Genomic DNA, 57,671 nt, shown 5'->3' on the forward strand with positions numbered 1-57,671 from the left:
TACTGTGGTGCAATAAGGTTCGCCGCGCACACCCTAATATTTGGTGCTAAATTCAGAAAATACAAGGTTTGCGAGGTAAAATGTTATGCTCTTATTGCGTAGCTACGCCTGTTCTCAATGCTTTGGTTAAGGCCACAATTTCCTGCTTTTGTTCAGCGCTCAATGGCTGTAATCTCGAAAGCGTGGTTAATTCGTCCAATCTTGCTTCCAGTTGCAGTTGAATTAATCGGTTGATATTACCGCGATATTCGGCCACCAGATCCTTGCCTGGAGGCATTTCCTTGCTCATCATTTGCAGTAACACGTTGTAATGGGGATGCTCACGAAAGCGCTCCAGGATCTGAATACCCATTACGTTTTGCTCTGTTACACAAATCTTGTGAATGTCTCTCACCAGATTCATACCAGGCAGATTGATAGCCATCAAACTATCTGAGGTGACTTCAGGTACCTGTTTAGCCACTTCGGGGGCATGCAGGAGCAAATGCAAAAGACGACGGACAGGCGAGTCTGACATTTTTTGATGTTTTTCGTAATCGGCTTTTTGTGCTTTTATCGTTACGTTTGCCTCGGCAATTTTTTTGCTGCCCACCACTTTGTCGTATTCTTTGGTGATCAAGGCTAATTTTTCCATCAACATTTGTTGCTGGTATTCACCTGGCACTTTTTCCAGCATGGGGATGGCTTGCGCTTTGAGACTGGCTTTGCCTTCCAGGGTGGCAGGATCGTGAGTTTGACGCAAATGCTCAAATAAAAACTCAGATAGCGGCTGTGCCGTTTTAAGTCGCTGTTCAAAGGCCTCTTTGCCCTCCTGGCGTACCATGGTATCTGGGTCTTCACCGTCGGGTAAAAATAAGAACTTCAGCTGACAGCCGTCTTTCAGCATAGGCAAGGCGTTTTCCAATGCCCGCCAGGCGGCATCACGACCCGCGCGGTCCCCATCGTAACAACAGATTACTTCCTGGGTGTTGCGAAACAGCAATTGAATATGTTCGGGTGTGGTTGCTGTACCTAGCGCCGCAACCGCATAGTCGATACCGAACTGTGCCAGTGCCACCACATCCATATAGCCTTCAACGATGATCACTTTATCTAGTTTGCGATGAGCTTGTTTGGCCTGATAAAAGCCGTAAAGCTCTGAGCCTTTATGGAAAATACGGGTTTCTGGTGAGTTCAGGTATTTGGGACCATCACCTTGCATAATTCGGCCACCAAAACCTATGACCCGGCCGCGTCGGTCGCGAATGGGAAACGTTATGCGATCCCTAAAAAAATCATAGCGCTTTTGGTTGTCGTTCTGGTTCACCAGTTTCAAGTCGATAAGTTGCTGAATAGCAGGCTCGGTACTGCCGAACTGACGTAATACACTATCCCAATCCGGAGGTGCGAACCCTATTTCAAAGGTTTTGACAATTTCGCCACTGAGGCCTCGACCCTTTAAATATTCAATGGCCTGTTGGCCAGCATGATGGGCTTTTAATTGTTGAGCATAGAAGCGTGCGACTTTGTTCATTAGCTCATAGTCGTCTTGCAATTGCTGTTTTTGTTGTGGCGTTTGCGAGCGGAAGTTTCCGCCGTCTTCACGGGGCACTTCCAGGTGATAAATTCGGGCTAGCTCTTCAATGGCTTCCGGAAATTCCAGACGCTCGTATTCCATCAAAAATGAAATGGCATTGCCGTGGGCGCCACAACCAAAACAGTGATAAAACTGCTTGTCGGGTGCAACCGTAAAAGAGGGGCTTTTTTCATTGTGGAAAGGGCAACAGGCCTGGTAATTTCGGCCAGCTTTTTTCAGGCGAACATAACTGTCGATGATCTCGACTATGTCTGCTCTGGCTAAAAGGTCATCGATGAAACTGCGCGGAATTCTGCCTGCCATTGTCGTTTTTTATTGCCCCAAATAAACAAGCCGCACCTTGTATTAAGGTGCGGCTTGTGTCAAGTCGATATGCACGTTTGCAGTAAACTGCTGCGAATTATGCGCTAAGTTTTGCCTTAATGGCTTTGCTCAGTTCGCCCATGTCTGCGCGACCCTGTACTTTGGGTTTGAGCCAGCCCATCACTTTACCCATGTCCTGCATGCCACTGGCACCGGTTTCGGTCATAGCTTCAGCGATTAAGGCGTCGAGTTCTTCACTGGTTAATGCCTGGGGAAGAAATGAGTGTATCACCTCCATTTCATTTCTTTCCTGTTCCGCCAGATCTTCGCGTCCGGCGTCTTTGAACTGTTGCATGGCATCTTTGCGTTGCTTCATCATTTTTGTGAGCACCGCTAATACATCAGCGTCTTCTAACTCGACTCTGCCGTCTATTTCTTTTTGCTTAATTTCAGCTAAAGCCATGCGAATGGTGCCCAGACGTAATTTGTCTTTGGCGCGCATTGCATCTTTTTGAGCTTCTTTAAGTGATTCTTTTAAAGACATAACTTGGCTTAAATTCGCGTTAACGGCTTAGTATAACTTGATACGACGAGCGTTTTCGCGAGCCACTTTTTTCAAGTGACGCTTTTTAGCAGCTGCTTTTTTACGCTTGCGTTCCCAGGTAGGCTTCTCGAAGAACTCTCTACGGCGAACTTCAGACAAGATACCTGCTTTTTCACAAGAGCGCTTAAAACGACGCAGTGCTACGTCAAACGGTTCGTTTTCTCTAACTTTAACGATTGGCATTAAAAATCACCTTTAATCAAAATCTTAACAATAATGTGCTTAAAAAATAGACGGCACGGTTAAAAATGGTGCGCAATTCTAATCATATCGCCATGTAATGTAAAGGCCGTGCAGACTATTTGTCCGGATAAATTACGGCTTTTGATGCAAGCGCTATGCATAAAGTTGGTTCTGGTGCCGGGTTTTCGGTAAACTGGCGGCAATTTTAACGGGGTAATTGATAACTATGCTGGTTTTGGGAATAGAAACCTCCTGTGATGAGACAGGAATTGCTTTATACGATACTGAGAATGGGCTACAAGCCCACGCGCTTTACAGTCAGGTTAAGCTACACGCAGATTATGGCGGTGTGGTGCCTGAATTGGCGTCCAGAGATCACATTCGCAAAGTGGTTCCTTTGATTGAGCAAGCCATGCAAGAGGCGGGGGTTGCCCAAAGCGACATTGACGGCATTGCATATACCCGTGGCCCGGGATTAATTGGGGCGCTATTAGTGGGGAGTTCCGTTGCTCGTAGCCTCGGCTTTGCCTGGAACGTGCCCACCGTTGGTGTGCATCACATGGAAGGCCATTTATTGGCTCCCTTATTGGATGATATTGACCTGTCATTTCCCTTTGTGGCCTTGTTGGTCTCTGGCGGCCACTCCATGTTAGTGAAGGTGGATGCAATCGGTAGTTATGAGTTATTAGGGGAATCTGTAGACGATGCCGCTGGTGAAGCGTTTGATAAGACCGCAAAACTATTGGATTTAGATTATCCAGGCGGTCCGCGCCTGGCTAAATTGGCAGACAAAGGCAATACGGGGCGCTTTACGTTTCCCAGACCGATGACCGACAGACCGGGCTTACAATTTAGCTTTAGTGGTCTGAAAACCTTTGCCGCCAACACAATCAGAGACCTGAAAGCGGCATCCGAAACCGGCGAGTTATCTGAGCAAGACAAAGCCGATGTTGCAGCCGCCTTCCAGGAAGCCGTGATCGACACCTTATTGATTAAATGTAAACGTGCCCTTAAGCAATGTAATGTAAAACAGTTGGTGATTGCCGGTGGCGTGAGTGCTAATGTGCAATTGCGCGCGCAAGTAACGGAGTTAATGAACAAACTAGGCGGTAAGGCATTTTATCCCGCGCCAGCATTCTGTACCGATAATGGTGCTATGATTGCTTATGCTGGAGCGCAGCGGTTATTGGCAGGGCAAACCGATGAATTATCTGACCAGGTATTGCCTCGTTGGCCACTGGATGAGTTGGCAGCCATTAATTGATGATATGTCAAATACCGACGGAGTATCATAGGTGCTATTCACAGGCTTTCTGGTGACTGGCCCAAACCTGATAGTTTTTGTTGATGAATTCCAATGGCTAAAGATCTCTCAGGGGAAATTATTAGTACTTCAACATCTCACGTTGTTGTTTTACTGAGGCGCCGGAAATCGCTCAGGTGCTTAATTCGGTGCCGTCCCACAAGCGTCTGATGTTTGGCAGATGCCTTAAAACAATAGTACAGCTCATCAAAGTAATGCTCATAAACCAAGGTGAGCCGATAAAAAAAGCCAGAATCGGGGCTAGGCTTACGGTGACAATGGCGGCTACTGAAGATATGCGCAGCATTTTCATGATAGCCAGCCAAATGATGATGAGCGTTAATCCCAACAACCACTCCAGTGCCAGAATTACACCAAACGCCGTGGCGACGGCTTTGCCCCCTTTGAAACTAAAAAACAGTGGAAAGATATGTCCCAAGCAGGCGAACACCGCGCACAAGGCCACTATGAGTTCGGGTTGTTGCAAATAAATCGCTAGTAAAACCGGCAACATTCCCTTAAGCATGTCAAACACAAAGGTGGCCAGCGCTGGCCATTTGCCACCTAGCCGGTATACGTTAGTCGTCCCCGGGTTCTCCGAACCCACACTTCTGGGGTCGGGCAAACGCCAAAGCCGACAAATTAATATCGCACTACAGACCGAGCCCAGATAGTAGGCCAGTACGGGGAGTAATACTGCTAACATAATGAATCCAAACTGCTGTTAGACAAAAAAAGATAAATCAGTATGATTCCTGCCATGTTTCAATGCTTGCCCATTATACGCTGTCATTATGGATAAAATCATTATCAAGGGGTTACTTATCGACACCATTATTGGTGTTTACGACTGGGAAAGGGAAAAAAGTCAGAGAGTTATCCTCAATTTGGTACTCAAAACGGATCTAAACTTGCCAATGCAGTCGGATAATGTCGCCGATACTATTGATTACGCTGCTATCGTGCAGCGTATTGAAAAACTTGCTGAGCAGCACCGCCCAGAACTACTGGAGCGCTTTGCCGAGTTGATATTCGCCGATTTGTTTGTGCTTTTTCCGTTAACTGAAATTCAGTTGCAGATCCTCAAGCCGGATATTTTGCAGCAAGTGGAAACCATTGGCATTGAGATTACACGCACCCGAGAACACTATGTGCCACAAGGAGTCACAAGTTGAGCACTTTAGAGATCATTATTCTGGCCTTAATACAAGGCTTGTCTGAGTTTTTACCCATTTCCAGCTCGGCACACTTGATTTTGCCATCGCAACTGTTTGGTTGGCATGACCAGGGGTTGGCATTTGATGTGGCCGTTCATGTAGGCAGTTTGCTGGCCGTATTGTGTTATTTTCGCAAAGAAGTCTTGCAGCTTACTGTGGGGTGGGGGCATTCGCTGTCTGGTAAAGTTACCGATGATGGCAAGCTTGCCTGGATGATCATTCTGGCTACTATTCCTGTGATTGTTGTGGGTTTTTTGGTCAAGGATTACGTAGAGGGATGGCTGCGCTCTGGTTACGTTATTGCTACTACCACTGTTGTTTTTGGATTGTTATTGTACTGGGCGGACAAAGTCGCCAGTCGCCAAACAGAAACAGTGGAGTTAACCTGGAAAAAGGCGCTTATTATAGGTTTGGCCCAAGTTGCCGCTATTATTCCGGGCACCTCCCGTTCCGGGGTAACCATGACTGCGGCCTTATTTTTGGGTATATCTCGGGAAAAGTCTGCGCGTTTCTCCTTTTTGCTGTCTATTCCCACCATTCTGGGGGCTGGTACTATTTTAACTTATAAACTACTTACTGGTGAACATGCCGTAAACTGGGAAGAGTTGCTATATGGGGTTGTACTGTCTTTTGTCAGTGCCTATATCTGTATTACCCTGTTTTTGAAATGGATATCCACGCTAGGTATGACACCATTTGTGATTTACCGTTTAATTCTGGGTATTGTAATTTTCGCTATCTTGTCTATTTGAGGGACTGAATATGTCTGAAACTATCTTTACCAAAATCATCAATAAAGAAATTCCGGCTGAAATCCTCTATGAGGACGATGAGGCATTGGCGTTTAGCGACATTAATCCACAAGCACCGATTCACTTTTTGGTGATACCTAAAAAGCCCATTGCCACAATTAATGACATGGAGCCAGCGGACAAAGCATTGGTGGGGCACCTGCATTGGGTAGCGGCACACATTGCTGAGCAACTGGGTTTTGCACAAGATGGCTTCAGAACTGTGATGAACTGCAACGAGCACGGTGGTCAGACAGTTTACCACATTCATCTGCATGTGTTGGCTGGCAAGCCTTTAGGTTGGCCACCCTATCAGGAGAGATTAAAGGTTTAGTTGGATGTGGCTTGCAGGCCAAATATCCGTGCTAATTTAGTCTTTACAGAGCGCCAATGGGTCGCTGGCCGGTCTGGCGCTTTGGTTTCCAGGTAATCGAAATCTGCAGCAGTTAACCTCACTTCACCACCATGGGCCAGCAGAATACTGTCCGGAGAAAGATTGCGAACACGCTTTAGCGAAGCCTTATAGCGATTTGGGTAAAAAACCGGATAGGGTGGGATAAATCGCTCTTTCACTTTTACCATCAGGTCTGCCACGTAAACTCGATTGCTTGGCTGGTGCCAAAGTGTCAGGTCGCGATCGGTATGCCCTTGGGTAAACAGTACCTTCCACTGTTCAAAGCCCGGTATGGAGTCACCGTCGTTCAGTGCAATATCTGGGGTAATGTAGGGCGAATACCAAATCAGACGACGTCTTTTGCGCATTCTGCCTGCCACCCAATGAGCCAGCAAAATATCGGTTAAGTGCATCAGCAAACCATCGATACCGCGATACCATTGACCGGGAACATTGGCACTAACAATGCGAGCCTTACAAACTTGTCGCAGTGCCCTTGCACCGCCAGCGTGATCGGGGTGCATGTGGGTAACAACCACGACTTTTAAATCGTTGAGCGGGCGGTGTAACTGTTGACTGATAAAGTCGCAAATGGTGGCAACATCTGCACGTGACGCACCATCTAACAGCATGAGTCCCCATGACTCTTCCACAAGCCAGATATCTTGAATGTAACCTTCTATGCGATGCAGTTTCATAACAGTTAGGGGCTAGCTACAATGATTAGTTCAATCAAGTTTAGCAAGTAGAAGGGCAGATTCAAACAGATGTTTGAATCTGCATTAGTATCAATTGAAGGAAATTAAAGGCCCAATACCTTTTTACCTTGGGTAAAGGTAATATCTACAGGAATATTGGCTTCGGACAAACGGTCAAGGTCGGCTTGCAGCGCGTCATCAATAATGCCTTTTTCAGCTACCAGTTTTGCCACTCCAGCGTAATCACCATTGCCTTGCAGGGTTAGGATCAATTCAGATAATGAGCCAACAGCAGCTTGCATCTTGTCCATATCTACCGAGTATTGCCCTTGGGCATTGCGACTGAAGGCACCTTGCTCTTTAAAGTAGTTAAAGCGCACCATATTAGCTTTACCATGGGCACTGGAGGCGCCAAATCTAACAGAGCGGAAAATACCAGCCATAAAGGTGGTGTAGTAGTCTTGCAATACACCTTCGGTGATCTCACCTTTTTCCAGTAGCTGCTGGATCATATACAGTCCAAGAATATCGGCTTTACCTTCTTCCAGTGCCGATGCGTGTTCTTTCAGCGCCTGGCGCACGGTACCTTTGTCATTGATGGTGTTTTTAATACCAAGCCCATGAGCCACCTCATGAAACATGGTATTGGCGAAAAATGCATTAAAGGTAATATTCTGGCGCTGCTCTGGCACGATTAATTGCTCAGCAATTGGCACAAGTATGTGATCAAACTTAGCGCGCATGGCGTTTTTCAACTGCAGACGGCGGGTGCCTTTCGACAATTGCACTTCTTCATCGTTTGGTAAGTTAATGGCAATGGTTTTGCTACCTGCATTTGAGTGACCTGCATAAAAGATAACGTCGTAAGCGTTAAGATCGGCATTGGCTCCCGGTGTTTCTTGTTTATATTGCTCTGGTACGGGTAAACCGCGCTGTAATTCCGGTAAAAACTGTGCGTATTTAGCCAGGCGCTCACTCCATTGTAAATCTTTGATAAGAACGTAAGACTCAAATGCAGCACGATAGCCGAATAACTGATCTTCATAAGTTTCAATAGGACCGTAAACCAGTTCAATAGGATTGGTTTTCATATCCATCCAGGCAAAGTCAGATGCCTGATACTCATCACTTAAGAGGGCCTCGGCGCGCATGTTCAGGTAATTGGCAAACTCTTCGTCGTCTGCAAGTAACGCGGCTTGCTTCAATAACCCTGCGGCGCGTTCCAATTGCACTTTATATTTTTCTGAATAGGGGGTTAATGTGAGCTCACCATTATGGCGTTCAACAATGGAGTAAAGGCCGTCTTTTCCCGCTTGTTGCCATGCTTCAAACTCTGCTTTATCCATATCGGCAGGGTAGAACCGCGCGCCATGAGATTTAGCTTCAACATTGCTCAAGAAAGCTTTGTCGCCGTCCAGTCTGTCCCAAGGTCCGTAATTAATCTTCGCAAATTTACGTACTTTCTCATCTTTGATAGCGGAGATAAGTGCTTCTTTATTAGGGCCATAAGCCTGTTGCCAGAACAGGTCGTCCATAATGACTGATGCATCAATCAATACTGCCAGCATTTCTTTTTGGTTTTCAGACAAATGTGACAGGTCAGCAGTTAGCTTAACTTCTTTGTAAATATCCAAACGATTTTGGAATTCAGGTAAGAGTAAATGTTGCTCTGCCGGTTCAGGTGATGAAACATTGGCCCCAGTTTCCGGGGCGGGCTGACAAGCACTTAACAGGCATACCGAGACTGCCCCAATAAAGGCATTAAGTGGATGTTTTTTAATCATAATCTTCTCTTTTTCTGCATTTTTATAGAAAAACCTGCCATACCATCCTGGAACTTGCTGCAAAAATCAAATTTAGCGCTCACAAGCCCAAAAGGAAAAACAAAAAAATTTGAGTCAGATCAGATAAATGCCTGGTGAATCGAGGAAAATAAATTAAACTCATGGTGTAGGGTGTTAATTTGACGGGACCGGTAATTGCCTCATCCCAAAGTAGTATGGCAAAGACGTTATTCGTCACGTTAGCATGGGTACCCGCTTATATTAATAATTTATCCGGCGTCGATGTAATGCCCGGAGTTTTGGAAAAGGTTGGAAAATGTCCACTGAAAACGCATTGCTCACCATTCTGGTGGAAAAAATTAATAACGATACTTTAGTGCTACCAACACTACCTGCGATTGCACTGAAGGTAAGAAAGGCGGCTGATGATCCTGAAATAAATCTCAACGCCATGGCGGAAGTGATTGGACTGGATCCTTCGTTGTCTGCACGGATCATCAAGATCGCTAACAGTGCCTATTTAGGGCGCACCATCAAAGTGGAATCCTTAAATCAGGCGGTAACCCGTATCGGCCTGACTCAAATCAAGAATATCGCCACTGCACTGGCAATGGAGCAGCTGTTTGTCAGTAAAAACGAAGTAGTGAAAGGTTATATCAACAAAATTTGGGACCGCACTGTGGATGTGGTGGCCAACGCGCTGGCATTGTTTCGTATCTACCAAGATGAAACCAAAGATCGCCGTTTAAACGTTGATACGCTGACGCTGTGCTCGCTGGTACATAACATCGGTATTTTACCGATACTTACCGAAGCGGAACGCCACGAAGAAGTATTCGCCAATCCTGCATTTTTGAATGTCGCCGTGCAAAAACTCTCCGGTCAACTGGGGGGAGCGATTACTAACGAATGGGGCTTTGGCAAAGACTTTGTGCAAGTTGCAGAAAGTTGGCGCAACATGAAGGTGCAAACCGAGGCAGTATCCTATCTGGATTTTGTGCGTATGGGGGCCGCCGTTGCCGGCCACGTTAATAGCCAGAAAGACGCTATCCTTAATATTTGCATGAAGAAAAACATGATCAGCGATTTGGCGCTGGTGGAAAGTCCAGAATACAAAGAGATGAAAGAAACTGGCAAAGCGATATTTAGCTAGTTTAAACCTAACTATTTATCCAATAAAAAAAGGAACACAGTGTGTTCCTTTTTTGTTTGTGCAATTCTGCTATTCGTCTTCGTGCAGATTAAACGTGTCCTGTAAGTAAGCCACAAAGCGCACCAACTCGCCCGACATCAAAGCAAAGTCGGCATCCAGTTTGGCAGCCTTTTGGTCTTTGGGGATGTCATCGTTTTGCTCGCGCATGACATCGGTAAACTTGATGCGTTTGATGGATAGGTCTTCCTGCAAAATCGCTGTAAGCGTGTCTTCCCATTTTAGCGCGATTTTCTGCACGGACTTGCCAGAAGCAATATGATTGAGCATTTCTTCCGAAGTCAGATCCTGATTTTTACAGCGAATAATGCTGGCTTCTTCAGCTTCGTCTTTAAACTCTGCTTCGTCTTGTAATTCTAAGCCTGCAGGCACTTTGTTGTCTGTCAGCCAGCTGGTGAGCTCAGCCGCGATACTCGTGCGTCCAAGGGGGACTACTGGCAATGAAACCATGGCTTTGCGCAACATGGCCAAAAAGGTTTCGGCTTTGCCATCTGCAGAAGCATCTACAAATACCAGGTTTTCTTTGGGGCTGAACATGCCGTGCAGGTAACTATTTTTAGTAAACGCTTGTGGCAATAAACGATGAATGATTTCCTGTTTGAGATCTTGTTTCGCTTTTTTACCTACAGGGGCACCTGTTTCTGACTCAATTTGCGCCACTTTCTCTTCAAGTTCGGCGTTAACCACAGAGGAGGGCAATAAGCGTTCTTGCTTTTTCAGAGTTAATAAAAAGCGGCCATTGGCCAGGTGAAACAGCTCCTGACCACCTTCCAGCGGGGCAACCCAGCCCATGGTGGCGAGCTCTTGTTTACCACAATGGCGAAAAGCCACTTCGGTGAGTTGTTGTTGTAATTCTTCAGGGGAAACGTTAAGGGATTCGGTAATAGAATAAACTTTTAAATTTTTAAACCACATTGTCTTCAACTTGTCAGTTGTCAAAACTTACTTCAGCTATCCCGCAGCTAAGTTTTGAGATGTAAAAAAGAGGCAGGAGATTAGCAGGTCTGCACCTGCTGATCCAGCTTAAAAAGCAGAAGGAAATGCTGCTTAACTAGCGCGTCTGTTCTGTGGGAAATTGATCAGGTAGCGCAGCCCTTTACCCGGCTCGCTTTCAGCCTCAATTTTACCACCTAGCGTTTGCGTCACCAGGTTGTACATGATGTGCGTACCCAGGCCCGAGCCACCCTTACCGCGACGAGTGGTGAAGAAGGCGTCGAAATGTTTGTCTAACATTTCTTTGTTTAACCCTTTGCCATCATCTTGGTAGTCGACATACACCATATTGTCATCACTCCATATTTTCATTTTGATATGGCCTTCTTTGATATTCTCAAAGCCATGGATGAGGGAGTTCATAATCATATTGGTAACGATTTGTGCAACCGCTCCAGGGGCGCAACGCACAGTTAAATCTTCGGGGCACTCTACGTCGATACTATGGTTAGTTTTTTTGAACTTCGGCGCCAGCGATTGCGTGACTTCACGGATGTATTCTTTCATATCCACATCACGTTCTGCCTCACTAGTTTGGTCGACAGCCACTTGTTTAAAACTGGCCACCAAATCTGAAGCGCGATTCAGGTTGGATAACAGCAAGGTTGTGGTCTGACCTGCTTCATCGATAAAGGCATTCATGGTTTTGCTGGTGAGCTTTTTCTCATCGAATGCCGTTTGCAATGATTTCAGTCGGTCTTGTAAAAAACTGGCTGCTGTAACGCTAACCCCGATTGGCGTGTTCACATCATGAGCGATACCTGCCACTAAGCCGCCCAAAGATGCCATGCGTTCTGACTCAACAAGCTGATCCTGCGCGACTTTTAAGGTTTCCATCGACTCTGCCAATTCATTATTCTTGGCGCGCAAGGTATCTTCGGCAAATCGGCGGCTGTCATTTTCTCGTTTCAGCTCTTCCTGCTTCACCATTAATTCGTCTTTTTGCTGCTCCAAGTCCAGCATTATCTTGGATAAACTGGCGGTCTTTTTGGCCACCTCTTGTTCTAACATAAGATTTTGTTCATCTAGTTTGCGGTTAGCTTCTTTTAACTCCGATTGTGCACCGCCGAGACGATTTTGAAAATCGATGAGATCATCAACCAGTTTATTGTAGGCATCCCGCAGCACTGCCAATTCATTGTCGTCTTCGATTTTTACCTGCAGCTTGGAGGACTCAAGACGATCTATATCGAATTCATTTATTTGATGGGTGAGATCAGACAGCGGCTCGGTGAGCATGCGGCGGAAAGCATTTAAGAACAGAAATACCAAAAAGCCCGTTTTTAATATGGCATTACCGATCAGGAAGAATACCCCTACCTGTATACGGCCAAATATGATTTCAAAACTGGAATAAAGGGTAACATCACCAACATTTGAAGTGCGCCCTGAAAATTCGAAGATCAGTGGGAAGGTGTAACCAAACGTACCTCCACCGTGATCCTGCATGACCCCGGTGCTCACCGGGTCCATTTGTAACACTACTGTACGACCCAAGTCAGCAATGTAGTTACCATTTTCGTCCCTGATTTGCACACCTTCAACGATGGGCAGCTCCATTAGACCTTCAGCGATAGATTGTGCCTGAGGAGTATTGAGCTCCCAGATTGCTCGAGTAAGACTGGTACTGAAAGTATTTTTCAGGGTCTGCAGTTCACTTTGAATGTGGTTTTTTGCATTCAGGTATTCAGTTAGGATCTGCCCGACGGTGACGATAAGTGTGAGAATGAAATAAACAGAAAGCACTCTGGTCAAAAGCTTTCTAGATAATCCGACTTTTACCTTTGACATTCAACGTCGCCCTTCGTTTTTTGCTATTTCCTGTTGTAAGAAACCCTGAGATAACCTCATTGTTATGCTACCCGAACAAAAATTCTGCTCTTCGGCTAAGAATATGCAGAAAATAGCAATTAGACAAGGAACCAGGTGGCTTTAATTTTCGGTTATGTCACTATAAAACCACTTGTTTTTGAGGGTTTGCTGAGAAACTTTCATAATTTTGTCATTAAAACGACAAATAATTGCCGCGGCTAAAATGAGCGAGGGTAAAAAGTGACTAAAAAAATTCTGGTAGTAGAAGACGAAGCACCCATCAGGGATATGATCAAGTTTGTCTTGGAGCAATCCGATTTTGACGTGGTAGAAGCCGAAGATTTTGATGTTGCTTTGGAGGCCGTTGTAGAACCTTATCCGGAAATTATTTTACTGGATTGGATGTTGCCTGGGGGCAGTGGTATTCAGCTGGCGAAAAAGCTGAAACAACACGAGCACACCAAAGACATTCCCATTATTATGTTGACGGCTCGAGGTGAAGAAGAAGACAAAGTTCGGGGTTTGGATGCTGGTGCAGATGATTACATTACCAAACCTTTTTCTCCGAAAGAGCTGGTTGCGCGTATCAAGGCGGTTTTGCGCCGTACCTCTCCAACCTCAAATGAGGAGCCCATTAGTTTCAGTGGCTTGGTACTGGATCCGGTTTCCCATCGAGTGACTTCTCATGGTAATGCCTTAAAACTTGGGCCTACAGAATTTAAGCTGCTACACTTTTTTATGACCCACTCAGAGCGAGTTTACAGTCGTGAACAGCTACTGGATAATGTCTGGGGTACAAACGTGTACGTTGAAGATCGCACCGTTGATGTGCACATTCGTCGCTTGAGAAAAGCGATTTCAGGCCATGGTCATGAAAACATGATTCAGACCGTTCGTGGCTCTGGCTATCGTTTTTCAGCGAAACAATAAGAATCCAAGGGGGCCAAGTTGGATGGCGCCCTGAAGCAGAAAAGGTCCGTTTTTGTATAATCCTTTTTCCTGGGTGAAGAGCATCACCCGTATCGCCCTGTTTTACGGTCTGGCAATGCTGGTGGGCTGGTATTTTGATGCCTTTCTTTGGGCGTTGGCAATTGCCTCCACTGCCTTGGTACTGATCAATTATTATCATCTGGTGAAACTAAATAACTGGCTATGGCACAGTAAAAAGTTCACACCTCCTGACGCTTCTGGAATATGGGGCTATATATACGACGGCATTTATTACATGCAACGTCGTAACCGACTGAAACGCAAAAAACTAGGTAACCTAATTCGGCGCTTTCGAGAGGGGTCCGAGTCTTTGCCGGATGCGGCAGTGGTACTGGACGCCGATTGGCACATAGAGTGGTGTAACCGCTTAGCGCGCATTGAGCTGGGATTAAATTGGCCTGAAGATGCAGAAAGACGAATAGATAATCTTATCCGCCACCCTGAGTTTGTTAAGTTTTTACGCGACAGAAATTACGACAGCCCGATTGAAATCGAATCCCCCACCAATATCAGTCGGGTGTTAGAATTCCGAATGATGCCCTATGGCGAGAAGCACTACTTATTAATTGCCAGAGACATCACCCAAATCAGTCACGTTGAACAAGTCAGAAAAGACTTTGTTGCGAATGTATCCCATGAATTACGCACGCCATTAACAGTGCTAAGCGGTTATCTGGAAATGCTCAAAGAAAGCCCGGAAATGCCCCAATCTTTTATCGATAAGGCCTTTGATGAGATGGGCACCCAGTCAACACGCATGCAAAGTTTGGTGGAGCAATTATTGGCCCTATCCAGAATAGAGGCCAGCACAGAAAGGGTGTACGAAAAAGTAGTAAACGTACCGCAGGTGTTGCGCACCATCGAAATAGAAGCTCAGTCTTTAAACAAAGACAAGGGCCACAATATCGAATTTGAGATAGATGACGGATTGCAGATATACGGCGTTGAAACTGAATTGCGCAGTGCTTTTTCAAATCTCATATTCAACGCCATCAACTACACCCCTAACGGCGGGAAGATCAAAGTTTGTTGGTGTAAAGAGCAAGATCGGGCGCGATTTAAAGTTATTGATAACGGAGAAGGTATCTCGGAGGAGCATCTCAGTCGCTTAACCGAACGCTTTTATCGGGTTGATAAAGCACGTTCTCGCAAAACGGGTGGTACCGGATTGGGATTATCCATTGTTAAACACGTTTTATCCCATCATAATTCCAAACTCGAAATTAACAGTGATGTGGGACAAGGTAGTGAATTTTCTTTTGCGTTTGCCAAGCAGATTATTGCCTTTAAGGAATAAATGGTTGCTATTTACTTTGGGCTTATTAGCTTGCCCATATAGTCTGCTGGCCCATGAACATTCGGAACCCTACCAGCTAAAAAGCGGCGTTGCTGGCACCATTACGTCTGTGGGTTCTGATACCATGTCAAACCTCATTTCTATCTGGGCTGAAGAGTTTAATCAGCGCTATCCTCAGGTGAACTTTCAATTGCAATCGGCAGGCTCTTCAACTGCACCGCCAGCTATGATTCAAGGAACGGCCAGTATTGGCCCTATGAGCCGCAGCCTTAAAAAATCAGAACAAGACGCTTTTGTCGAAGAGTTTGGTTATGCCCCTACGCTGGTGCCGGTGGCTCTAGATGCCATTACCTTGTTTGTGGATCTCGACAATCCGGTAAACGCCTTAAAACAAGAACAAATAGACAGTATCTTTTCGGTGACGCGATTTTGCGGTGGGGCTGAGTCTATTGATAGTTGGGCACAAATAAGTGGTGCTGAAAATTACCCTTATCGTATCCGTCTATACGGTCGCAGTGCCGTATCGGGTACCTACGGTCTGTTTAAAAAACAGGTGCTGTGTGATGGAGATTTTAAATCCAAGGTAGCAGAGTTACCCAGCTCATCTTCTATTGTGCAGTCTGTGGCGTTTTTTAAAGGGGCCATGGGGTATGCTGCCTGGGGCTTTCAGAATGCCGGTGTAAAACTATTATCTGTTCAGACCAATTTTGCCCAAGAAGCGGTTGCCCCTTCCGAGAGCAACATCCGCAGCGGTTTGTATCCTTACAGCCGTTTTTTATACTTGCTGGTGAATAAAGAACCGGATAAGCCGCTTAATAATCCGTACCTGGAATTCATACGCTTTATCTATTCAAGGGAAGGTGATGCCATAACCCGCCGTGAAGGCTACGTTCCTTTGGGAGTTATGCGCTCAAATGATGTAATAAAACAACTTTTAGACTAATTTTTACGCATTTCTCCATCGCTGATGCGATTTAAGTTATTAAGTTCCGTTAAGTTTGTGAAAGTTTTGTTACACCCCCTAGATCTGTAACAAAACTGTCATTGAGCTCCGTTACCCTCAGCGCGATTTATTTATAATCTTCTAATTCCAACTCGGAGCACATAATGGAACTTAACAAGTTTTTTCAAGTTTCTGCAATCGCGGCAGCATTAGCTTTAGCCGGTTGTGGCGGTGACATCAATATTACTGAAGGTGACGTTACTGGTGACACGATCACAAACAATACCACCAACAATACTGGTGGTGACAACGGTGGTGATAACGGCGGCGACGGCGGCGATACCCCTACGGTTGAATTTCCTGGTACTTTTGACGCTGGCCTAACTCAAGCTGTTCGTTCCGCTATTGGTGACAGCTCTGTTATCGTGCAAACTATTTCCGGTACTATCACAGAAGATACTACCCTTATCGCAGGTGCTTTCTACGCTTTATCTGGCACAGTATTCGTCGGTGGTGATAACACAGATTCTGCGACCTTAACTATCGAACCTGGTGTAACTGTTTTCGGTCAAAACGGTGGTGACGCTCTGGTTGTTAGCCGTGGTTCTCAGATTGAAGCAGCAGGTACTGCTGACGATCAAATCATCATGACCTCTTTACAAGACGTTGTTGGTGAAGCGATTTCTCCTGGTCAGTGGGGCGGCTTAGTATTACTAGGTAACGCACCAAGCAACAAGTGTCCTACCGACGGCACTGCCTGTGCACGTGAAGTTGAAGGTGTAGCTGGAGCATTCTACGGTGGTACTGACACAGAAGACAATTCAGGTACGCTACAGTACGTTATCGTTAAAAACTCTGGCTTCGAGGTTGAGCCGGGTAACGAATTGAACGGCATCACGTTTGGTGGTGTTGGTGCAGGTACAACCGTTGACCACATTCAAGTGCACAACAGCTCAGATGACGGTGTTGAGTTCTTCGGTGGTAATGTAGACGTTAAATACTTGGTATTGACTAACAACCAGGACGACAGCATCGATTGGGACCACGGTTATCAAGGTCGTATGCAGCACATCTACGTACAGCACAACCCTAACGCCACTGATGCAAACCGCATCATCGAAGCTGATAACGACGGTTCTAACCTGGACGCAGATCCTAAGTCTAACCCAACGTTAGTTAACATGACGGCGATTGGTAACAACTTCGCGGCTGACGATAATCCTTCTGAGGGTATCTACTTGCGTGAAGGTACTGGCGGTCAATTCTACAACATCGTAGTGACTGGTCCTGCTGAAATGGGCGAGTGTTTCGAAGTAGAAAACAACGCAGTTTCTCAAGCAAATTTACAAGACGGTACATTGCTGATGCAGAACTCTGCCATGGCGTGTTCTAACGGTGAGAACTTCAAAAGCGCTGACGGCGCCGTTGACCTGGAAGCATGGTTCTTAGAGCAAGATGGCAACGTCGTATTAGAAGCGCCAATGGTTTCTTCTGATGGCACGCCAATGAGCGGCTCTCCATTGTTGGGTTCTGGTCAAGACGCTTCTGCGGTTGACACTTTCTTTGACGTAACTGATTACATGGGTGCGTTTGACGGTGCTACAGACTGGCGTGAAGGTTGGGCATTCGGTTTTGGTGGCGGTATTGTTACTCCTAGTAACGTAGCTGAAGAACCAGGCTGTCCTTCAGGTACTACTGCAATCTTGTCTGTTGACGGCGTAACTACTACTTGTGAAATCCCTTCAGGCGTTGTGACTGAAGACATGACGTTGACTGCAGGTAACATCTACGCATTGTCTGGTGTAACTTTCATCGGTAACGACAACGCAGACAGCGCGACTTTAACTATCGAACCTGGTGTAACTATCTACGGCCGTAGCGCAAGCGACGCGTTGGTAATCAGCCGTGGTTCTGAAATCATGGCTGAAGGTACAGCTGCTGCACCTATCACATTCACTTCTAACCAAGACGTAACGGGTCAAGCGACTGCTCCTGGTCAATGGGGTGGTATCGTATTATTGGGTAATGCGGTAAGCAACAAGTGTCCTACCGACGGTACGCCTTGTGCTCGTGAAGTTGAGGGTGTAGCTGGTGCATTCTACGGCGGTACTGATGACACAGACAGCTCTGGTACTCTGCGCTATGTGGTCGTTAAGCACGGTGGTTTCGAAGTTGAGCCAGGTAACGAATTAAACGGTATTACATTCGGTGGTGTTGGTTCAGGTACCACTGTTGAGTACATCCAGGTTCACCAAAACTCTGATGACGGTATCGAGTTCTTCGGTGGTACAGTTAACGTTAAATACGTTGTATTGACTGGTAACCAGGACGACAGCGTAGACTGGGATCACGGTTACACTGGTAAATTACAGTACGTACTAATCCAACAAGCGACTGACGATTCAGAAGCTAACCGCTTAATCGAAGCTGACAACGATGGTTCTAACCTGGCGGCAACGCCTCAGTCTAACCCAATGATTGCCAACTTCACTGGTATAGGTAACAACTACCAAGGTGAAGATCCTTCTGAAGGTATCTACCTGCGTGAAGGTACTGGCGGCCAGTTCTACAATGTAATCGTAACGGGTCCTGCAGGCATGGGTGAGTGTTTCGAAGTTGAAGACAATGCAGTTTCTCAGGCTAACCTGGGTGACGGTACTTTGACTATGCAAAACTCTGTTATCGCTTGTGAAAACGATGAAAACTTCAAGAATGCTGACGGTGCAGTTGACCTTGAAGCATGGTTCTTAGGCCAAGACGGCAACTCTGTTGGTGAAAACCGCGCTGCAGTACTTAACGGTGTTTACACTGTTTCTGACGCAGCAGCTTATGACTTCACTGGCGACACTTTCTTCGACAACGTTGATTTCATCGGTGCGGTTGAAGAAGGTAACGATTGGACTGCTGGCTGGACTGTAGGTCTGGAATAAGACCCACTCTATAAGCCAATGATTATTCCGACACATGGTAATTGATAAGAATTGTCCATGTGTCGGTTTTTCAGTTCAATCGAATGATTTTGGTGAGTGAGAAATATCACTAAAATCCGCATTCAAATGAGGTTACTAATGAATAAATTTGCCAAAAGGTTTCGCTACGCAAACCTGTCATTGGCGGTGCTATTAGGACTGGGAACGCAAACTGCGATGGTGCAAGCTCAGGAGAGCGAAGACGATGCTGCCATTGAAGAAGTTGTTGCGACAGGAACCCGTCTTAAAGGAACAGCTACCGCGGTATTGCAGGAGCGTAAGGAACAGGCCTTTGTTGCGGATATTTTAGGTGCAGAACAAATCTCCAGAACCGGTGACGGTGATGCAGCCTCTGCATTACGTCGTGTAACAGGTTTGACATTGGTAGATGGTAAGTTCATCTATATTCGTGGTTTGGGTGAACGTTACTCAAGCACACTTTTAAACGGCATGACAGTTCCGAGTCCGGATCCAACGCGTAGCGTTATCCCGCTGGATTTGTTCCCGGCTTCCATTATTGAAAGCTTGTCAGTCCAAAAAGCCTTCTCGCCTTCCATGCCTGCCGGTTTTGGTGGTGGTGCGGTAGATATCCGTCTCAAGTCCATCCCAACCGATTTTGTCATGGATATATCTGGCAGCATCGGCTCAAACTCAGAGAATATGGACGATTCCTGGGCCTACAATGGCGGTGGTGATGATTGGCAGGGTCGAGATGATGGCACTCGTGCTATGCCTTCGGTATTACGCGATGTCTTTGACCGCCGTAAAACTATCGAAGATCTCAGCATTGCTGAACAGCAAGATGTTGCATTGTCGCTTAACCGCGACTTTGATCCCTATCGTGAGTCTGTCGATCCAAACACTAGCCTGGACTTTTCTTTAGGTAATTACATCGACATCGATGAAGATTGGACGGTAGGTTTTCTTGCAACCGCTGGCTATGATAATTCATGGCAGGTAAAAGAAGAGTATCGTGGCAATCAGTTTAGCTCTGATGGCGAAGGTGGTTGGTCATTGCAGTCAGGTTGGCCTGTAGGTGAATCTAACGAGCATTCCGTAAAATGGTCTGGCATGGTAAACATGGGCTTGCGCTACACATCTTTCCACAAGATTGATGTGAGCATGCTAATTTTGAACGATACTCGTGACCGTATTCGTGAGCGCTATGGTTTTAACGCCAATACCGCTACCGATGAAGGTACCTTAATTCGTTCTTATGACGTGTTATACGAAGAGCGCCGGATGCGTTCAGGTCAGATCAAAGGCAGCCATACCTTTGACTTTCTTGATTACTTAGCGTTCGACTGGAAATACTCTGAGTCTAACAGCTTCAGGGATGCGCCAGGTAATATCTCAACCGGATTTAACTTCAATGATGCCAACGGCAATGGTGCCTTTGACAGCAGTGAAGACATCAGCTTAATTCGCGGCCGCACAGGTCAGACGGATTATACCTTCCAGCGTCTTGACGATTACGTTGAGAACTGGGGCTGGAATGTCGAATATCCGGTATCAATGGACAGCTGGGAAATCTCTCTTAAAGCTGGCTATGAGCAAGTGCAAAAGGCGCGTGTTGGTGAAAACCGTACAATCGGTTTCCTGACCAACAGCTTTGATGCTGCGGACTTAGTTGGTGCTAACCTGAACGACATTCTGACTGACGACTTGATTATCAATTTTGATAGTCCGACTAATCAGAACTTGATGAGACAATCGTCTGCTGCGGGTGATGATTACACCTCTGCGCAGATCGTTGATGCCGGTTATTTTGAGTTCGATGCCTTTTATGACAATAAATGGCGTTTCTCTGGTGGTTTCCGTTGGGAAGAGTTCAAGCAAGCAATTCTGGACTCCAGCTCTCGTGCTAGCAGTTCAACCGATGATCGTGACTTCGAAGACTTAACGTTCCTGGAAGATGACATCTATCCAGCGCTCGCGATAACGTACATCCCAGATGACACCATGCAGTTCCGTTTCAACTTTGCTGAAACTGTTGTTCGTCCGGACTTGCGTGAAATCTCCGATGCCTTGTTCCTGGATGAGAATGATAACTTCGTTCGCGGTACGCCTGGATTGCGTCCGACGCAAATCGAACATTATGACTTCCGTTGGGAATGGTATCGCGAAAATGGTGACAACCTATCTGTAGCCTTGTTCTACAAAGACATGGTTGACCCTATTGAAGGATTCCAGACTGAACAAGGTGACTCGGCACCAAGAACGCGTTTGGCTAACAGCGAAACCGGCGAAGTGTATGGTGTGGAAGTGGAATTTCTGCAAGGTCTGACGTTTATTTCAGATGACCCATACAGCTTCTGGAATTCGTTGTTCTTGTCGGGTAACGTGACCTTGAGTGATTCGGAAACCGAGTTCAACCGTGAGAATATCACGGCACAAACTGGCGTAAATCCGGATTACACCAATGACTCACGTCGTTTAACTGGTCACTCAGAATACGTAGTTAACCTGCAGTTGGGTTACGATGCACCTAATGGTGAGCACTCTGCCACTATGGTTTACAACGTATCGGGTCCTCGCATTATCTTTGCTGGTATTGCAGGTCAGGACGATGCTTATGAAGAAGCCTTCCATTCATTGGATTTTGTCTATACCTACTATCCGGACTTCAACAGTACGGTTAAGTTTAAGTTGAGCAACATCCTGAATGAAGAACGCGACATTCAGTTTGAAAACGTACCGCTACTGACTGAAACCAAAGGTGTTGGTTTTAGCTTAGGTTACAGCTACGACTTTTAGGGTCTGTTGAACATTGCTGTGCATTTTTGCAGCTGTGTGTGTGCGATTTAGACGAGGCGGAGCGGCTGAGGTTTAGCGGGTCTAAATAAAGACGCTCCAACGAAGTATAAATTTCACACAAGCGCTGCCCAAAGGGTTCGTCACAGGCGAGCCCTATTCGTTGTCACAGCTCTTCAACTTAGCCCGCTAGGCCTTCAGGTCTGTTCCGCGACTAGGACACGCCTGTTTAGAACAAATGTGCACTGCAAGGACCAACAGATCCTTATGTAAAAAAACTGTAAAGAGTGCCGATTCCGGCACTCTTCTATTCTCTGCAAGCATGCGTCACAAAGGCTCCATTGTGATGTAATAAAACGATCATATTCCCCCCCTACAATTTGCGCCATTCTCGGGCGACGCCCCAATTGTTTACTTAACACACATCTCAGGGTCTTTTTATATGAAGTTTTCCAAAACTTTTACCCTTTCAGTTGTGGCAGCTGCGTTTTCAGTAGCTTCTATGACAGGAAGTGCTCAGGAAGATGGTTATCTCAAACCAGCCATTGATTCAGCCAAGCAAATTAACGAATCTGCAGCCACGTCTCAGGAAAAAGTGAATGCTTATTCAGAGCAGGCAGACAGCAAACTACAGACATTTAAAACCATCAACAAAGAAATCGATGGATTGCGTGTCTATAACACCCAGTTAGAGAAGCAGATTGCCAATCAAGTGGAAGAAATGGCTGCGCTGAATAAGTCAATCGACGAAGTTAGCGTTATCGAACGTCAAATCACTCCATTGATGATCCGCATGATTGACGGTCTTGAGCAGTTCGTGCAATTAGATGTGCCTTTCCTGCCAGATGAGCGCTCCGAGCGTATCGAAAACCTACGTGACATGATGGACCGTGCAGATGTGTCTCCTTCGGAAAAATTCCGTCGCGTAATGGAAGCCTATCAGGTTGAGATGGATTACGGACGCACCATGGAAGCTTACTCGGGTATCCTAAGCCTGAACGGTCAAGAGCGTGACGTAGATTTCTTGCGTGTTGGTCGCACTGTATTGGCATACCAAACCCGTGATGCCTCAGAGCAGGGTGTTTGGAATCAAGATACCAAAAATTGGGAATTACTAGATTCTGGCTACCGCACTCAAATCACCAACGGTTTGCGCATGGCGAAAAAGCAAAAAGCACCTGACTTGCTGATGCTGCCTGTTAAAAAGACCAACTAAGGATATTTGCAATGAAAAAGTTCGTTAAAGTTATCTCTACATTGTTCGTTGCATCCGTCCTATCTGGTGGTGCAATGGCACAAAATAAAAACCTTGACCTGGATGCCTTATTAAAGCAGCTGGAAGAAGGTAAATTTGCTCAAAACCAGCAAAACCAGCAGCGTGAACAACAGTTCCGCGCCCAGGTAGCTGAGCAAGATCGCATGATCCGTGAAGCACAGCAAACCCGCGCTAACGAAGAAGCTAACAGTGAGCGCCTGGAAACCACCTTCGAAGAAAACGAATTCAAAATTGCGGACCTTCAAGGTGCCCTTGATAAGCGTTTAGGTTCGTTAAAAGAGCTGTTCGGTGTACTTCAGCAAGTGTCTGGCGATACCAAGAACAAGTTCCAGAACTCTATGATTTCTGCCGAAATCCCTGGCCGTGGTGAGTTTTTGGACAACCTGGCTCAGTCTATGGGTAAATCTTCTAAGCTGGCTTCCATCGAAGAGATTGAGCGCGTTTGGTTCGAAATTCAGCGTGAAATGACACAAGCCGGTAAGGTCACTAACTTCACTACTGAAGTGGTAGAAGCCAACGGTGATAAAGTGAATAAAGACGTTACCCGTGTTGGACCGTTCGCTTTAGTGGCAGACGGAAAATATCTGGATTACAACCCGGCTACAGGCACAGTTGCAGAATTGATTCGTCAACCCGCTGCGCGTTACATGAATTCTATTAGTGAATTAGAAGCCTCTAGCGGTGAGGTCGTAAAATTCGGTCTTGATCCAACCGGTGGTTCAATCCTTGGCTTATTGGTACAAGCGCCAAATTTCAAAGAACGTGTTGAGCAAGGTGGTTTAGTTGGTTACATCATCTTAGGCGTGGGTGCAGTAGGTTTCTTACTGGCAATCATCCAGTTGATCAATCTTTCTTTGATTCAAATGAAGGTCAATGCTCAGCAAAAATCAGCTACGCCTAAAGCGGACAACCCGTTAGGTCGTGTATTGATGGTCAAAGACAAATATCCAGAGGCGGATGTTGAGGCATTAGAATTGCACCTAACTGAAGCCATTTTGGGTGAGTTACCCAAGTTATCTCGCTTCTTAACTATCGTTAAAATTATCTCTGTAGTTGCACCGCTGATGGGTCTATTGGGTACCGTAACCGGTATGATTTTGACCTTCCAGGCCATCACATTATTTGGTACTGGCGATCCTAAGCTGATGGCGGGCGGTATCTCGCAAGCATTGGTAACCACGGTACTGGGTCTGGTAGTCGCCATTCCAACTACTTTGCTTTACGCATTCTTAAATACGCGCAGTAAAGGCATTGTTGCAGTTCTGCAAGAACAGTCTTCAGGGGTGATTGCAGAGCGCGCTGAAAGAGGTTAATAGCTATGTTCATCGAGTTTTTTGAAGCTATTCGCGATTTCACGGAAACCGGTGGGGCCGTTGTGTTCTACATCGGTATCCTGATCTTCGTGATGTGGCTACTCATTTTAGAACGGGCGCTGTACTTCTTTATCTGGCACCAGAAAGCCAAAAATGAAGCCATTGCAAACTGGGGAGCGCGTAAAGATCGCAGCTCCTGGAATGCAGAACAGATACGACAAATGACGATTTCACGCCTGCACTTAGGCATGAATAGCAATGTTGCCATCATTCAGGCGCTCGTGGCCCTGTGTCCTTTATTAGGACTCATGGGTACGGTAACCGGAATGATTGAAGTATTTGACGTTATGGCAATATCTGGCTCGGGCAATGCCCGCTCTATGGCTTCTGGTGTTTCTAAAGCCACTATCCCCACGATGGCGGGTATGGTGGGTGCACTCTCTGGCGTATTTGCTGTGGCCTGGTTAACCAGAACGGTAAAAGCCGAGCGCACCCATGTAGAAGAAGCATTAGCAATGGACAGACACAATTAAAGCTTGCGCTCGGTGCTCAAGCTTTAAAGCGAGAAAATTATGAAACAGCATTTTCAAAATTTAGTAGAAGAAGAAGAAGCCACAATTGATATGACGCCTATGCTGGACGTTGTATTTATCATGCTTATCTTCTTCATTGTTACCGCGTCTTTTGTTAAAGAGGCCGGTATTGATGTAAACCGCCCTGAAGCCTCTACTGCAGCGGCCAAGCCTCGTGCCACGATTTTGGTTGCGATTTCCGATAAAGGTGAAATCTGGATCAATAAGCGCAAGGTGGACGTACGTGCCGTGCAAGCTAACATTGAGCGTTTGAAAGCCGAGAACCCACAAGGTTCTGTGGTTATTCAAGCGGACAAAGAAGCTAACGTTGATAAGTTAATCAAAGTAATGGATGCAGCACGTGCCGCTGGCGCTTATGACGTATCCATTGCCGCAGCAGAGCAGTAATTATGATTCGAGTATTGATTGCGTTAATTCTAAGTGCAGGTATCACCATGGTCCTGTTTTACGTAATGCAGTCGTTGATCGAAAGTGGTGGTAGTGCATTAACCGATGCACCCAAAGGCCGGGTACTGGACTTTGTCCGTGTACCAAGAGAAGAAGCGGTGGAGCAAAAAGAGCGCAAGCCTCGTAAGCCGCCTCCGCCAAAAGAGCCTCCACCACAGATGGATCAACCTCAGCTGGATTCAGCGACACCGAACAATGACGGCGGTGGTATGAACTTCTCGGAAGCCGTATCCGCTGATGTCGCCCTTGATGGCGGCTTGGCATTGGAGTCCGGTGATGGTGAATACTTACCTATCGTGAAAGTGGCACCGGTATATCCACGTCGTGCATTGCAGCGCGGTATTGAAGGCTACGTTATCGTAGAGTTCACTGTAACTAAGCAAGGCTCGGTAAGAGATCCCATTGTAGTGGAAGCCGAACCAGAAGGTATATTTGAGCGCGCAGCATTGGATGCGGCTATGAAGTTTAAATATAAGCCTCGCGTAGTGAACGGTGAGCCTGCGGAAGTATCGGGTATTCAAAACCGCATCTCATTCGAAATCGACGGTTAGGAGGCATAAGATGTTAAAATTACGTTTATCAGCCGTTGCTTGTGCCCTGTTCGGAGCTTTGGTTTATGTGGCTCCGGCCACCACTGACAAGTTGGCCGGCGGTGTTGTTCAAGCACAAGAGTCGAAACCGGAGCGCAAACTTAAGCGTGTGCCTGCTTTACGTGGCAGGGTATACGAGCAGTTGGCCCGAGCTCAAAAGCTGGGCGACGAAGGTGATGTCCCTGGCGCTATTGAGATATTGGATGAAGTTAAGGACAAATCTGACTCAATGAATAGCTATGAACGCGCCATGATGTATAACTTCTATGGATTCGTTTATTACAACGCCGAAGATTATGACAAAGCCTACGAATCCTTTAAGTTGGTTGTAGAGCAGCAACCTATTCCGGAAAGCTTTGAACAAGGGACGCTGTTCAGTCTGGCGCAGTTGAGTTTGATGCAAGAACAGTACGACGATGTGCTCACATACATTGAACGCTGGGAAGCTTTAAACAAAGGCAAAATTCCGGCTAAAAATTATGTACTGAAAGCTCAGGCTATGTATCAGAAGAAGAGCTACCAGGAAGCGGCGGGTTTTATTGAGCAAGCTATCGCCACCCAGGAAGAAAATCCTGATGATGGTATTGCCGATGAAAACTGGTACATCCTACAGCGTGCTATTCATTACGAGTTAAAGCAGCCTAAAAAGGTTACGGAAGTTCTGGTTAAGCTGGTTCGCTATTATGAAAAGCCTAAATACTGGTTACAGTTGGGTGCCATGTATGGCGAAATTGGTGAAGAGAAGAAGCAGCTTGCTGTGATGGAAGCGGCTTACCAGCAAGGTTATGTTGAGTCCGGTAGCGATATGTTTAACCTGGCGCAGCTCTACTATTATCATCAGGTACCTTATAAAGGCGCCAGAATAATGGAAGAGGCCATGGAAAATGGCAAGCTAGAGCGCAACCTTAAAAATCTGCGTTTCTTGTCTCAGTGTTATGCAGCTTCCCGTGATTCTGATAAAGCCATTCCGGTAATGCAGGCGGCGGCAGAGTTGTCAGAAGATGGTGAACTTAACGCCCAGTTGGCGCAGTTGTTCTTAAATTCTGAGCAGTTTGACCAGGCCATTGAAAATGCCCGTATCGCACTGGAGAAAGGCGAACTTCGCAGTCCGGGTACGGCACATTTGGTGATAGGTATGTCTTTGTTCAACAAACAGCAATTTGCTGAAGCATTGAATGCTCTGGCAGAAGCTGAGAAGTTCAAAGGAACATCTAAGATGGCGAAACAATGGCAGCGCTATGTTTCTTCAGAAAAAACCACGTTTGAGGCTTTGCAGGCGGAGTTGTCTTCTTAAGCTTAAACGTATGATTTTAGAAAAGCGCCTATGGCGCTTTTTTTGTTTCTGGTGTTTGTATTATTGCCCTTGGCGCAGTTTCATAAATACAAAACCACCGATAGCACCACTCAAGGCTTGCAGGAACAGGCCAAATGGGGTTCTTGCACCCGCAATTAAAGTGATATCTAAAATCGGGTGCATGGCCGCTAATGCGCAGGCAATGGCTAAAAAACCGGCCAATATATACAGGCTATCTGGTAGCTGCTTCATCTTGCTGGAGATAAGCCACTTAATAGAAAAAGCTAACAGCAGTGCTATCGCAATAACGACACCGTAACTGGGTAATAAACCTGCAAGGTCAGATAACGTCATCTGGATTCGATCAGCCAGCGTAATAGTCACATCGATATTGGTTAACTCAGCCAATACCATCTGGCTGTGAGCGACGCTCGCCAGAACAAAAGTGGTGATGCAAGCCGCCAGGAAATGGAGTGCTAATTTCATCTTGTGCCTCGAACAAAGCCTTTTGATTTATTAAAACACTGGTAAAGCAACCTGTCTTCCCTAAAATGAATATCAAATAAAAATGATTGGCCCCTTTATGCGAGTATTCACAGTATTTTTATTGCTCTTGTCCTTCGGTATTAACGCCGCGGAAACAAAATATGATGCAGAGGTTGTGGTTGAGGGGCTGGGTGCGCCCTGGGCGCTTACACAACTCCCGGAGGGCGGCTGGTTGCTCACCGAGCGCAGTGGTCAACTTATTTTTTTGAAAGATGGCAACAAATCAGTGGTGCAGGGGACGCCTTCAGTATTTTTTGCCGGTCAAGGCGGATTGTTGGATGTGGAATTGCATCCCGACTTTACTGAGAATCGAACCTTGTTTTTGTCTTATGCAAAAGGTGATGCAGGTAATAACGCGTTGACATTGCACAAAGCCACTCTCAATTTTGAAAACATGACCTTGGAAAATGCAGAGGACATTTTTAGCACTTCACCGGAAAAAGACACGCCTGTGCATTATGGTGGTCGAATTGCTCTAACCAATGACGCGCTGTTATTGGCATCGGGAGATGGTTTTGACTATCGCGAGTCTGCCCAAATAAAAAGCTCGATGTTAGGTAAAGTCTTGCGTATGGACTTAAATGGCGAGGCGAAAGCAGATAATCCGTTTGCGGCTGATGAGGCTGCGGCATTCGTTTGGACGTTGGGGCATCGTAATCCACAGGCGTTGTTGTTTGATGAACAATCTGGTGTGGTTTATAGCCATGAACATGGCCCGGCTGGTGGCGACGAGATAAATATCATAAAAAAAGGTTTTAATTATGGGTGGCCGGTGATCACTAATGGCAAAGATTATTCGGGGGCCAATATCAGTCCTTTTAAAGAATATCCGGGAATGCAGCAACCTTTATTGGATTGGACCCCATCTATTGCTCCGTCAGATATGCTGCTGTATCGCGGCAATAAGTTTCCAGAGCTAAACGGCCATTTACTGGTAACGACGTTGAAAACCCGAGAGTTGCGCGTTGTGAAACTAACAGAAGGAAAGGTGTCAAAGCAGGTGTCTTTGCTAACGCATCTGGACGAGCGCTTAAGAGGAATTGCTCAAGATCAGCAAGGCGATATTTATTTGCTCACGGATTCAGGGAAGTTGTTAATGTTAACGCAGCGTTAACAACTATGATGTTAAATGAATGCTTACGTAAAACATCAATAAAAACAAAGTGATAGTTAAATTTTGGGGCTTTTTCAAAAGCTGATAAAGGGCAAATGCGCTACTAAATTGTGCATTGTGGTGGTTATTTCTTCATAAAGTTCACAGTTGGGGATATTCCTTCCCATTTCGCATCATTTTCTTTCATGCCATACAGAAGATGATTCATCTTGCATTTTTTACACTGTCTTCATCGTAAAAACCTTCAGGCACTTTTGCAGTTCGACCTGGTACAGAATCAGCTCACCGTGATTCTTCATCGTAAAGGAAAGCACTATGAAAAAGACCATTACTTCAGCGGCATTAAAAATGGATGAACAAGCTGCAACAGGAAAGAGAACCCCATTGAGCACCCTGTCTAAAGTACTGGGTCATGATTTGGTGAATGAACTTGCGTGGAGCTGCCCTGAAGCAGAGCTGGTAAAATTGTTTAAGCGCAACATCTCCAAGAATCACCTGGAAGTCGGTGTAGAAGGTGGCTATTCACTGGTGAAGCGTTTGAAAGCCAATTCAGAGCTGAAGGTATCGTTTTTAGATACCGACAAAGATTCTTTGAAAGCAGCTCATAAAAACGCCAAGCACTTAAACCCGCATCTGTATTGTGCCAGTTTATTACAGTCTTGGAATTTTAAGAATCGCAAGTTCGATTCTATTAATCTGAATATGGTGATCCAGAGCTTGCAAGGTAGTTTCGAAAATCGCCTGTCAACACTGTTTCACAATGCTCGTATGTGCCTGGCGCCACGTGGTAAAGTGTTTGGTAGCACACTGTTAGGCAAAGGTGAAAACAGTAAAATCTCCAGTTTATTGATGTCGATGTACAACAAAAAAGGCGTGCTTAACAACAGATTGGATAACGTCCGTCAGTTGACCAATGTGCTGGAATACTATTTTACTGATGTAAAAGTAACTACGGTAGGCTGTGTTGCCTTATTTGAAGGGACAATGAAAGCGGGAAATCGAGAGGGCTATTCACAGTTAGTACCTTATGTGGCCCGTCGTGAACGCGCCGACATCCGAGAGTTGCCAGTGTACAAAATTGATGGTTCACGCCGTAAAGAAGTGAAAATGGAGCGCCGCTTCGCCTTTTGAAAGTAACATTGAATAATAGTGAAAACAGCGCCGGATGGCGCTGTTTTTGGTTTTGAACATGGGTTGTGAACTCAAGTGTTCTTCATGTGCCTTGCCAGTTGTGTGATTGGTTGGCGGATGGCTTCACGGGCATTGTCGTCTTCCACAACTTCGTTCAATGCTTTGTTCATGCAATACAACCATTGCTCCACCATGTTATCGGTGACCTCAATAGGCAAGTGTCTGGCCCGCAAGCGCGGATGACCATACTGAGCTTCATAAAGCGGAGGGCCGCCTAACCAGCCGCTTAAATACTCAAAAAACTTCTGCCGAATACTGTCCATAGGCTTTGGATGCAAGGCTAAGAGCTCAGTGGCAAACTCATCCGTCTCCATTATATCGTAAAAGGTATTGGCCAGCTTTCGTGTACCTTGCTCGCCACCAATAGCTTCGTATGCCGTTTTGGGCTTTTGCTTGAAAAGTTTGCTCAGCAAGCCTGATATTCCCTAAAAATCCAATAACAGCGCTATTATACGGATTGCCCCTCATGATTTGTACTGCTATTAAGTGAGATAACTCTGTTACTTGAGGGTAAATACAGCGCCAGGCGACGCTGTATTTGGGCCAGGTTTGCTATTCGATTCTACCGTGCTCGAGAATGGCTTTATGCAATTGTGGTACTTCCTTTTTGATGTCCTCCAAAGCGGGTTCAATTGAAACCACTTGCATCATGCCTTGGTCTTCGTGATTCAAAACATGGCAATGCTGCACAAACGCGCCGGTAAACATGGTATAGCGGGTTTTTATCGTAGCAATGTGGCCCTGACTGATACCTTTTACACCAGAGGTTGGCGTTGTGGCACTGAAAGTTTTTCCTGAAATATATTCATCCAGTTGGGTTTGACTGGTGATGTTGGAGAGGGTTTCAGTATTTCTGAACACGGGGGCTTTAAGGGTGTCTTTCCAAACCCAATTATTCGGATCCATCGCATCACCAAAAGGATAGTTAACGCCATAAGCGAATTTGCGCTGAACCTGGAAGGGATTAACGTGTATATGGAAAATGTGGTTCGCACTGTTTGACTCGCCACTGATTTGCCAGATGTTGGCAGAATTAAGGCCAAGGATACGAGCAAAGTCCACGGAAGGGTTAAAGTTGAAACAGGCCCAATTGCCATAAGCGTCTCTTCCATCACAAATCATATAAAAATTTTCTGCGTTTGCGCCGCAAGAAACTAAATTATTTGCATCATCTGTACAAGGAGTGCAACTGCCACCGTGTTCAGGGCATTGATATTGTGAGGAAACTTTGTAGTGGACTTGCTGAATCTTACCATTGTCCAGTTCTGATGCGCTAAGGGGTTTAAGTGGTGCTTCACCCGTGTATGGGTCGCCTTTTGTATAATCAGAATACGCCTTGGCAATCTCAGTGCGAGAAGGTAAAGCCTGATTATTATCAAGTGCAGAGCCAAGTTCTATTTGTACAAGTACGCGTCGGAAATTAGTGGCGTTTTGAACCGTGCCCGGATCACTGTCGGTTTTATTTCTGATTTGCACAGTGACTTTGTCTTTTTGACCCTGATCTATTAAAAACAGTTTATAGTCGGTATTAGTCAGGTCTTTATCGAGCTGTACTAATACGTCGGTGCGGTATCCTGGTGCCAATACTGCGTAGGGAATGCTTGGCATTTTTCCCGTTGGTAGCCCATCTAGTGCAATCTCGTACATATTGATGGTTTCAGCGTTGCTAAAATCGATATCACCATCGCTGCTGATATCTGCTACAGGCACTTTTACAAGTTGTGGGTTGATGCCATCAGTGATCCCAGCATGAATGAAGCGCCAGCGCTGAACTTGCCCGGGTTTGATGGTGACTTTAGGGTAAGCCTGGCCATTGACAAATACCGGGCGATTGAGGTTTTTGTAGCCTACCGCTCTGCCAGCTCCGGTGATATCCCCTTGTTGCAGGTTGTCATAGTTTTCAATTTTACCATCTTTACCATACGCCAATTGTTGGAATAGCATGATTTTGTCTGGTGCTTTGCGGATCACTTCTATGCTTTCTAAACCTTGTTTATCATCATTGACAATGAGCGCACCCGCCATGCCGCTGGCTACTTGTAAAGTCGTTGAACCGTGCAAATGCGCGTGATACCAAAATGTGCCTGACGGGTGTCCTTTGGGTAAATGAACTATTTGTTCATAAGGCTCTTTTCGAGGCTCCATTTCGCGAAAGATGTTGTCGCTCTTACCTGTTGGATCTACATGCCAACCGTGGGTGTGCAAATTGGTAACGTTGAAGTTGTGGGGCTTATTAAAATTCATCTCTACGGGTTTAGGGGGGACATAACCTAACGATGTGGACTCACCCCCATGCCCGGCACCATCGAGATCGTGAACATGCCCCATTTTAGCCATGGCTTGTTTTGTCGCGTGGTTCTCTTTTGGTAGTTTATTTGTGATATCTGCTCGATAAGTGCGGTCCGGGCGAATGATCATGGTAGGGCCGACAGGGCGACCATCATATTTTGGCCCAGCCCATTGCCGCAACTTTGTTTTACACCCGGCTAATGTGGGAGTTTTGTATTCCACTACCAGTTTGGCTCGGGTACGCTCTTCTTTGGAAGAAAAATCGTAACTGGGGGGATTCTGCAACTCTGAGGCGCTGGTCATTAAGGTATTGCGTTGACTGGCGCTAGTCATCACTGCACAGCCGTTTGATGCGGCCTTCGTCGTGTTTTCAGCTGCGGGTGTATTCCCTTGAATGACAAGTGAAATAAAAATAAAGGGTAAGGTAAATCGATTTCGGGAAATCCATGAATTGTTCATCAGTTTTTCCATTGGCGGTATGAGTAAAAAAATATTATAGATTATATTTTGATTTCTGCTCGAACTAGCACCTGTCTTGGGCTATCCAAAAGCCCTGAAACTGCTGCATTGCCATCCTGTCCCAGTTGGCCAGTGGTAAGTTTATTGGTTAAATTGTTGATGTGGAGTGATATTTTCCAAGGTGACTTGGCGTTTAGCAGGCTCAAGTTTAAGTGTAATTTATGAAAATCAGGCTGTTGTCGCAGCGTATCTGCATGTGGTGAGGTAAAGTATTCGTCAGAATAAAACCAATTCAGCGAACTGATGAGCTGATAATTAGCCGAGATGTGATAAGTGTGCTTGAGTGTTGTAGATAAACTAAATTCCGGAGCAAAAGGCATTCGCGCGCCACTCAAATCCTGAAAACAGCTTTGCTCCCGTTGCGCACCGAATAATGCAGCAACATCTGTATTGGAAACAACGCTTTGTAGTCTTGTGCAATCGGCCCCGGGATAACGGGTAAATTGCGCATCAAGCCAAGTGGCATTGCCAGAGAGCTGTAATGTAGCAGACAATTGCCATGCCAGCTCTAGCTCAATGCCTTTTGAACGTGCGGCTGCAATATTGCGGATCAAGGCTCCTGCGATAAATCCATCGTCACCCATGTTAGAATTTTGCTGCAAACTGCGATAGTCGGTATGAAACAATACGGCAGAAAGCGACATCCGGTTGTTTAACAGCTGCTGTCTGAATCCCAATTCATGACTCCTGGCATTTTCCTCGTCATATCGAAGTTCAGACGCATCCAGATTATTAAGGCGGAAATTGAAGCCACCACCTTTTGCAGCCTTTTGCCATTTATACCAAATGTATGAGTCTAATTTGGGTTGCCAACTGAGCCTGATTGAGGGCAGCAAAGTAGTAAATCGATGCTGCTGATCAGTAAATTCGTTCGTTACCCTGGCGCTAAACTGGCTGTAACGGGTTGGGTCGGCCTGCACGTCTTCTGTAAGGGTATCGAGAAAAATCTGACGCTCAGCCTGGCTCTGAAATTGAGCGCGATATTGGCGATTCAAACCATCAAAGTTTTTATGGGTGCGATTCCAACGTAATCCGGGCGAGAGAGAAAATTGCTCGTTTAACTGCCACTGCAATGCTGCGAATACAGCCAGGCGTCGCTCTTTTTGCCAGGCTTGGGCAAAACTGAGCTGTTGATTTTCTTGTCTTCGCGCATCTAAATCAGAGGTGGCGTAGTATATCTGGCTGTCGTGCCAATAAAGACCGGAAAACCAGTCTAATTGTGGACTAAATTTGCCGCGCAGGCGCAGTTCTTGAGAGTGCTGTTGTCCCTGATCTTCTGACCAATAAAGCCGTTTGAAATTGGCACCATGGCTCAAATCATTGCCAGCGAACCCGAACTCCGTGTCGTAGTATGCAGAAATTAGCTCGGCATCATAGTTGTCTCCATGCCAGAAGCTTTTTAATAGCACAAGGTTGTGGGTGAGTTCTGAGTCATTAAAGGGAGCACTCGGGGATGATTGGTCAAACTGGTTGTCTATAAACTGCTCTCGACAGGTGTAGGGGACTCGCAGCGGATTATCTTGTTGAGAGCCTGTTTCTTGCCAAAAGGCATTCAATTCTTGCTGATTGCTTAAGTTCAGCCCATAGAGGTTGTTGCAACCACCGGGTTGCCAGGCATAGGGGTTGTTATGCTCGTTATTCTGACTTTCCAATTTGAGACTAAATTGCAGCTTCTCTAAAGCTTTCCATGTAATTGATATTCTGGCAGCTTGCTGTTGGTTATTGCTGTCGGCAACCACGTTTCCATTGCTATCTATCATGTCCCAATAACCATCGCTTTTATTCAGGTGAAGGGCAGGGCGAATTGCCAGACTGTCATTGACACTGATGGTGCGGGCCAGGTCGAGTCCATAGGTTTGATTCTCGCCGACTGTTAACGCTAATTCGCCCTCGCTTTGAGATAAATTTGCTTGCTGACTGTGAAGCGAAATAACCCCGCCTGTTGTATTGAGTCCGAAGTAGAGACTCTGAGGTCCCTTGTATATTTCCATGTTTTTGGTATCAAACAAACTCGTTTTGATAATTCGGGAACGTCCGTGGTAAACATCATCAAGGTAAACTGCCACGGTTTGGTCCATGCCAGCGTTGCCTTGTGAGCCGATACCGCGCATAAACAACTTGGATGAACCAGAATTTGGCGCAGCAAAAACTGCAGGGAGGCGCTCACTGGCTTGCTCTATTGATGGGTTGCTCAATGAGGCAATTTCTTCTGCGTCTAGTAGCGTTACAGAAACCGGCACTTGTTTGAGTGGTTGTAAATGTCGCTGTGCTGAAACCTCAATTACCTCCAGCTGTTCATCTGCCTGAGCGGCGTTGCAATCGAGGAAAACCATTAGAAGGCCGGCGGAAAAAATAGATAACTTAAAAGGCAATCCTGATGTGAGCATTTTGGGCAAACCGATATCCTTGCAGTAATGCCAGTCTAGTTTAGGGGAAACATAATTCCAGTTGCAGCTTTTAAGGATACTTACCAAACTATTGAGACACCCACCATAAATGCAAACTATTGAGACACCCACCATAACTGTACTTCAGTACCAAACTATTGAGACACCCACCATAACTGTACTTCTATCAAGCTATGAGATACCAAGCTATGAGACACCCACCATAACTGTACTTCAGTACAGTTTCTATTTTGTTTCATTCGTGCAAAATGGGATTTGAATTGAGTGCTCAGGAGGAGTCGTTATGACAAAAGCCAGGAAGGCCCAAATTAGTCTAGAAGATACGCCCTACTACCACTGTGTTTCTCGCTGTGTGCGCAGAGCGTTTTTGTGTGGGGAAGACAAGCTTACCGGAGTAAGCTACGAACATCGTCGGCAGTGGGTACAGGACCGCATTCACTTATTATCACAAGTATTTGCCATTGATGTGTGTGCCTATGCCGTGATGAGTAACCACACTCATCTGGTATTACATATACATAAAGAGTTATCTGATAACTGGAATACGGAAGAAGTGATTCGCCGCTGGCATCAGTTGCATAAAGGAACCTTACTGAGCCAGCAATATCTAAATCCACAGCAGCGTCAACAGATGATTGAATCTCAGATTTTGACCGTTGAGGAAACAGCGAATATCTGGCGACAACGATTGACAGATATCAGCTGGTTCATGCGTTGTCTCAATGAATACATTGCCCGAGAGGCGAATAAAGAAGATAAATGCAGCGGTAGATTCTGGGAAGGCCGATTCAAATCTCAAGCATTGTTGGATGAGGCTGCATTAGCAGCCTGTATGGCTTATGTAGATTTAAATCCCATCAGAGCTAAAATGGCCAAAACACCGGAACAATCTGACCACACCAGTATCCAATATCGCATCAATGCCGCCAAAGCACGGAAATCGCCAAAATACCTGCTTTCTTTTGCCGGTAATATCAGAAAAAACATGCACCATGGTCTACCTTTTCAGCTAACTGACTATCTGGAACTGGTGGATTTCACTGGCAGAGCAATACTGCCAGACAAGCGAGGAGCAATTGAGCGTTCAACTCCAGTAATCCTTGAACGATTAAACCTGAAAATGGGGCAATGGCAGGAACTCACCACTCAATTCGAGAAGTGTTTTCATCATGCGGTAGGTGGAGCATCTTATCTGGAGGCTTACCGTCAAAGACACAAACTAAAACGGCTGAAAGATAAGCGCTCCTCAATTCGACTATTTGGCTGATCCAAGAATACGCTCGTGTAAACAGAGTATAATTGCTGCAGGGTAAGGTAGCCGTTTGGCTAAATCCAGTCGTTAACGTCTCTAGAAATTTAAATTCCTACTCACACGCTCGAATCCAGACCCGAAATACACACTTAAAGCACATCTCGCACGAGTTGTGGCAAGTCATAGTTAGACAGAAAGAAGTAAAAAACGAGTGAATATTAAGATGGGGGTCTTTTTTATTTTATTTTTGTGTGGGGAAGACAAGCTTACGGGCATGAGTTATGAACACCGTCGGCAGTGGGTGCAGGACCGTATTCACTTTTTATCACAAGTGTTTGCAATAGATGTGTGTGCTTATGCAGTAATGAGCAACCACACTCATCTGGTATTACGTATACACAAGGAGTTGTCTGACAGCTGGGATACACAAGAAGTGATTCGCCGCTGGCATCAGTTGCATAAAGGAACCTTACTGAGCCAGCAATATCTAAATCCACAGCAGCGTCAACAGATGATTGAATCTCAGATTTTGACCGTTGAGGAAACAGCGAATATCTGGCGACAACGATTGACAGATATCAGCTGGTTTATGCGTTGTCTCAATGAATACATTGCCCGAGAGGCGAATAAAGAAGATAAATGCAGCGGTAGATTCTGGGAAGGACGATTCAAATCTCAGGCACTATTGGATGAGGCAGCGCTGGCTGCTTGTATGGCCTATGTAGATTTAAATCCCATCAGAGCTAAAATGGCCAAAACACCGGAACAATCTGACCACACCAGTATCCAATATCGCATCAATGCCGCCAAAGCACGGAAATCGCCAAAATACCTGCTTTCTTTTGCCGGTAATATCAGAAAAAACATGCACCATGGTCTACCTTTTCAGCTAACTGACTATCTGGAACTGGTGGATTTCACTGGCAGAGCAATACTGCCAGACAAGCGAGGAGCAATTGAGCGTTCAACTCCAGTAATCCTTGAACGATTAAACCTGAAAATGGGGCAATGGCAGGAACTCACCACTCAATTCGAGAAGTGTTTTCATCATGCGGCAGGTGGAGCATCTTATCTGGAGGCTTACCGTCAAAGACACAAACTAAAACGGCTGAAAGATAAGCGCTCCTCAATTCGACTATTTGGCTGATCCAAGAATACGCTCTTGTAAACAGAGTATAATTGCTGCAGGGTAAGGTAGCCGTTTGGCTAAATCCAGTCGTTAACGTCTCTAGAAATTTAAATTCCTACTCACACGCTCGAATCCAGACCCGAAATACACACTTAAAGCACATCTCGCACGAGTTGTGGCAAGTCATAGTTAGACAGAAAGAAGTAAAAAACGAGTGAATATTAAGATGGGTGTCCTTGAAAATTTTGGTGCGGAAGTTACGGTGGGTGTCTAGTTAACTTGCTTAAAATTTATGATGGCTGTCCAGTTAACTTTTCTTTATTTAAAAAGTACTCAATATATCGCTTTGAAATAATTTGGACACCCAAGTAAATAAAAAGCACATCGACTACAAGGGAAAAACCCAAAGCACTCAACAAAATTTCAAATGACATAGTTGAATTTGTATTTATACCTTGAATGTATGACAAACTGAGCCATTCTATGACGATAGCCCAAAGAGCCATATATGCGATAAGTCGAAGCTTCTCCTTTTGGGAAAAGTGACGCTTAAATGATCTAGCGAAATGCCAACACACAGGAAAAAGTGCTAAGTAGATTATTAGTACAAGGCCGACTATTCCCAGCGTTTTATCGGGAGATAGGTAGTTCAATACTCCTCCCAACGTTAACCAAAAGGAGGGGAGTAAGATCGAATAGATGAACAGTCTTGGGTTTTGATTCACGTGCGACATTGAATAAATCCTTTTGTGTGCCTAACGCCAAGCTAAGCGGATTTTAGAGTTTGGCTAAAATTGGCGAGGTACGAGCCGAGCCAAGCTTTAAAATTCCTTGCTTGAGCGCCTTGTTATATTTATTCGCCAATGAGAGCTGAATAATAATTAGCTATATTAGCTTCTTCGCCGACAGTTATGCGCTTTTGCACGTTAGCTACTGGCCACATAATAGCTCTAGACGTACTTTTACTCCCGATAGCGTGGTATTTTTGACCTTGAATTGTAACCACACCCCAAACTTTGTCTTGGTGATTTTTCCGATACACTTCACCAATATAAAAGCCAAACATTTTAGCAAAACCGTCTTGGTCTTCAGGTGACATAGACTTAGCTTTAATGTAATTGCTAAGGCTCGCAAGAATCGGTTCAAGTTCCGCAACACTTTTATTAGACCAATCTAGAGTTAAGTTAAATTTGTCCTTTACGAAATCCAAACAGTCAAGTGAGTATGCTTCAGCTAGTTTATGTACATCTTCATTTGGGGAGAATGCAATATCCATACTTTCTTTATTACTCGCTAATGTGTTTGAAGTGACAAATAAACTACCTAAAAGTAGTAAGACTTTTTTAAACATAATTTTCCCGATAAATATAACAGTTAATTTAAAGGGCGATTACTTGCTGGCTATACTACCCGAAGAATGAGGGGGAGCCAGCGAGTAAGCGTCCATGTTTAAAATTTTTTGTTATATTCCATTAACCTACGCGATGTGTAAACCAGCAGCCTAAAACAACGAATACTGCAAAGTAGAATGATAGTACGGTTTCAACATAACGGGCATCAAAAACAAGACTGTAAAAAAGTACACAGACAGTTGATATTGCAAGCAAATTGAACAATGTAAACCTTTGTACTCTTTGAAGCAGAATGCTTATTGGCAACCCGAAAACTATCGTTACTGGATACGCTACCATAAGAGCAATAAAAGCTACGAATGGCACTAAATCAAAGTTAGTAGTATTTGCTTGCGGTTCGATTATTTTAAAAGCAAGAGCGTATATTATCGTTGCAGGAATGACTGCCAATGGCCCAAACAGACAAGCAAGTAAGTTTTTTCTGAAAGAGTCACTAAATGTACGCATGGAATATAACATTTTTATAGACGACAAATGTCCAATAAAAACGGGACATTTGTCGTTTTTTCACATCCTACCACTCTAAGCGCAATTTTTATCCCTGTAAATACAAGTCCTTGTAATCAACAAGACATCTTCGTTTGCGGAAAAGCGACAAATGTCGTCTATCAAGAGAGGTTTATCTGAAAAGCAAAAACTGTATAAAGATACAAGATTTATCATTGAGAAAAACAAGCTGGTTAAAGCATTGTTTGTGGATGATTAGAGACCGTTTTTGTAGTGATAACACTAAGTCAGATCGTGAACGCTACAACTTTTCGGGCTCATTATATAGTGGAAGAACTTCAGGCCTGAAACACTATGGGAAATGTTCATCTGGGACCAATGAATGGCCCTATAGTCTACTGCACCGGATGCTGTTTAAGAAACTCACGGGCAGCGTCGAGATCTTTAAATAGCGACAACAGGGCTCGTTCCGATTGTGCTTCCAGATTGGGCTCTCCTGAGTCTTCCAACATCCAAAACCAGAGTTTTACAGCGCGTGCGGGGATTTCAATTTGGGTCATAGCTTACTCCTTTGCTAAAATTGTTGGTAATTTAACCAAGCCTGCGTGAAGTAGCTTGCTTACTGTATGAACAAAAATGAATCGCGAGCAGTTAAGGTGAATGTTGAGCAACAGGGTAAATGGTTCTTGGACTATTCTTCCGAGGCTAAAAAGTGCTGGTAATAAATGCTTTCCATTTTTGCTCTATCGCTATCTGAACGATAGAGCATTTTTAGCAGGTTGAGGTAGCCTTGTTTTTGGCGTTCTTCGCGGATGACTTTATTTAGCTTTTTGATTAGCGCTTGCCCCCATGCGTTATTAGTACAAGCAATATAACCAAAGACATAGTCGAATCCATCTTCAATGGGCAGGGACATCACATCTTTACGGGTCTTGATGTTACGCAGATAATATTCTGCCAGATAGGGGTATTCCAGGGTGTAATCAATACCGCCGGTTTGTAGTAGCGGTAGAATTTGAGAGGCGATGAGTTCGTATTTATCCAGGTTTTTATTGATTGCCTTGTTTTTTATAAGCTCATCCAGCAGGCCATAAGAACGTTTATGCTCAATGCCACCCTTTAGTCTCTCTTCTTGTATGATATCTTTGAAAATTACGCTATCCGGGCTGCCAATGCGCTGCCAGGCATCTCTTGTAATAGCGAGAGCGATAGGCAAGTCGATATGCCAGGGAATGGAAAACGCAGCGAGTACCTCTCGTTCGGGGGTTTTCAGTATCATACTGGTACACACCGGCTCTTGTTTGAGTAGTGCTTGGGCAAAGCTGGCATAACTGTATTGCTTGTAAACATGTTGATATTGAGGCAACGCCGCCTCCAGAATTTCGTGCTGTAAGCCCGCTTGCCCACCAAACTTGCCGGGAGCCTCAATAACGAACCGCGGTGGGTAATGGGCTATTGCCCATGTGATACTGTCAGAGGCGAGTGCGTTCTGCCACGGCAATTGCAGTAGTAACACCAAGGCAAGCAAACATGACTTACGTGCTGTGATTGTGGAGCGATCTAAAATGCGGTGCATGAACTTAAGCACCTATTCAATAGGGATACGCAATTCGAACCTGGCTCCCTGCAGGAAGCTTTGTTCGAGTGGCCCGGCGGTAATCTGGCCGCTGTGAAAATCAGCAATGAGTCTTGCTACATATAGCCCCATACCAAAATTACCTTTTCGGGCATCAGCTTTTGATGAGGTAAACAGGTTGAACATGTCTTCCACTTTTTCTGGCAGCGGATCGCCCACATTCGTGACTGAGATCACGCAGTTGCTGTCAATCAATTCCACACTTACTTCAATATCAGAGTCTGGAGTGTGGTGTTCGATAGCATTGTTCACCAATTTGTCGAGGCATTGCACAATCAGTGCTTCATTGCCCCTGATAAAGATAAATGGAGTGATGTAGCCCACCACAGACGCCTGAGGATAAATAGCCTCATAATCTTCAAGTCGTTCAGAAATGACGTTACTGACATCAAATTCTGACGAAGAAGTTTGCATTATGGATGCTTCCAGTGAGGTGGTTTCACTCACAGCCTTCATAATACTGCGCATTTCTTTGTGACTCTTTTCGGCCCGGTCCACATACTTGTGTAGCTCACTGTCTTTAATTTTACGATTGAGCATGTTTAACGAAGTCTGGGCTCCAAGAATGGAGTTTTTCATTTCGTGGTTGAGATAGTGCGTGATGTTCTCAAGCCAGGTTATGCGTTTTTCGTGAGTGTTTTTTTGTTCCTGGTAAAAGCGGGCGTTTTTCAAAGCGACCGCAGTGTAGGCCGCGATGGTGCGCAAAAACTGCCGCTCATACTCGCCATAAGCGTTTTCAGTGCGGCTTCTGACAAAAATTACCCCTGTGGCAATACCGTTAATTTGCAAAGGCAAACAGGTGCAAGATTTATAGTCACCCAGCAATTTCAGGTTCATGCCATTTTCCAGTGCCTGCTTTTTGTCGCGCTGGTTATTGATCACAATCTCTTTGTTGTCTTTAAAAGCCTGAACGCAGATATCGGGCTGTTCAGACAGGCTGATGGAGTGACGGCTCAAAGACTCAAAGTTACTAATTACCAGGTCAAAATGGATTGCGTTTTTTTCCTCATTGATCAAACCCAACATAAAATCGTGCTCAGTGAGGATCGTTTTTAAGTGTTTCTGTAAGTTGTAAAAGATTTCCTGGAAATTTAATGAGCGGGTGATTTCCATGCCAATATCACCCAACAACGCCATATTACGAGTTCGCACATCCACTAATTTATTGAGTTTTTGTTCATTGCTGCGGATTTGGTTGATGCGAGTTTGATAGCCCAGCGTCAGGATAGCCAGGGCACCAAAAACAGCGGCGACTTGCACCCAAAGTCTGGACCAGAATGGCGGAATGATCTCCAATACCACTTTAGCGCTGTTGTGTTTTTGATAGTGGGTAGGGGAGTCGGTCACTTCAAAAACATAACTTCCCGGTAATAAATTGGTGTAGTTAGCAATGCGCGAGACATCACTGGCATACCACTTGTCATCAAACCCTTCTAAGCGGAAATACAACTCATGAGTTGCGGCGGGGCGATGGTCAATCTTGCCAAACTGGAATTTAATGTTGCGCTCGTCGCTTTGTAAAATCAGGTTGAGATAATTGTCGCCCGTGGAAGGATAAGGCTGTTTTTCCTGATTTATCCACAGATTTGAAATAATAATGTTTTCATTGTGGTCGGTTTGCCACGACTCTAATTCTTCAATGTAGTTAATGCCATTGGAACTGCCAAAACACATCATTTTCTCAGTACAGTTGAGTATCGAGCGCAGGTTCATCGAAGGGCTGTTGAGTCCATCTATGCGCCCGAAACTTCTGAAATCCAGTCCATCGGCGTTGATGCGAGTAATGCCCGTTCCCGTTGAAACCCAAAGGTTACCGGGCCAGTCGGTGGCAATGCCTCTGATCTCATCGTTAGCTAAACCATCACTGATAGTGAGCCGTTGTGTTTGACCCGTATTGGCGTCAATTTTTAATAAGCCTGAATAGGTTCCTACGTACACCAGATTGTTGCGCCCCGTATGCAAGCTGGTTGCAATGAGATTGGTGTCTGCGTCTTCAGGGGGCAACAATAAAGGCAGGCGTGTGAAAAACTCATCCTGGGGACGTTTGTATAAAACTTCACTGTTCCCGGTTACCATCCAAAGCTTGCCATCAGGTGATTCCGCCAGTTGGGCAATGTTGTTATCCGGCAGCTTGTAGGGTAGTGGAGCTTCAGTGTGATAGTGAATCGATTCACCTGTTGATGATACTTTTAATACCCCCTGATGGGCGGAATTCACCCAAAGACTATCGGCCTTGTCAACAAACAAGCGGATGTGATTCAGTTGGCTAATGTCTAGTTGCTCATTAAGCGAGCGCAATTCGCCACTTTGCATATCGTAGTTGTATAGCCGATTAACGGTGCCAATCCACAACTGGCTTTTGTCTTTGTTGAAGGTAACTGACAGGGTCAGGCCAGTGATATTATTTTCCAATACTGAGGGCAGGTGAAGTGTCGATTTGCTGTCCAGGTTAAAACGTAGAATGCCATCGTTGGTGCCTGCCCAAACATTGCCATCTGCGTCTTTGGCCATTTCCCAAATTTGTAACTTATTCTGCTCGTTATAGTGAGTATTTTTGATTTGCTGAATGGGTTTGGGGCGCAGATTGAGTTTATAAATACCTGAATAGCGGGTTGCCAGTAACAGCACCTCCCGGGGGGTAACAAAGATATCTCGAATGTCTTTTTGAGCCAGAAAACTGTATTGCTGGTCATCGAACATCAAAAACTTTTGCTGCGCTCGCGAATAGTAATAAATGCCTGAAAAGGTACCTATCCACAATCCGCTATCGTTATGCGCTACAATGCGATTAACCGAAATAATATCTCTTCCAGGCGGCATAACTTTTTCAATTTGCTTGGTAGTAAGGTTCATTTTGAAAAAGCCAAGATTGGTACCAAACCAGAGTTCATCGCCTGTTATAAGCAAGGTTCTGATGAGTTTGTCTGCAACGGATAGCTCATTGGCGTTGTAGTAATTACTAAACTCGCCAGTTTGCACATTGAACTGGTTTAAACCATTAGATGTGGCAATCCACAAGTTGCCATTGGCGTCTTCCGCCAGGCTCCAGATACGATTGTGATTTAATCCCGGTGCACCTTCATTAAACTGCCAGGACTGTATTTGTTTTGTTTCTGGTTGAATGCGAAACAGGCCATTGTCAAAGGTGCCTACCCAGATTGCATTGTCTCGGGACTGAAAAATGGTTTGAATGCGCTCGTTAGACAGGGAATCGCTCATCCACGACAAATCTTCCAATTTGGTGCGATTGCGATTGATGGCTTTTATTCCCTTTCCCCAGGTGCCTACCCATAGAATATCTTGGTTATCCAGAAAGATATTGCCGGGACTCATGGTGGATAATTCAGGTAGATCAGGGTGACTGAAGGTTTGGGCGGTGTAACCATTGAGCAAGCCCAGCCCCGATGGACTGCCGGCCCAGATAAAGCCAAGTCTGTCCTGCTTGAGTGAAAATATGGTATTGGAGGGAAGCCCCTGACCAATGGTGACCTGCTCCGCTTCAGAGAATAATAAGGGCTCGGATAGCGGGGTGGCGTTACCGTAAAAAGCCAACAGGCAAAGCCAAAGCGCGAAGCATTTGTTGCACGTTTTTTGCAGTCTTGCAGCGGGTGAGCCCTTGGTGAAATTCCACATTATCTGGACTGCAAGGCAACGAGCAACTGTCATCATTTGTGCCGGAAAAAGCCAGTTAGTGGCTTTTTTCCAACCATTGGTAGCCCACACCACGCACGGTGCGAATGTTATCAAAGTCGGCATCAACTTTTTTGAAACTGCTGCGGATAGACTTAACATGGGCAACGATGGTATTGGGTTCTACCACAATATTCGCCGCTTTCATTAATGCTGCATGAGAGCAGAGCTGTCCCGCGCCTTTTTGCAGTTCGTCCAGAATCCAAAACTGGGTCAGACTCAGATCCAATAACTCTCCTTGCCACCAGGCTTGATATGTATTGTGATCCAAGCTCAATTCTGTGGCATTGTTTTCCGATGATGCCGGAGCATCATTGCCTGAAGCATTTTGCAGTGCCTGAATTCGACGCATCAAGGTTTCGATACGCACGATGACGTAATCAATATCGGCATCTTTGGTAATGTAATCATCCGCGCCTAAGCGCAAGCCGGAAATCTTTTCGTAATCTTTGTCGTGGGAAGTCAGGAAAATGATGGGGACTGTATCGTTAAACTTGCGGATTTCCAGGCACAATTGCAGGCCTGCGTCGCGCTGATGGCCCAATCCGATATCCAGTAATAAAAGGTCCGGCATGGACTTTTTGAAGGATTCTAATGCGCTTTCTGCATCGCCAAAAGCAATTACCTGAAATCCAGCTTCCATGAAGCATTCAGCGTAATTTTCTCTAATGGCATCGTTATCTTCTACATAACCTATTGTTTTCAAGCACATTTCTCCGGTAATAAAGCGACTTCACAATCGAATCGTTGCGCATTCCTTTGGCACAGGGAAAGTCCATCCTTGCAAATAATCCATCTATCCCCGAAGTTTCGTGGTTTATCGGCGTAAATTCAAACTCAACGGAAGTAAGAATTATGATGAATTATGAAGTCAAAAATCCAACATTGGAGTCAAAAAACTAACGGTCAAAATGCACTTTCAGGCAAACGCCAGGGTAATTCCCAAGGATTCCTGACGTCCGGCCTCAACCCCGAGATCGGCTTCTATTAGGGGTTTGTTTTCTAACCAGCCATCTGCGAATGTCAATTTTAGTTTATTGTCGTCTATTTTGGCGTTAATTTCGGGCAACAAGTTGTCTTGCCGCTTAATGTTGAGCAAGACACCAATGCGCAATAGACTGATCAGCGCGTAGACGTGTTCACACTGAAACTGCTCAAACTGAGGGATTTCAGCGACGTTAAATTTTTTACGGTGACAAGCCACAAGCGTTGCCAGCAGACTTTGCTGCTCCTGGTTGAAACCAGGCAGGTCAGCATGGGTCAGAATATAGGCTGAATGGTGCTGCACACGACGGGAGTTTATTTGCAGGCCGACTTCATGCAGCAGCGCCGCCCAGCCCAGAATACTTTGCAGCTCAGGCTCCTTTAGTTGCCAATCTTCGGCGACTTGTTGCAACAGCGAAGAGGTTGTTTGCAGAACCCGGCGGGCCTGATTGATATCCACGTCATAGCGGGTGGCGATGCTTTCAGCGGTGCGTTGACGAATGTCGTGATGCATCAACCGATCTTCCATTTCGTACAATACACCCTCGCGTAAGGCGGCACTGGAGTATTCCATTTCGGTAATATCCAGGCTTTCAAACACGGCCATCAATACCGCCAATCCTGCAGCGAACACCGGCAGACGATCTTCAGTGATAGCACTGAAGCTAAGTTTGCTGACCTTACCCGCTTCACAGCACTGCTTAATCAGCTGCTTAAGATTATCCTTGGTGATTCTGCCGGGCTCAGACCGTCCCTCCAGTTCGGCACAGACATTGGCCAGGGTTTTAATGGTACCGGAGGTGCCAATACAGACATCCCAACCCATGGCCCGGTATTTGTCGCTGATCAGCTCTAATTCTTGATGCGCTGCAGTAATGGCTTTTTGGAAGGCTTTTTCTTTTAATTCTTCATCAGCAAAGAAACGTTGGGTGAAGTTGACACAGCCCATACTCAAAGAGCGCATCAATAGCGGATCAAAGCCTTCCCCAACAATAAACTCCGTGGAGCCACCGCCAATATCCACCACCAGGCGGTTTCCGGTTGATGCATTGGTATGAGCTACCCCTTGATAAATCAGACGTGCTTCTTCTACGCCAGAAATGACTTCTACGGGATAGGGCAGTATCTTTTTCGCGGCGCTAATGAATTCGCCACTATTGATGGCTTTGCGCAATGTATAGGTGGCTACGATTCTGACTTTTTCTGGTTTGAAGCCCAGCATACTTTCTTTGCATTCTTCAAGGGCGGCCATGCCTCTTTCAATCGCTTCTTTACTGAGCATACCGTCATCGTCTAGCCCGTCTGCGAGACGCACTTTTTGCTTCACTCGATGTAAAATCTGTACGCTACCAGCCATGATACGGGCCACCACCAGATGAAAGCTATTGGAGCCAATATCTAATGCTGCGACGGGGGTTACTTCTCGGCTGTCCACCCCGGAAAGGGCGTCTTCAAGGTCTGTCATATCAATTCCGCGGATAAAAGACGGAGAGCGGCAGGCTCCCCGGTACTACAAATGCTCTATGGCTTTTCTGGTATTTCGTCGTCGGAGGTATCAACAACATCTTCAAGGCCGGTAAGGTATTTATAAGTTTCCACCTGAGAGCGTATTTTCTTTCGATTTCCTCGCGCAACATAGGTGTTTTTCTGCTCTGCGTCAATCACCCTGGCTTTGGTGGTATCTTTGAATTGGATTTCCATGATATCGATAATGCGCTGCTTTAATTTACGGTCATAAATTGGACAGCCCACCTCAATGCGATTGTCCATGTTGCGCGCCATCCAGTCGGCTGAGGAGATGTATACTTTGGGATCGCCCTCGTTTTCAAATACAACCAGTCTTGGATGCTCCAGAAAACGGTCGACAATGGAGATAATGGTTATGTTGTCGCTGACCCCCTTGATACCGGGAACCAGTGAACACATGCCGCGGATTATGGCTCTGATTTTTACTCCGGCCTGACTGGCTCGGTATAAGTCATCTATCAGCTCGGCATCCACGAGATTGTTTACTTTTAAATCGATTCGGGCTTTTTTGCCTTGGGTAGCGTTGGCGATTTCAGAACGTATCAGCTTTTGCAGATTAGTACGGTTGTTAATGGGCGACACTTGCAAGTGATTAAACTTGAATGAACGGTAAGGGTATTGGATTAAGTCAAATACACTCACAGCTTCAGTGGCAATTTCCTGATTGCGGGTAAACAAACTGAAATCGGTGTAGATCTTTGCGGTTTTTTCATTGAAGTTGCCGGTCCCAATATGAGCATAATGAATCAACTCACCTTTTTCTTCACGGGTTACCACACAAAGTTTGGAGTGAATTTTCAAAGTGGGGATGCCCAGCAGTACGCGAATTCCGGCGTCAGTCATGCGTTTTGACCATTCGATGTTGGCCTCTTCGTCGAATCGCGCTTTGAGCTCCATCACCACCGTCACGTTTTTACCGTTATCCACTGCGTCTATTAAAGAGCTGATAATCCGCGACTTACTCGCGAGGCGGTATAAGTTCATGCGAATGTGTTTTACATTGGGATCGAACGCTGCCTGGCGCACAAACTCAGACAGATGCAAAAATCGATGGTAGGGATAATAAAGCAGCACATCGTTGCTGGTAACGGCTTCAAATACGGTATCGTATCGAGAGAAATCTTGAGTGTGTATAGCGGGCAATTCCGGATTTTCCAGGTACTCTCTACCTACATTGGGAAAGCCAATAAAATCTCTGAAATTGCGATAGGCACCGCTGGCGATGACACTGTCCAGTGAAGACATGCCCAGTTTTTTCTTAATGAATTCCAGCATGTCTTCCGGCATGTTCTCATCGTAAGTAAAACGCACGGGCTCAGCGATGAGTCGCTGTTTCATGCCTTCTGACATCTTTTCCATGTAACTTTCATCAATCTCATCGTTGATTTCGTATTCTGAATCCCGCGTCATTTTGAAAGAGAACGCCTGCAGTGAGTCAAACTTAACAAACCCTTTGAAAATGCGCTCCAGGTTCAGTTTGATGATGTCATCCAGCAAGATTATGTGTTTTTTCTTTTTGCTTTTTTCCGGTGGCACTAAGACAAAGCGCGATATATCTTGGGTGGGCACTTCAATGATGGCGTAGCGATTTGCTTTGTCATTGCACTGAATTTGTACCACCAGGTAGTTACCTGAATCATTTAAACGCTCAACCAGATTGACTTTGCGGTGTACCAGAATCGGGGCGATGTGTCGTAAAACCTTGTTCTTGAAAAAACCTTCCAGCCAATTCTTTTGAAATTCGGACACTTCCGTATTGTCAATGATATGAATATTGTAGCGGGCCAGGGTACGCTCTACGTCTTTAAACACTTTGTCGAAATCTTTGGTCAAACCCAAAATTTTCTTGTGCATCTTTTCCAACAGCGTCTTAATTTCCTGTTCTTTTTGCTCGTCCTTGTTGTTGCTGTAGATAGTCAACTGACGTCTGACTTCAGCCACTCTTACCCTGAAAAACTCATCCATATTGTTAGAGTAAATTCCGAGGAATCGAATGCGCTCTACAATGGGATTGGTTTTATCTGCCGCTTCTTGCAATACGCGTTCATTAAAGGACAGCCAGCTTAGTTCTTTGGGGTAATAGAGATTGATTTCTTGCGACATGTGTTTTGTTTCTGAACGGAAATTAATGGTTACGAATGATCTTGCGCGATGGTGACGATTTTATGACAAATCGCTACATTGCAGCTGATAATCGAGGTGTACCTATCTTACCAGCAATGCAGCAACGATTATAATTTTATGTCTACCATCAGGTCATCAGATAAATCTTCCAGCGCACTTTGTAACTCCTGGGTGTCAAGATCCAACGGCAAATCCACCTCGGCGGTGGCTTTAAACATTAGATTTCCCCAGTTAGGGGCACTTTCACATACGGAATCAAATTGCATGATATTCAGGTTAAAGGTGTTAAGAACATGGGTTAGTTCTTTAACAATACCCTGACGGTCGTTGGCCTCTATATCGATGGTGGCTTTGCGCATTTCTGCATGCTGGCCACTGACCCCTTCGCTCAGTGTGATTTTAAGATCCGGATGATTCTCCAGAGATTCCAGTAAAGCCGCTTCGTTTTCTTCCGGGATTTGGATTTCGGCAAAGCCCGCAAAATGACCTGCCATATGGGCAAAACTGCTTGCCAGCCAGTTGCCTTTAGCATTTGAGATGGCTTTGGCAATAGAGTCTATCAAACCCGGTTTGTCGTTACCGACTAAGGTGATCACTATCGATTTCATATAATTACTCAACTTGTCCTTATTTATTACTTACTATACGACACCGATTGTTAACAGCAAGTACTAGCTGACATAATCATGTCTTGTGTCAAATTGTCATCAAAAATTTAGTAAAGTATGTTACCTTTCAAAAGTTTGTCAGCTTGAAGCGGACAAACTGTTGTCGACCGAATTCCTGATAATTACATAAGTACCGACATTGGCCAGAGATCATCTAAAGCAACTGCAAAAACAGCGCGTCAAAATAGACCGCCGGGTTACCAGAGCAATTACATTCGGTGGTTGGCTGGTATTGGTTACTTTGTTGATTTTGATCTGGCATTTGTTTTCAGTGACCCGGCCCTTGTTGGATGACCCGATTTTCGTTGCCCAATATCAGTTTCCATTGCAGTCGGATGAGCGCCTTATCAATGCTCAATCGGGTTTTAGCAGTGACGAAATATTGCTCTTAGACAATCAAACCTGCCAGCTATCATTACTGCGAAAACCGCATGACGGCGAGATGCAGCGCTATCCGGTTGAGTCTCGTCACAGCCACTCAATGGCTGCTCCGGGGGTGTCATGCGGCTATCTGCGTATGGAAACTCACGCTGAACAAACCTACTTACTGGAACTTAGTGCCAATAATTTGTTTCGTGCCTGGTCCGTTGATGGACTTCATCGCGGGCAAAAAAAGCTGGAGTTTAGTGTGCGCCTGCCCGCTACCATTCAACCGGAATCCAATCTGAGTTGGCAACCCCATTTCAGCGCCCAGGAAATTACGTTGCTCATTAAATCCATTGTCGATGGTTGGCATTATCTTCAGTTCGACCGTCATAGTAGAGCACTGAAAAAACATATCAAAAACATTGACCTGGGTAACTCTGAACCTCAGCGAATAGATAGTGATAACCTTGAATTGCTATTTGCTGGTGGTCACTTAATGATGTTGGATGCTCAGCATGAACAGTTCCAATATTATCGAGGTGCTCAGCAACCCGACATTTTAGTGGCAGTCAGTTTGTCCACACAACGCTCGGTACTGCTGGTGAATGCACAAATGATGGTGGAAAAGTGGTCACTGGTAAATGACAACGGAATTATGTCATTGGAGAGACTTTATCAATTCCCTTTGCCGGGCAGGCAACTACAAAAATTGATGCATGTTTCCGGGGACCTGGTGGTGGCTTTTGTCGACGGCAAGCAGTTCTTTATTAATGCTACCACTGGGGAAATAACCGATTATGTGGAGACGCTGCCAGCCTTTGAACAACTTGTGGCCAGAGCCGGCGATATCTGGTTGCAAAGCGGTGAGACATTGCAGCACTGGAAAGTTGAGAACCCGGAATCTGTCGTGTCTTTTGCCAGTTTTTGGCATGAGCTTTGGTATGATGGCTACCCCGGTCCTGATTACATCTGGCAAACCTCTTCTGCAACGGACCAGGCGCAAGCGAAATTCAGTTTAGTCCCTTTGGTTGTGGGAAGTATTAAGGCTGCTTTTTTAGCTATTGTGGTAGCGATGCCGTTGGCGATTGGCAGTGCCATTTACACTGCCTATTATGCCGGGCCGAGGTTGCGCCAGTTGATTAAGCCCTATGTGGAAATACTGGAAGCCATTCCTTCGGTGGTCATTGGTTTTTTGGCCGCCATTTGGCTATTGCCGGTATCAGAAAATTATTTGCTTGCGGTCTTATTATTTCTGTTGTTTACCCCGCTGTTTTTATTGTTGTTTGTATGGCTCAATGAAACCAATCGACATCGCAATATTTATGGTTGGGAGCTGTTGTTTTTCACTCTCTTAATTTTTGCATTTTTGTTTGGCTTTCACTGGCTCCAGACAGCGAATCCAGACTGGTTTAGATGGTTGTGGAGAACCGACACTGGTGGCATATTGAGTTCTGAGTTGAAAAGCACTTTTGTACTTGCTATTGCGCTTGGGATTGCCATTATCCCCACGGTATTTACCATTGCAGAAGATGCCATTTATCAGGTGCCAAGTAGTTTGGCGAAGGCCTCCTTCGCAATGGGAGCATCGCGTACTCAAACTCTGTTGCGGATCGTCTTAAAAGTCGCTTTGCCGGGGATTTTGTCTGCCCTCATGCTGGGCTTTGCCAGGGCTGTTGGGGAGACGATGATCGTATTAATGGTTAGTGGTAATACACCGGTGGCCGATTGGAGCTTATTAGAAAGCATGCGCTCCATGACGGCAAATCTGGCCATTGAGTTGCCAGAAGCACAACCGGATAGCGTGCATTATCAGGTGTTGTTTTTTATTGCTCTGCTGTTGTTTATGTTTACCTTTGTATTTAATACGCTTGCGGAGTTTTTGCGTATTCGCCTAAGGCATCGCTATAAATTATGAAACGGCCTGATCACTTCCTTTTCGCGCTCAAAGAACAAAGCGTTAAATTTTTTGCCAGCCTCGCCCAGGCGATGGTGGTTTTTGCCCTGTTGGGCATATTGATCCTGGTGATTGGCAAGGGTTTGGAATTTTTCTGGCCAAAGAGTATTCAGCTTGTCAATTATCAGCCCGGTGCTACCGCCAACCAACGACTTTTCGGCTATGTATTGAGTGAGCGCTTACAAACTGGTCGAGAGGGGCGCATTTGGGTTAACCAGGATTCATGGCAAAGACCTCGGAACCAAACCCAGGTGTTACTAAATCCTAAGTATATCAGTAGCATCGAGGAACCTGATAACCTGGCTCGTATCGACTTAAACGACGGCCGTTTTTTACTGGCTCAGCCAATGCATCTCAATATTATCGGAGAGCGATTGCAGCTGGAGCAATTACCCCAAGCTATGAGCATTGTTGCTGATTTGCAGGAACAATATGCCAGTATCAACGAAGGCGATATGGTGAGCATCAATACTGCTATTGCCAGTTTGAGAGCAAAAGGGATAACAGATGATTCCGCGGCCATGCAATCACTATTGGAGCGCTATCAATCTAATCGCAAGGAGCTAGTTGAGATTGAGAAGGCATTAGCTCAATACAATATCGTAGTACTGGATGCGACCTCTGAAATACAAGCTTTACCTCTTCAAGAGGTGCGTCAGGTGTTTTATCCCAATGGCATGAGTGTCTTTCGTAAGTTGGGTGTAATGAGCAGCAATTTGGTGTTGTTTTTAACCGAAGATACCCGTGATGCCAACCAGTCGGGTGGGGTATTCCCGGCCATTTTTGGTACGGTACTAATGGTACTTTTGATGGCTGTTATAGTTTCCCCTTTAGGCATTATGGCGGCTATCTATTTAACGGAATACGCGCCAAATAACGCGGTGGTTAGCTTGATTCGCTTAGCCGTGAGCAACCTGGCGGCAGTGCCTTCAGTGGTATATGGCGTGTTTGGTCTGGGCTTTTTCGTTTATCAGATGGGCGGCAGTATCGATGAGCTGTTTTACGCAGATACCTTACCTAATCCAACATTTGGTTCACCGGGTTTGCTCTGGGCCTCATTGACTATGGCGCTACTGACCTTACCTGTGGTGATTGTGGCCACGGAAGAGGGCCTGCGCAGAGTGCCGGAGTCATTGCGTTATTCCAGTTATGCCTTAGGAGCCACTCGTTATGAAACCATTCGGCGTATCGTATTGCCGGTGGCCAGTTCCAGCTTACTCACTGGCATTATCCTTGCCGTAGCCAGAGCTGCGGGTGAGGTAGCTCCAATGCTTATGGTGGGTGCTGTGCGCTATGCACCAGTATTGCCTCTGGATGGTGAGTTTCCCTACTTGCACCTGGAACGACAGTTTATGCATTTGGGCGTTTTGATTTATGATGGCGCGTTTCACGGTCAATCTACTCAGCAGGGGGCTGGCATGATGTTCGCTACCTGCTTGCTTTTACTGTTGGTGGTATTGATACTGAACTTCATTGCGATAATGGTGCGCAATCGCTTACAAACCAGATATGGCTATTGATGAAAAGGAGTCGGGACAGCATGTTGGCAAATCAACGTCGTAAACAAGATCATCACGACGATATTGCAATTGATGTTGAACAACTGTCGTTGCGTTTTGGCGACAAGGTGGCACTTAGAAATATCTCAATGCAGATTCCCAAACGGAGCATAACAGCGATTATTGGACCCAGTGGCTGCGGCAAGTCCACCTTGATAGGCTGCTTTAACCGTTTGACTGATTTGAATCCTGAAGCCAAGGTTTCCGGTAGTGTTTATATCAACGGGCGCAATATTTATCACGCCAAACAAAATGTACCAGCGCTGCGCACGCAAGTGGGTATGGTGTTTCAGCAGCCCAATCCGTTTCCCATTTCTATTTATGAAAACGTCGTTTATGGATTGCGTATCAAAGGTATTACCGACCGTCGTATTTTAGATGACATTGTTGAGCGGTCCTTGATGCAGGCTGCTTTGTGGGAAGAGGTGAAAGACATTTTGTTCCAGTCGGCGTTGAAGTTATCTGGCGGGCAACAGCAACGCCTGGTAATAGCGCGCGCATTGGCGTTGGAGCCAGATATTTTGATGCTAGATGAGCCCACATCCGCCTTGGATCCTATCTCTACGCTGATGATCGAGGAGCTTATTTTTCAGTTAAAAGAGCTGCACACGGTTATTGTTGTTACTCATAATCTGCAGCAGGCTGCCAGGGTTTCCGACCAAACCGCCTTTTTGAATAACGGCGAACTCATTGAATATTCCAGCACGGATGTGATGTTCACCATGCCTCTGGAGCAACAAACAGAAGCCTTTATCACGGGCCGTTTTGGATAGTGTCTAATCAGGAGTACCCATGCAATCTTTTAATATGACTTCTCACATATCAGGCAAGTTCAATGAGGAGCTGGAAACCCTTAAAAACGCTGTACTGGCTATGGGGGGAGAAGTCGAACTTTACTTGAATCGCACTTTGACAGCCTTAAAAACCAATGACCGACGAGCCGCCGAAAAAGTAGTGCTGGGTGATGCCACAGTAAACAACATGGAATTGCGTATCGACGAAGAATGCATGCGTATCATTGCACGTCGCCATCCGGCAGCCAGTGATCTGCGTTTGGTTTTAACTGTGGTAAAAATCAATGTGGACGTAGAGCGCATCGGGGATGAAGTAGAGCGAATTGCGCGCATGGTGGCCAATGGCCAAATTCCGGTGTCGGAACGCATCAAAGCCGATATGTATGATATTGGTCATTTGATTCTGGAAATGTTTCAAAACACCCTGAATGCCTTTGCCCGCATGGATGATAGTGCGGCTGAAGCCGTGCATGCTCAAGATAAGAAAGTCGATGAACAGTATAAACAATTGCTCATTGAAGTGATTCAGGAGATGCAGAAAAAAGACGAAATCGACCCCGCCTGGCTGGAAGTGTTGTGGTCATTGCGTTCTATGGAACGCATCGGCGATCGCTGTAAAAATATCTGTGAATACGTGATTTATTTTGTCAGAGGCGTCAACTTGCGTCATAAATAGTCCACAAAACCGTCAAATTCTATGCTTTTTACGGCACATAACTACTCTTTTGCTAAATTTCTGCTTTATTAAGATTGCAATACTGTAACATTCTGTCGGTTTTGTTAAACTTCGCGCCGTATTCGCCGGGTGGGCGAAAACCGGGTTATGGTGCATCGCAACCCCAAGATTTAATTTTTTAGTTTTTCAGGATTCTAATGGATATTCTTCAGGCATACGGCTTAATTCTCATTGTTCTGGCTGCGTTTGTCGGTTTTGTTATGGCATGGGGTATTGGCGCCAATGACGTCGCTAATGCGATGGGTACATCGGTTGGGGCCAAAGCGCTCACAATTAAGCAGGCGATTTTGGTGGCGATGATTTTTGAATTCGCAGGTGCCTGGCTGGCAGGGGGCGAAGTAACTGCCACTATTCGCAAAGGAATTATCGATGCGGGCTATTTCGTGGATATTCCCGAGCAACTCGTATTCGGCATGATAGCGGCACTGTCGGGAGCAGGTGTCTGGCTGATTATCGCCAGTTATTTTGGCTGGCCTGTGTCTACCACGCATTCGATTGTGGGCGGCATTATCGGTTTTGCAGTATTTGGCGTCGGTACGGAAGTCGTCCACTGGGGCAAAGTAGGCGGTATTGTAGGCAGTTGGGTAGTAACACCATTATTGGCGGGAGTATTGTCCTGGTTAACCTATAAAAGTGCTGAAAAACTTATCCTGAAATCCGATGAACCTCTTAAAAACGCCAAACGCTATGTGCCTTTTTATATGGCGCTGGCGGGCTTTGTATTGTCTTTGGTTACCATCAAGAAAGGACTTAAACACGTGGGACTGGGTCTTCCGGAAACCACTGGCTTTTTACTTGCCATCGCAATTGCAATTGTTGTCGCGCTGGTGGGGCGTTGGATGATCAATCGCGTTTTGCGCGAAGATACCCATACCGGAATCGATGCCTATAGCAGTATCGAAAAAGTGTTTGCGGTATTAATGGTGATCACGGCTTGTTGTATGGCGTTTGCCCATGGCTCTAACGACGTTGCGAACGCTATTGGACCATTAGCGGCGGTGGTAAGTGTGGTGTCTAATGAAGGGCAAATTGGCGCTAAAGCGGCGCTGGATTGGTGGATATTGCCTTTAGGTGCTGTGGGTATCGTTGCCGGTTTAGCTTTATTTGGCAAACGCGTAATGCAAACCATTGGCCATGGCTTAACGAAATTGACACCCAGCAAAGGCTTTGCCGCAGAGTTAGCCGCAGCCTCTACGGTTGTCATTGCCTCAGGTACAGGGCTGCCCATATCCACCACCCAGACTTTAGTGGGTGCTGTGATTGGGGTGGGCATCGCCAATGGAGTGGGTAACCTCAATCTGGGTACTACCCGTAACATCGTGGTTTCCTGGGTGGTTACATTGCCTGCCGGCGCTGCGATGGCGATTGTGTTCTACATGTTGCTCAATGCGATTTTTGTTGGATAACGCGGTAGAGCTGATATTTTCAGTTTGTACAAATATTACAGATTAATAGATAAAGAAAAGCCCGAATCAGTTCGGGCTTTTTTTATTGCTGATAAGCGTCGCGTTTACTTGGCGAATACCACGGTCTTGTTGCCATGAATGATAACGCGCTCTTCCAGGTGGTTGCGCAGGCCATGGGCCAGGGCTGATTTCTCACACTCTTTACCTTTACGCACCATGTCTTCGGCGCTATCGCTATGGCTGATACGTATTACTTCCTGCTCAATGATAGGGCCAGCGTCCAAATCTTGCGTTACGTAGTGGCAAGTGGCACCAATGAGTTTAACACCGCGTTCGTAGGCTTGTTGATAGGGCTTAGCGCCTACAAAGGAAGGCAGAAAGCTGTGGTGAATGTTAATGGCTTTACCTTGCCACTTTTCACAGGTTTCAGGCGGTAAGATTTGCATAAAGCGAGCCAGCACCATTACGTCGATGTTGTAGTGATCCAACAGGTTTTCAATTTCTTCAAAGGCATGAGCTTTACTGGTGGCACTGAAATCAATCCAATGAAAAGGCACATCATACCAGTCGGCAAATTGCTGCATTT

47 protein-coding genes (1 of these 47 only partly in view) are annotated in these 57,671 nt (G+C 45.6%); 25 read left to right on the forward strand and 22 right to left on the reverse strand.

Annotation, left to right across the window (positions count from 1 at the left end):
* Positions 1-91: 91 nt before the first annotated feature.
* From dnaG to rpsU, 3 genes are all read right to left on the reverse strand, one after another.
* Positions 92-1,879: a DNA primase gene (gene dnaG, locus ACXAGP_RS14220; RefSeq protein ID WP_475262206.1), complete on the reverse strand. Its 1,788-nt coding sequence runs from the start codon at positions 1,877-1,879 to the stop codon at positions 92-94.
* Positions 1,880-1,976: 97 nt separating this feature from the next.
* On the reverse strand, positions 1,977-2,423 hold the full coding sequence (locus tag ACXAGP_RS14225) for a GatB/YqeY domain-containing protein (protein WP_475262208.1): 447 nt from the start codon (positions 2,421-2,423) through the stop codon (positions 1,977-1,979).
* A 27-nt stretch (positions 2,424-2,450) separates the two neighbouring features.
* Entirely contained in the window at positions 2,451-2,666 is a 216-nt protein-coding gene (gene rpsU, locus ACXAGP_RS14230) for a 30S ribosomal protein S21 (RefSeq protein WP_229528211.1), read from the reverse strand.
* A gap of 226 nt (positions 2,667-2,892) precedes the next feature.
* Between rpsU and tsaD the strand changes: the two genes are divergently transcribed.
* Complete coding sequence (gene tsaD / locus ACXAGP_RS14235) at positions 2,893-3,930, forward strand: tRNA (adenosine(37)-N6)-threonylcarbamoyltransferase complex transferase subunit TsaD (protein WP_475262210.1); 1,038 nt, start codon at positions 2,893-2,895, stop codon at positions 3,928-3,930.
* Between the two features lie 172 nt (positions 3,931-4,102).
* Here tsaD and plsY read toward each other — a convergent pair whose 3' ends face one another.
* The gene (gene plsY, locus ACXAGP_RS14240; RefSeq protein WP_475262211.1) at positions 4,103-4,675 is read right to left on the reverse strand and encodes a glycerol-3-phosphate 1-O-acyltransferase PlsY; all 573 of its coding nucleotides are present in this window, start codon (positions 4,673-4,675) and stop codon (positions 4,103-4,105) included.
* Between the two features lie 88 nt (positions 4,676-4,763).
* Here plsY and folB point away from each other — a divergent pair, with 88 nt between their 5' ends.
* From folB to ACXAGP_RS14255, 3 genes are read left to right on the forward strand one after another with little or no spacing between them, the layout of a single operon-like run.
* Positions 4,764-5,144, forward strand: coding sequence for a dihydroneopterin aldolase (gene folB, locus ACXAGP_RS14245; RefSeq protein ID WP_475262212.1), 381 nt, complete (start codon positions 4,764-4,766; stop codon positions 5,142-5,144).
* A complete protein-coding gene (locus tag ACXAGP_RS14250) occupies positions 5,141-5,938 on the forward strand; it encodes an undecaprenyl-diphosphate phosphatase (RefSeq protein ID WP_475262213.1) in 798 nt (265 codons plus the stop codon). Before folB ends, ACXAGP_RS14250 begins: the two co-directional genes overlap by 4 nt.
* A 10-nt stretch (positions 5,939-5,948) precedes the next feature.
* Positions 5,949-6,311 carry a histidine triad nucleotide-binding protein gene (locus tag ACXAGP_RS14255; protein WP_475262214.1) on the forward strand — a complete coding sequence of 121 codons (363 nt, stop codon included), beginning with the start codon at positions 5,949-5,951 and terminating at the stop codon, positions 6,309-6,311.
* Here the strand turns inward: ACXAGP_RS14255 and ACXAGP_RS14260 are convergent.
* Together ACXAGP_RS14260 and ACXAGP_RS14265 are read right to left on the reverse strand one after the other, a co-directional pair.
* Positions 6,308-7,069: an MBL fold metallo-hydrolase gene (locus tag ACXAGP_RS14260; protein WP_475262215.1), complete on the reverse strand. Its 762-nt coding sequence runs from the start codon at positions 7,067-7,069 to the stop codon at positions 6,308-6,310. The genes ACXAGP_RS14255 and ACXAGP_RS14260 overlap by 4 nt on opposite strands.
* 104 nt (positions 7,070-7,173) lie before the next feature.
* Positions 7,174-8,853: a dipeptidyl-peptidase 3 family protein gene (locus tag ACXAGP_RS14265; RefSeq protein ID WP_475262216.1), complete on the reverse strand. Its 1,680-nt coding sequence runs from the start codon at positions 8,851-8,853 to the stop codon at positions 7,174-7,176.
* A 316-nt stretch (positions 8,854-9,169) separates the two neighbouring features.
* Here ACXAGP_RS14265 and ACXAGP_RS14270 point away from each other — a divergent pair, with 316 nt between their 5' ends.
* The gene (locus tag ACXAGP_RS14270) at positions 9,170-10,006 is read left to right on the forward strand and encodes an HDOD domain-containing protein (protein WP_338291257.1); all 837 of its coding nucleotides are present in this window, start codon (positions 9,170-9,172) and stop codon (positions 10,004-10,006) included.
* Positions 10,007-10,075: 69 nt separating this feature from the next.
* Here the strand turns inward: ACXAGP_RS14270 and rdgC are convergent, their stop codons facing one another.
* Together rdgC and ACXAGP_RS14280 are read right to left on the reverse strand one after the other, a co-directional pair.
* Positions 10,076-10,978, reverse strand: coding sequence for a recombination-associated protein RdgC (gene rdgC / locus ACXAGP_RS14275; RefSeq protein WP_475262217.1), 903 nt, complete (start codon positions 10,976-10,978; stop codon positions 10,076-10,078).
* 132 nt (positions 10,979-11,110) lie between these two features.
* Positions 11,111-12,847 carry an ATP-binding protein gene (locus ACXAGP_RS14280; protein WP_475262218.1) on the reverse strand — a complete coding sequence of 579 codons (1,737 nt, stop codon included), beginning with the start codon at positions 12,845-12,847 and terminating at the stop codon, positions 11,111-11,113.
* A 261-nt stretch (positions 12,848-13,108) separates the two neighbouring features.
* On the opposite strand from ACXAGP_RS14280, the gene phoB reads away from it, so the two are divergent.
* The 11 genes from phoB to ACXAGP_RS14335 all read left to right on the forward strand — a co-directional run bounded on the left by phoB (position 13,109) and on the right by ACXAGP_RS14335 (position 27,334).
* Positions 13,109-13,798, forward strand: a complete 690-nt coding sequence (phoB, locus tag ACXAGP_RS14285) for a phosphate regulon transcriptional regulator PhoB (protein WP_475262219.1) — start codon at positions 13,109-13,111, stop codon at positions 13,796-13,798.
* A 52-nt stretch (positions 13,799-13,850) separates the two neighbouring features.
* A complete protein-coding gene (phoR, locus tag ACXAGP_RS14290) occupies positions 13,851-15,155 on the forward strand; it encodes a phosphate regulon sensor histidine kinase PhoR (protein WP_475262220.1) in 1,305 nt (434 codons plus the stop codon).
* Between the two features lie 4 nt (positions 15,156-15,159).
* Complete coding sequence (locus ACXAGP_RS14295) at positions 15,160-16,098, forward strand: PstS family phosphate ABC transporter substrate-binding protein (RefSeq protein ID WP_475262222.1); 939 nt, start codon at positions 15,160-15,162, stop codon at positions 16,096-16,098.
* A gap of 164 nt (positions 16,099-16,262) precedes the next feature.
* Positions 16,263-19,028, forward strand: coding sequence for a hypothetical protein (locus tag ACXAGP_RS14300; RefSeq protein WP_475262223.1), 2,766 nt, complete (start codon positions 16,263-16,265; stop codon positions 19,026-19,028).
* A gap of 216 nt (positions 19,029-19,244) precedes the next feature.
* On the forward strand, positions 19,245-21,824 hold the full coding sequence (locus ACXAGP_RS14305) for a TonB-dependent receptor domain-containing protein (protein ID WP_475262532.1): 2,580 nt from the start codon (positions 19,245-19,247) through the stop codon (positions 21,822-21,824).
* A gap of 439 nt (positions 21,825-22,263) precedes the next feature.
* On the forward strand, positions 22,264-23,037 hold the full coding sequence (locus tag ACXAGP_RS14310) for a DUF3450 domain-containing protein (RefSeq protein ID WP_475262224.1): 774 nt from the start codon (positions 22,264-22,266) through the stop codon (positions 23,035-23,037).
* 11 nt (positions 23,038-23,048) lie between these two features.
* A complete protein-coding gene (locus ACXAGP_RS14315; RefSeq protein WP_475262225.1) occupies positions 23,049-24,410 on the forward strand; it encodes a MotA/TolQ/ExbB proton channel family protein in 1,362 nt (453 codons plus the stop codon).
* 5 nt (positions 24,411-24,415) lie between these two features.
* On the forward strand, positions 24,416-24,943 hold the full coding sequence (locus ACXAGP_RS14320; RefSeq protein WP_475262227.1) for a MotA/TolQ/ExbB proton channel family protein: 528 nt from the start codon (positions 24,416-24,418) through the stop codon (positions 24,941-24,943).
* Positions 24,944-24,982: 39 nt separating this feature from the next.
* Positions 24,983-25,390, forward strand: a complete 408-nt coding sequence (locus tag ACXAGP_RS14325; RefSeq protein ID WP_229528233.1) for an ExbD/TolR family protein — start codon at positions 24,983-24,985, stop codon at positions 25,388-25,390.
* 2 nt (positions 25,391-25,392) lie between these two features.
* Positions 25,393-26,001 carry an energy transducer TonB gene (locus ACXAGP_RS14330; protein WP_475262229.1) on the forward strand — a complete coding sequence of 203 codons (609 nt, stop codon included), beginning with the start codon at positions 25,393-25,395 and terminating at the stop codon, positions 25,999-26,001.
* A 10-nt stretch (positions 26,002-26,011) separates the two neighbouring features.
* Entirely contained in the window at positions 26,012-27,334 is a 1,323-nt protein-coding gene (locus tag ACXAGP_RS14335) for a tetratricopeptide repeat protein (protein WP_475262231.1), read from the forward strand.
* A 60-nt stretch (positions 27,335-27,394) separates the two neighbouring features.
* Here the strand turns inward: ACXAGP_RS14335 and ACXAGP_RS14340 are convergent, their stop codons facing one another.
* Complete coding sequence (locus tag ACXAGP_RS14340) at positions 27,395-27,820, reverse strand: hypothetical protein (protein ID WP_475262233.1); 426 nt, start codon at positions 27,818-27,820, stop codon at positions 27,395-27,397.
* A gap of 97 nt (positions 27,821-27,917) precedes the next feature.
* Between ACXAGP_RS14340 and ACXAGP_RS14345 the strand changes: the two genes are divergently transcribed.
* On the forward strand, positions 27,918-28,994 hold the full coding sequence (locus tag ACXAGP_RS14345; RefSeq protein WP_475262234.1) for a PQQ-dependent sugar dehydrogenase: 1,077 nt from the start codon (positions 27,918-27,920) through the stop codon (positions 28,992-28,994).
* Positions 28,995-29,309: 315 nt separating this feature from the next.
* The gene (locus tag ACXAGP_RS14350; RefSeq protein ID WP_475262235.1) at positions 29,310-30,125 is read left to right on the forward strand and encodes a hypothetical protein; all 816 of its coding nucleotides are present in this window, start codon (positions 29,310-29,312) and stop codon (positions 30,123-30,125) included.
* 71 nt (positions 30,126-30,196) lie between these two features.
* On the opposite strand, the gene ACXAGP_RS14355 is transcribed toward ACXAGP_RS14350, so the two are convergent.
* The 3 genes from ACXAGP_RS14355 to ACXAGP_RS14365 form a co-directional block, all read right to left on the reverse strand.
* Positions 30,197-30,598 (reverse strand): group II truncated hemoglobin, encoded by a 402-nt coding sequence (locus ACXAGP_RS14355; RefSeq protein WP_475262236.1) that lies wholly within the window; start codon positions 30,596-30,598, stop codon positions 30,197-30,199.
* A 139-nt stretch (positions 30,599-30,737) separates the two neighbouring features.
* On the reverse strand, positions 30,738-32,933 hold the full coding sequence (locus tag ACXAGP_RS14360; protein WP_475262238.1) for a multicopper oxidase family protein: 2,196 nt from the start codon (positions 32,931-32,933) through the stop codon (positions 30,738-30,740).
* 41 nt (positions 32,934-32,974) lie between these two features.
* Entirely contained in the window at positions 32,975-35,326 is a 2,352-nt protein-coding gene (locus ACXAGP_RS14365; protein WP_475262239.1) for a TonB-dependent receptor, read from the reverse strand.
* A gap of 358 nt (positions 35,327-35,684) precedes the next feature.
* Here ACXAGP_RS14365 and ACXAGP_RS14370 point away from each other — a divergent pair, with 358 nt between their 5' ends.
* Both ACXAGP_RS14370 and ACXAGP_RS14375 read left to right on the forward strand, forming a co-directional pair.
* Entirely contained in the window at positions 35,685-36,668 is a 984-nt protein-coding gene (locus ACXAGP_RS14370) for a transposase (RefSeq protein WP_475262241.1), read from the forward strand.
* Between the two features lie 259 nt (positions 36,669-36,927).
* Positions 36,928-37,800, forward strand: a complete 873-nt coding sequence (locus ACXAGP_RS14375) for a transposase (protein WP_475262243.1) — start codon at positions 36,928-36,930, stop codon at positions 37,798-37,800.
* Positions 37,801-38,635: 835 nt separating this feature from the next.
* On the opposite strand, the gene ACXAGP_RS14380 is transcribed toward ACXAGP_RS14375, so the two are convergent.
* The 9 genes from ACXAGP_RS14380 to ACXAGP_RS14420 form a co-directional block, all read right to left on the reverse strand.
* Positions 38,636-39,133 (reverse strand): DUF3806 domain-containing protein, encoded by a 498-nt coding sequence (locus ACXAGP_RS14380; protein ID WP_475262245.1) that lies wholly within the window; start codon positions 39,131-39,133, stop codon positions 38,636-38,638.
* 121 nt (positions 39,134-39,254) lie between these two features.
* Complete coding sequence (locus ACXAGP_RS14385; RefSeq protein WP_475262246.1) at positions 39,255-39,641, reverse strand: hypothetical protein; 387 nt, start codon at positions 39,639-39,641, stop codon at positions 39,255-39,257.
* A gap of 395 nt (positions 39,642-40,036) precedes the next feature.
* Complete coding sequence (locus tag ACXAGP_RS14390) at positions 40,037-40,201, reverse strand: hypothetical protein (RefSeq protein WP_475262248.1); 165 nt, start codon at positions 40,199-40,201, stop codon at positions 40,037-40,039.
* A gap of 131 nt (positions 40,202-40,332) precedes the next feature.
* Entirely contained in the window at positions 40,333-41,217 is an 885-nt protein-coding gene (locus ACXAGP_RS14395; RefSeq protein WP_475262250.1) for a hypothetical protein, read from the reverse strand.
* 12 nt (positions 41,218-41,229) lie between these two features.
* Positions 41,230-44,910, reverse strand: a complete 3,681-nt coding sequence (locus ACXAGP_RS14400) for a sensor histidine kinase (protein ID WP_475262252.1) — start codon at positions 44,908-44,910, stop codon at positions 41,230-41,232.
* Between the two features lie 55 nt (positions 44,911-44,965).
* The gene (locus ACXAGP_RS14405) at positions 44,966-45,673 is read right to left on the reverse strand and encodes a response regulator transcription factor (protein ID WP_475262254.1); all 708 of its coding nucleotides are present in this window, start codon (positions 45,671-45,673) and stop codon (positions 44,966-44,968) included.
* A gap of 213 nt (positions 45,674-45,886) precedes the next feature.
* Complete coding sequence (ppx, locus tag ACXAGP_RS14410) at positions 45,887-47,416, reverse strand: exopolyphosphatase (protein WP_475262256.1); 1,530 nt, start codon at positions 47,414-47,416, stop codon at positions 45,887-45,889.
* Positions 47,417-47,472: 56 nt separating this feature from the next.
* Positions 47,473-49,581: a polyphosphate kinase 1 gene (ppk1, locus tag ACXAGP_RS14415; RefSeq protein WP_475262258.1), complete on the reverse strand. Its 2,109-nt coding sequence runs from the start codon at positions 49,579-49,581 to the stop codon at positions 47,473-47,475.
* Positions 49,582-49,709: 128 nt separating this feature from the next.
* On the reverse strand, positions 49,710-50,222 hold the full coding sequence (locus tag ACXAGP_RS14420) for a glycine cleavage system transcriptional repressor (protein ID WP_475262260.1): 513 nt from the start codon (positions 50,220-50,222) through the stop codon (positions 49,710-49,712).
* Positions 50,223-50,409: 187 nt separating this feature from the next.
* Here ACXAGP_RS14420 and ACXAGP_RS14425 point away from each other — a divergent pair, with 187 nt between their 5' ends.
* The 5 genes from ACXAGP_RS14425 (at position 50,410) to ACXAGP_RS14445 (ending at position 57,085) form a co-directional block, all read left to right on the forward strand.
* Positions 50,410-52,551: an ABC transporter permease subunit gene (locus tag ACXAGP_RS14425; protein ID WP_475262261.1), complete on the forward strand. Its 2,142-nt coding sequence runs from the start codon at positions 50,410-50,412 to the stop codon at positions 52,549-52,551.
* On the forward strand, positions 52,548-54,110 hold the full coding sequence (gene pstA, locus ACXAGP_RS14430) for a phosphate ABC transporter permease PstA (protein ID WP_475262263.1): 1,563 nt from the start codon (positions 52,548-52,550) through the stop codon (positions 54,108-54,110). Before ACXAGP_RS14425 ends, pstA begins: the two co-directional genes overlap by 4 nt.
* 20 nt (positions 54,111-54,130) lie before the next feature.
* Positions 54,131-54,922: a phosphate ABC transporter ATP-binding protein PstB gene (pstB, locus tag ACXAGP_RS14435; protein ID WP_475262265.1), complete on the forward strand. Its 792-nt coding sequence runs from the start codon at positions 54,131-54,133 to the stop codon at positions 54,920-54,922.
* A gap of 19 nt (positions 54,923-54,941) precedes the next feature.
* Complete coding sequence (gene phoU, locus ACXAGP_RS14440) at positions 54,942-55,619, forward strand: phosphate signaling complex protein PhoU (RefSeq protein WP_475262267.1); 678 nt, start codon at positions 54,942-54,944, stop codon at positions 55,617-55,619.
* 197 nt (positions 55,620-55,816) lie between these two features.
* Entirely contained in the window at positions 55,817-57,085 is a 1,269-nt protein-coding gene (locus tag ACXAGP_RS14445; protein WP_475262269.1) for an inorganic phosphate transporter, read from the forward strand.
* A 104-nt stretch (positions 57,086-57,189) separates the two neighbouring features.
* Here the strand turns inward: ACXAGP_RS14445 and purU are convergent, their stop codons facing one another.
* Positions 57,190-57,671, reverse strand: the 3' portion of a protein-coding gene (gene purU / locus ACXAGP_RS14450; RefSeq protein ID WP_475262271.1) for a formyltetrahydrofolate deformylase. It continues 376 nt past the right edge of the window; only the last 482 of its 858 coding nucleotides appear in the window; its start codon lies off the right edge, out of view; it ends in the stop codon at positions 57,190-57,192.

The sequence above is a fragment of the Planctobacterium sp. AWM4_229 genome (assembly GCF_056160305.1).

Excerpts from the sequence above, each read along its gene's own strand:
- folB (WP_475262212.1), top strand. The coding sequence starts at position 4,764 with ATGGATAAAATCATTATCAAGGGGTTACTTATCGACACCATTATTGGT.
- ACXAGP_RS14375 (WP_475262243.1), top strand. The coding sequence starts at position 36,928 with ATGAGTTATGAACACCGTCGGCAGTGGGTGCAGGACCGTATTCACTTT.
- ACXAGP_RS14255 (WP_475262214.1), top strand. The coding sequence starts at position 5,949 with ATGTCTGAAACTATCTTTACCAAAATCATCAATAAAGAAATTCCGGCT.
- ACXAGP_RS14380 (WP_475262245.1), bottom strand. The coding sequence starts at position 39,133 with ATGTTTAAAAAAGTCTTACTACTTTTAGGTAGTTTATTTGTCACTTCA.
- ACXAGP_RS14395 (WP_475262250.1), bottom strand. The coding sequence starts at position 41,217 with ATGCACCGCATTTTAGATCGCTCCACAATCACAGCACGTAAGTCATGT.
- ACXAGP_RS14335 (WP_475262231.1), top strand. The coding sequence starts at position 26,012 with ATGTTAAAATTACGTTTATCAGCCGTTGCTTGTGCCCTGTTCGGAGCT.
- ACXAGP_RS14315 (WP_475262225.1), top strand. The coding sequence starts at position 23,049 with ATGAAAAAGTTCGTTAAAGTTATCTCTACATTGTTCGTTGCATCCGTC.
- ACXAGP_RS14365 (WP_475262239.1), bottom strand. The coding sequence starts at position 35,326 with ATGGTTTTCCTCGATTGCAACGCCGCTCAGGCAGATGAACAGCTGGAG.
- ACXAGP_RS14445 (WP_475262269.1), top strand. The coding sequence starts at position 55,817 with ATGGATATTCTTCAGGCATACGGCTTAATTCTCATTGTTCTGGCTGCG.
- ACXAGP_RS14260 (WP_475262215.1), bottom strand. The coding sequence starts at position 7,069 with ATGAAACTGCATCGCATAGAAGGTTACATTCAAGATATCTGGCTTGTG.
- ACXAGP_RS14310 (WP_475262224.1), top strand. The coding sequence starts at position 22,264 with ATGAAGTTTTCCAAAACTTTTACCCTTTCAGTTGTGGCAGCTGCGTTT.
- ACXAGP_RS14225 (WP_475262208.1), bottom strand. The coding sequence starts at position 2,423 with ATGTCTTTAAAAGAATCACTTAAAGAAGCTCAAAAAGATGCAATGCGC.
- plsY (WP_475262211.1), bottom strand. The coding sequence starts at position 4,675 with ATGTTAGCAGTATTACTCCCCGTACTGGCCTACTATCTGGGCTCGGTC.
- rpsU (WP_229528211.1), bottom strand. The coding sequence starts at position 2,666 with ATGCCAATCGTTAAAGTTAGAGAAAACGAACCGTTTGACGTAGCACTG.
- dnaG (WP_475262206.1), bottom strand. The coding sequence starts at position 1,879 with ATGGCAGGCAGAATTCCGCGCAGTTTCATCGATGACCTTTTAGCCAGA.
- ACXAGP_RS14325 (WP_229528233.1), top strand. The coding sequence starts at position 24,983 with ATGAAACAGCATTTTCAAAATTTAGTAGAAGAAGAAGAAGCCACAATT.
- ACXAGP_RS14270 (WP_338291257.1), top strand. The coding sequence starts at position 9,170 with ATGTCCACTGAAAACGCATTGCTCACCATTCTGGTGGAAAAAATTAAT.
- ACXAGP_RS14300 (WP_475262223.1), top strand. The coding sequence starts at position 16,263 with ATGGAACTTAACAAGTTTTTTCAAGTTTCTGCAATCGCGGCAGCATTA.
- ACXAGP_RS14320 (WP_475262227.1), top strand. The coding sequence starts at position 24,416 with ATGTTCATCGAGTTTTTTGAAGCTATTCGCGATTTCACGGAAACCGGT.
- ACXAGP_RS14340 (WP_475262233.1), bottom strand. The coding sequence starts at position 27,820 with ATGAAATTAGCACTCCATTTCCTGGCGGCTTGCATCACCACTTTTGTT.
- ACXAGP_RS14265 (WP_475262216.1), bottom strand. The coding sequence starts at position 8,853 with ATGATTAAAAAACATCCACTTAATGCCTTTATTGGGGCAGTCTCGGTA.
- tsaD (WP_475262210.1), top strand. The coding sequence starts at position 2,893 with ATGCTGGTTTTGGGAATAGAAACCTCCTGTGATGAGACAGGAATTGCT.
- ACXAGP_RS14330 (WP_475262229.1), top strand. The coding sequence starts at position 25,393 with ATGATTCGAGTATTGATTGCGTTAATTCTAAGTGCAGGTATCACCATG.
- phoU (WP_475262267.1), top strand. The coding sequence starts at position 54,942 with ATGCAATCTTTTAATATGACTTCTCACATATCAGGCAAGTTCAATGAG.
- ppk1 (WP_475262258.1), bottom strand. The coding sequence starts at position 49,581 with ATGTCGCAAGAAATCAATCTCTATTACCCCAAAGAACTAAGCTGGCTG.
- ACXAGP_RS14345 (WP_475262234.1), top strand. The coding sequence starts at position 27,918 with ATGCGAGTATTCACAGTATTTTTATTGCTCTTGTCCTTCGGTATTAAC.
- ACXAGP_RS14385 (WP_475262246.1), bottom strand. The coding sequence starts at position 39,641 with ATGCGTACATTTAGTGACTCTTTCAGAAAAAACTTACTTGCTTGTCTG.
- ACXAGP_RS14305 (WP_475262532.1), top strand. The coding sequence starts at position 19,245 with ATGGTGCAAGCTCAGGAGAGCGAAGACGATGCTGCCATTGAAGAAGTT.
- ACXAGP_RS14370 (WP_475262241.1), top strand. The coding sequence starts at position 35,685 with ATGACAAAAGCCAGGAAGGCCCAAATTAGTCTAGAAGATACGCCCTAC.
- ACXAGP_RS14360 (WP_475262238.1), bottom strand. The coding sequence starts at position 32,933 with ATGAACAATTCATGGATTTCCCGAAATCGATTTACCTTACCCTTTATT.
- ACXAGP_RS14280 (WP_475262218.1), bottom strand. The coding sequence starts at position 12,847 with ATGTCAAAGGTAAAAGTCGGATTATCTAGAAAGCTTTTGACCAGAGTG.
- rdgC (WP_475262217.1), bottom strand. The coding sequence starts at position 10,978 with ATGTGGTTTAAAAATTTAAAAGTTTATTCTATTACCGAATCCCTTAAC.
- pstA (WP_475262263.1), top strand. The coding sequence starts at position 52,548 with ATGAAACGGCCTGATCACTTCCTTTTCGCGCTCAAAGAACAAAGCGTT.
- ACXAGP_RS14400 (WP_475262252.1), bottom strand. The coding sequence starts at position 44,910 with ATGTGGAATTTCACCAAGGGCTCACCCGCTGCAAGACTGCAAAAAACG.
- ACXAGP_RS14350 (WP_475262235.1), top strand. The coding sequence starts at position 29,310 with ATGAAAAAGACCATTACTTCAGCGGCATTAAAAATGGATGAACAAGCT.
- ACXAGP_RS14390 (WP_475262248.1), bottom strand. The coding sequence starts at position 40,201 with ATGACCCAAATTGAAATCCCCGCACGCGCTGTAAAACTCTGGTTTTGG.
- ppx (WP_475262256.1), bottom strand. The coding sequence starts at position 47,416 with ATGACAGACCTTGAAGACGCCCTTTCCGGGGTGGACAGCCGAGAAGTA.
- pstB (WP_475262265.1), top strand. The coding sequence starts at position 54,131 with ATGTTGGCAAATCAACGTCGTAAACAAGATCATCACGACGATATTGCA.